Here is a 55,921-nt window from a genome sequence, read left to right on the forward strand (position 1 = left end):
CGAGTCGGACGAACCGAACTGTGCGACGGCTTCCTTCTCTTCGGCGATTTCCAGCGCCTTGATCGAAAGCATGACCTTGCGGTCCTTCTTGGAGAAGTTGGTGACGCGGGCGTCGACAACCTGACCGACCGAGAAGCGCTCGGGGCGCTGTTCGTCGCGGTCACGGGCGAGATCGGCGCGGCGGATGAACGAGGTGATGTCCTCGTGGTTCACCAGCTTCACTTCGATGCCACCGTCGTTGACGGCGATGACTTCGCACGAGACGACGGCGTTCTTGCGCAGGTCGCCGGAAGCGGCGGCTTCGCCGACCGAGTCCTTGCCGAGCTGCTTGATGCCGAGCGAGATGCGCTCCTTGTCGACGTCCACATCGAGAACGACAGCCTTGACGACGTCGCCCTTGTTGTATTCCTCGATGACCTGCTCGCCCGGACGGTTCCAGTCGAGGTCGGACAGGTGCACCATGCCGTCGACATCGCCTTCGAGGCCGATGAACAGACCGAATTCGGTCTTGTTCTTGACTTCGCCCTCAACTTCGGTGCCGGCCGGATGGCTGTGCGCGAAGGCCTGCCACGGGTTTTCCAGCGTCTGCTTGAGGCCGAGCGAGATACGGCGCTTGGACGGATCGACTTCGAGAACGACCACGTCGACTTCCTGGCTCGTGGACAGGATCTTGCCGGGGTGTACGTTCTTCTTGGTCCAGGACATTTCGGAGATGTGGATCAGGCCTTCGATGCCCGGCTCCAGCTCGACGAACGCACCGTAATCGGTAATGTTCGTGACGGTACCGGAGATCTTCTTGCCTTCCGGATACTTGGCCTGGATGCCATCCCACGGATCGGACTCGAGCTGCTTCATGCCGAGCGAGATGCGGTGGGTTTCCTGGTTGATGCGGATGATCTGGACCTTGACCTGCTGGCCGATGTTCAGGATCTCCGACGGATGGTTGACGCGGCGCCATGCCATGTCGGTCACGTGCAGCAGGCCGTCGATGCCGCCGAGGTCGACGAACGCACCGTAATCGGTGATGTTCTTGACGACGCCGTCGACAACCTGGCCCTCTTCGAGGTTCTGGACGATTTCAGAACGCTGCTCGGCGCGGGACTCTTCGAGAACCGTGCGGCGCGACACGACGATGTTGCCACGGCGCTTGTCCATCTTGAGGATTTCGAAGGGCTGCGGGTTGTGCATCAGCGGGGTCACGTCGCGGATCGGGCGGATGTCCACCTGCGAACGCGGCAGGAAGGCTACGGCGCCGTCGAGATCGACGGTGAAGCCACCCTTGACCTGGTTGAAGATGACGCCTTCGACGCGCTCGCCGTTCTCGAACTTGACTTCGAGACGCTGCCAGCTTTCTTCGCGGCGTGCCTTTTCACGGGACAGGACGGCTTCGCCCAGCGCGTTCTCGATGCGCTCGACATAGACTTCGACCTCGTCGCCGACCTTCAGCGTGCCGTCCTTGGCCTTGGCGCCGAATTCCTTCAGCGCGATGCGGCCTTCGACCTTGAGGCCGACGTCGACGATGGCGACGTCCTTCTCGATGGCCGTGATGATGCCCTTGGTCACATAGCCTTCGGCCAGATCGTTCTTGGCAAAGGATTCTTCGAGAAGGGCCGCGAAATCGTCACGGCTGGGATTTGCTTGAGACATGGAAACTCCTGGAACCGTTCCCTTTTCTGGGAACGCGGGCGCCGGCGGGTTGGCGTTGATCATGGCCTGAAACCGTCCGCCCTCCTTCTAGAGGGCAACCCGGCGCATGGACGGATTGTCAGGCATTGGAGCGGCCGCTTCTCGCGCCGCCCGTCATTCATTTCGTCTTCAGTGCGGCGTCGATCAGCGATCGGGCTGCAAGAAATGCGGCCTCTATACTCATTTCGGACGTATCTAGCAAGTGCGCATCCTCCGCCGGCCGCAAGGGGCTTTCCGCGCGGTTCATGTCGCGCTCGTCGCGAATGCGGACCTCGGCGAAGATGCGGTCGAAATTGGCGGGCTCGCCGGAGGCGACGATCTCCTCGTAGCGCCGCCGCGCCCGCACTTCCGGGCTTGCCGTCACGTAGAGCTTCACCGGCGCATCCGGGCACACCACGGTGCCGATATCGCGTCCGTCGAGCACGGTTCCCGGCTCCCGCGCGGCAAAGCGGCGCTGCGCCTCGACCAGCGCCGCCCGCACCCGCGGCATCACCGCGATCTTCGAGGCCGCCTCGCCGATGCCGTGGGCCGCCAGCACCGACCGGTCGAGCCCGGAAAGCTCCACCCGCTCCGCCTGCGCCGCCGCCACCGCCTCGTCATCGAGCGGCATCCCCGCATCCAGCAGGGCCTTCGCGGTCGCCCGATAGGTCAGGCCGGTGTCCAGGTGGTGAAACCCGTAATGCCCGGCAATCAGCCGCGACAGCGTCCCCTTGCCGGCAGCCGCCGGCCCGTCGATCGCAATGGTAAAGCTCATGGCACACATCCTCTTTCCCCGCGGTCATAATATAGCTCCGCGCCCGCCGCAAACGGGTTTGTCCCGACGGGCCGGTCGAGCGTGAGGTGCTCCCCTCGTGCGGCGCGGGGTTTGCGAGGCGTCATAGCCGCCTGCCTTGGGTGGCGTGGAGTTTGTCGAGGTGCGCCTCCCTCTGTCGGGACGGCGTCGAGTTTGCCGCGCCGCACCCCCCTCTGTCGGCTTCGCCGACATCTCCCCCTCAAGGGGGGAGATCGGGCTGCCTCGCATTGCGTCGAGTTTGCCGATGTGCACCCCCCTCTGTCCCTGCCGGGACATCTCCCCCTCAAGGGGGGAGATCGACATTGCGGTTTTTGGTTTCCTCAAACAATGAACGTCTCATTTGCAGAAACGTCTGCTGGGGACTGCCTGCTTAAACCCCATCCCGATCTCCCCCCTTGAGGGGGAGATGCCCGGCAGGGCAGAGGGGGGTGCGGTACGGCAAAGAAAACGCCGCGCGAGGCAGAGGGGGGTGCGGCGCCACAAACTCCACACCACGCAAGGCAGAGGGGTGCGCATCCTCAAACTCGCCATAGTGCAAAGCAGAGGGTGGTGGCGCAGCACGTCGATGTCGGCGTCAAACCGGCCCAGCCCCCTGCCGACTGCTACCCGCGGCGGGCGGCGTTGATGGTGGCGATGTCGATCTTGCGCATGGTCATCATGGCCTCGAAGGCGCGGCGGGCTTCGTCGCCGCCGGCGGCGAGGGCTTCGGTGAGGGTGCGGGGCGTGATTTGCCAGGAGAGGCCCCAGCGGTCGCGGCACCAGCCGCAGGCGCTTTCCTCGCCGCCATTGCCGACGATGGCGTTCCAGTAGCGATCGGTTTCTTCCTGGTCGTCGGTGGCGATCTGGAAGGAGAAGGCCTCGCTGTGGCGGAAGGCGGGGCCGCCGTTGAGGCCGAGGCAGGGAATGCCGGCAACGGTGAAATTGACCGTCAGCACCGCGCCCGCCGGCGTGGAGGGATTGTCGCTCGGCGCACGGAAGACCGCATGCACCGCGCTGTCGGGAAAGACGCTGGCATAGAAATGCGCCGCTTCTTCCGCGTCGCCGTCATACCAGAGGCAGATGGTGTTCTTGTGCATGCCCGGTCCTCCCGTCGATGGACGGGGAAGACGATCCGCCGCCGATGCGAGGCCCGAGAATAGGATCGCCCCGGCCCGGCCGCAAGCGAAGCGGACCTCCCGCGATTGCGGGAGGGGCACGGCGCCGGAAGCCGGACCCGAGGTTTTGCCCCGGGGCCCGGGGGCCAGGCGTTCAGGCGGTGGCGTCGATCCGCGCCCCGAGGCCGGTCATCAGGTCCATGAATTCGGGGAAGGAGGTGGCGATCATGGTGGCATCGTCCACCGTGACGGGATTTTCCGCCGCAAGCCCCATGACCAGGAAGCTCATGGCGATGCGGTGGTCGAGATGGGTCTTCACCGCCTGGCCGCCGGGCGTGCCATAGCCCTTGCCGTCCGGCCGGCCGGTGACGGTGAGGGAAGCCTCGCCCTCGACGCAGGCGACGCCGTTGAGCTTCAGGCCGTTGGCCACCGCCGAAAGGCGGTCGCTCTCCTTGACGCGCAGCTCCTCCAGCCCGTGCATCACCGTATCCCCCTTGGCGAAGGCGGCGGCAATGGCCAGGATCGGATATTCGTCGATCATGGAGGGGGCGCGCTCCTCCGGAACGGTGACGCCGCGAAGCTCCGAATGGCGCACGCGCAGGTCCGCCACGTCCTCGCCGCCGGCAAGGCGCGGGTCGAGGATCTCGATCGAGGCGCCCATTTCCTGCAGGGTGAGGATCAGGCCGGTGCGGGTGGGGTTCATCAGCACGTTGCGGATGGTGATGTCCGATCCCGGGACAAGGATTGCCGCCACCAGCGGGAAGGCGGTGGACGAGGGATCGCCCGGAACCGCGATGGTCTGGCCCGTGAGCTTGCCCCGGCCTTCCAGGCGGATGGTGCGCACGCCCGCTGCATCGGTTTCCACCGAAAGGGCCGCACCAAAGCCGGCCAGCATCTTTTCGGTATGGTCGCGGGTCATGACCGGCTCGATGACGGTGGTGATGCCGGGCGTGTTGAGGCCGGCGAGCAGCACCGCGGACTTGACCTGCGCGGAGGCCATGGGCACGCGATAGGTGATCGGCGCGGGCGTCTTCGGGCCGCGAAGGGTGACGGGCAGACGATCGCCGGGGGCGGCTTCCACCTGCACGCCCATTTCGCGCAAGGGGTTCAGCACGCGGCCCATGGGACGGGCGGTGAGCGAGGCGTCGCCGATGAAGGTGGAGGCGAAGTCATAGACCCCGACGAGGCCCATGGTGAGGCGGCAGCCGGTGCCGGCATTGCCGAAATCGAGCGGGGCTTCGGGCGCCAGCAGCGCGCCATTACCGGTGCCGTCGATGATCCAGGTGTCGCCGTCCTTGCGGATCTTCGCGCCCATGGCGCTCATGGCACGTCCGGTATTGATGACGTCCTCGCCCTCGAGCAGGCCTGTGATGCGCGTCTGACCGGAGGCGAGCCCGCCGAACATGAAGGAACGGTGCGAGATGGACTTGTCGCCGGGAATGGTGACGGAACCGGCAAGATTTTCGGAGCGGCGTGCGGTGGCAGGCTTCGGGGCGGCGCCATGGGACATCGGTATTCTTCCTTCACGTCTTCATCATCGCGGGCGGGACGGCACCCTTTAGCGCATGTCGTTCCGAATCTGAACCGATTTAAGCAGAAAATTCGGGAGCCGTTCAAAGCGGCGCCGGACGGCCGGCACGCACCCGCAGGGCCGCGGGCGGCCCGCGATAGCACGAAGCGCGCAGGAGAACCACAAGTTTCGCTTTGACAGGAAAGCCGCCATGGATTAAGGCGACCCGCTAATCATATTTCCCGATAGCGCCGGAGATCCCGGTCCCCACCGGTCTCGCGACCGGCTCAGCAAGAGGCTTTGACAGTGGCAAAAGCGGAACTTGGCACAAAACGGACTTGCCCGGACACCGGCAAGAAGTTCTACGACCTCAATCGCGATCCGGTCGTTTCTCCCTATACCGGCAAATCCTGGCCGCTCTCCTACTTCGAGGAAACCTCCGTCGCAGCCATCATGGAAAAGGCCGCCGAGGAAGAGGTGGCGGAAGTCGATACCGAAAGCACGGAAGTCGAACTGGTCTCCCTCGAGGATGCCGACGACAATGCCGGCGGCGACGACATTCCCGACATGGGCGATGACGACGTAGATCTCGGCGACGACGACGACGACACCTTCCTCGAAGCCGACGAAGACGATGACGACGACGACATGAGCGGCCTCATCGGCGTGACCGGCGGCGACGACGAAGTCTGATCCGCCAGCAGGATACCGGTCCGGCGCCGCTTTCGAAAAAAATGCGCCGGACCATTTTTTTGGGCTTGTCATAACAGGAAACTGGAAGTATCAAGCCGCCACCGACGGGGACGAAACACTCTCCTCGGTTCCCGGATCGGGCAGGACCCGATACCTTCAATGGGGCTATAGCTCAGCTGGGAGAGCGCTTGCATGGCATGCAAGAGGTCAGCGGTTCGATCCCGCTTAGCTCCACCAAATCTCTCTTCTTCCTATGTTTCGTCCGCGGCGCCTCAGGCGTTAACGCTTTGTTAGGCGAATCAATATTTAATATTCCTCATACATAACGTATGCTTTCAGCGCAATCGCATTCCGTCTTGCCCTCAGCCGGCGCGGCGCTTCCCTTATTTCAGGAGATTGCACGATGGTTTCCGTTTCATCCCCTACCAATGCAATGACATTCGATCTCTATGTCCAGGGCCGGAAAACCCTGGACGCGCGGGATCTTCTCTCCTCCAGGGAGATCGGCTTCTTCCCGCCTCAGATCCAGAACATCGTGGCGGATGTCCTTACCGCCGACGAGCGGTTGCAGAAGGAATTCAAGCAGAACTACAAGGCGCTGGAGGCCGAGTATGGCAAGCCGAAGGACAAGGCGGACGAGGTGGCCCTGAATGCGGGCGCCCTTTTCGCCACAATCGTCACCAACCGCGAGAAATTCCCGCCGGAGCCCTTCACGATCCTGGTCGATATCGGCGGCGGAAAGACCAAGAAGCTCGAAATCAAGGATGCCTCGATGTATGCGGGCATCACCTTCAAGCGACAGCAGGCAGAGCGGCTGGAAAAATACATCGACGACGTGCAGGCGAAAGCGGCGCAGGAAGCGCTGGACAACAGCCATACGGTAACTCCGGCCATGGGCGCGCTCGGAAACCTGCTCAGCATCATCACCATGCAGAAGGCCAAGGCCGAAGGCGAAGGCGAGACTGCAGCCGGGGCCGCCGGACCGGACAAGGCCGGCGCGGCAGGCGCCGATACCCCGGCGCCGAACGGACCGGACCTCAAGGAGGAGCAGAAGACCCTCGTCGATTTCGTCCGGGACTTCGCCGACACGGTGCGGCGGGCCTATCAGGAGGCCTGATGCGGCAGGGCTCGGCAGCGCCGGGTCGCGCCCCGAACATTTTTGGGCGAACCTCAACCTGTGGCGCGTTTTTCGAGCATGACCGCGCATTTTGGTGTAGAAGCAGCGCAGCGAAGCAATCCGCCCGCGAGGGGAAACCGCAGGGCGGATGCCGAGAGAGGGGACCCCTGCGCATGAGCTATACCGAAACAACCTACAAGTCCTGGTTTACCCGGATCAAGGAAGCGCTGATCAAGATCGTGGTCGGCCTGATCCTGATCGTCGGCACGACCATCCTGCTCTTCTGGAACGAGGGCCGGGCGATCAATACCTACCGTGCGCTGGTGGAAGGCGCCGGCCTCGTGGTGGACGTGGATTCCGCCGCCCCCGATCAGGCCAACGAGGGCAAGCTCGTCCATATTTCCGGGCCCGTGGTGCCCGGCGGCCTGGTCGAGGACAGCGAATTCGGCATCGTCGCCGATGGCGCCGTCGGCCTCAACCGCTCGGTCGAGATGTACCAGTGGGTGGAAAAGCAGGAATCGCACACCGACAAGCAGCTCGGCGGCGGCGAGGAAACCACCACCACCTACACCTATTCCAAGGAATGGAGCGACCGGCCGGTCGATTCCTCGCGCTTCAAGAAGCCCGACGGCCACGAAAACCCGGAGATGCCGATTTCCAGCCAGAACTTCGAGGTGTCGGACGCCAAGGTCGGCGGCTTCACCATCCGCGGCGAGGACATTGCCCCGCTCGGCGAGGCAAGCCCCGTCAGGATGACCGAAGAGAACATCGACGCCTTCAACGCCTATTTCGGCGACAGCCGGCCGGTGAAGCTGTCCCAGGGCGGCATCTATGCGGGTTCCAACCCCTCCAGCCCTTCCGTCGGCGATCTCAGGATCACCTATTCGCGCGGCGACCTGAAGGAGGCAAGCTTCGTCGGCAAGCAGAACGGCGAGGGCCTCGGCCCCTACACCGCCAGCAACGGGCACGACATCTTCCTCTCCGCCGCGGGCAAGGTGCCGGCAGCGCAGATGTTCAAGGATGCGGAAGATCTCAACGTCATCATCACCTGGCTGATCCGCGCGGGCGGACTGCTGCTGATGTTCTTCGGCTTTGCCATGACCTTCTCGATCCTTTCGGTGCTTGCGGACATCGTGCCGCTCATCGGTTCGATCGTTGCCTTCGGCACGGGCACGCTGGCGCTGGTGCTGACGCTGCTCTGGGGGCCTTTCGTGATCGCCATCGGCTGGTTCGCCTATCGTCCGCTGCTGGCGCTGGCGATCCTGGCGGGCGGCGCGCTTCTGGCCGGCCTCTTCTGGTACCTGCGCAAGGGACGTGCCGCCGCTCCGGCCGCCGCCGCGCCCCAGACGCTTGGCCGTCCGCAGGCCTGAGGACGGAATGTTCGTCGTCTCGAAGCTCTACTGGCTGCTGATGCAGCCGCTGAGCCTGGCTTTCAGCCTGACGCTCGCCGCACTTGCGGCGGGCGTCTTCGGTTTCCGGCGCCTGCAATGGGCGGGCGGCCTTGCGGCGGCAACGCTGCTTTTCCTCAGCCTCTTCACCACGCTCGGCGCCCTCCTCATCGAGCCGCTGGAAAGCCGCTTCCCGCGCCCGGCGCCTGCGCCCTCCGCAGGCTGCATCCTGGTGCTCGGCGGCGGGTTCGAGAACGAGATTTCCACCGCAAGGGGCGGATGGCATCTCAACGATTCCGGCGACCGCTTCGTGGAAATGCTGCGGCTCGCGCGTCTCCTCCCGGAGGCGAAGATCCTGGTTTCGGGCGGCGACGGACGCCTCGTGCCCCGCTTCGAGGACGACGGCACCGTGGCGCGCCGCCTGCTCGCCGATTTCGGCATCGAGACCGGCAGGCTGATCATCGAGCCGAGATCGCGCAACACCTACGAGAATGCGGTCAACAGCGCGGCGATCATCCGGCGGGACAATCTGGGCCCCTGCCTGCTCGTCACTTCCGCCTTCCACATGCCGCGCGCCGTGGGCATGTTCCGCACGACGGGCGTTGCGGTCATCCCCTGGCCGACCGACTACCGGACGGACGGGCAGACGGGCCTGACGCTCGATCCCGGCCAGCCGATGGTCAATGCCGATCTGCTCACCACCGCGCTCAGGGAATGGTCGGGGCTTGCGGGCAATTACCTGGTGGGCCGGCAGGAAAGCCTGTTTCCCGCGCCGTGAAGCCTATTTCCTGTTGATGGTGACGAAGCGGGTGCCGCGCACGCGCACCGTCATCTCGCACGGATCGCCTTCGGTGCGGTCGCAGTAGCGCGGGTGCATCCTGAACACGAAGACCATGTTGCCGAAGCGCATCTTGAAGTCATAGCCATAGATGCGGGCGGTGGCGATGAGGATGTAGCCGCCTTCCTTCACCTGGACATAGTAGTTGGAGGGGCAGCCTTCCTCGTTGCACAGGTACTGGCCCTGCCCGTCGCAGGTGATCTTGCCCTCGTCGATCACCATGTCCATCAGCCCGTCATTGTTGATGTCGAGCCGCTTGGCAAAGCCGTCGTCGAACATGGCCTTCTGGCAGATTTCCGAGAAATGCTGCCGCTCGAAGCGCTCGGGGTCCTGCACCAGCTGCTGCTGGGCATCCGCGATCAGCGGAATGGTGGCGAGAAGCGCGCCCGCGAGGGCGGCGATGGCTTTTCTGAGATACATGGCAAGGCCCGAGCGATCCTGGATATGCAAGGGACCATGAACAGGCGAGCTTGCGCCGCCCTTGACAGGGCAGCGCCGGCGGGGGACTTAATCCCATCAAAATGCCGTTTCCGGCCCTGTCCGGACCCAGGCTCACCGGCAAGGGGATGAAGCCGATGTCGCTCCTCGAATTCCTCGACTATTCCGGCGTCGCCGTCTTCGCCGCCACGGGGGCGCTTGCGGCCTCGCGCAAGGAGCTCGATCTCATCGGCTTCCTGTTCCTTGCGGCCGTGACGGGGATCGGCGGAGGAACGCTTCGCGACCTCATCCTCGGTCAGGCGCCGGTGTTCTGGGTCATGCGGCCCACCTATGTGGTGGTCTGCGTCGCCATGGGCGTGCTGGTGTTCTTCACCGCGCACCTCTTCGAATCCCGCTACCGGCTGCTCGTCTGGCTGGATGCGATCGGGCTTTCCGCCTATTGCGTGATGGGCGCCGCCAAGGGGCTGGCGGCCACCGCCTCGCCGACGGTGGCGATCGTGACGGGCACCATGACGGCGGCTTTCGGCGGCATCCTGCGCGACATTCTCGCCAACGAGCCTTCGGTGCTTCTGCGGCCGGAAATCTATGTCACGGCGGCCCTCTCGGGAGCCGCACTCTTTACCCTGTCGTCCGAAATGGGGGCGCCGCTCTGGCTGGCCTCGCTGGCCGGTGCGATCCTGGCTTTCGGGGTGCGGGGCGGCGCGCTTGCCTTCGGCTGGACCTTCCCGCCCTACAAGGCGCGTCCCGGCCGTCATCCCGACGACGTGATGTGAGGGAGAGGCCGCGCCTCAGGCCTGTTTCGGGCGCAGGCGGATCACCACGTCCACATGGGCGATTTCCATGCCCTCGGGCGCATCGGGGAGATTGCCGATGGTGATGTTGGAGACGGGGATGTCGAGCACCTCGTTGCGGCCCTCGACGAAGAAGTGGTGATGATCCGACACATTGGTGTCGAAATAGGTCCTGGCGCTTTCCACCGCCAGAACGCGGATCATGCCGGCCTCGGTGAACTGGTGCAGCGTGTTGTAGACGGTTGCGAGCGAAACCGGCACGCCGGCGGCAACCGCCTCCTCGTGCAGTTCCTCGACGGTCAGGTGCCGGTCGCCCTTGGCAAAGAGGAGATCGGCGAGCGCGATGCGCTGGCGGGTCGGGCGGAGGCCCGAGCGGCGAAGCCGCATTTCCGCTGTCGCAGGGGCAGTGGCCGTCATTTCGTCTCCTTTTTGAACCGGATGGCGCGCATCCATGTCACATGTCCTTTATCCCTCAAGCATATAACGGCAGGCGGGGCGCCTTTCAATAGAGCGCCGCCGGACAAAATGCCCCGGAAAGCCCTTGAAAAGCGCCGCTCCGGCGCAAGCATCGGCCGGACAAACCGCGAAAAAAGCGTGGGCAGGCCCCGGATGCCGCCCGCCGCGACCATTGTTGCGCTTCATTTTGGCTTAATCTTGCTTTAGAGCAGGGACAGATCATCATTACGCATTCAAGGAAAACGGTGTCCATGGGAACCAGACAATCCAGCTATACCTATGAGGAAATCCTCCAGTGCGGCCGCGGCGAATTGTTCGGCCCCGGCAATGCGCAGCTGCCGCTGCCGCCCATGCTGATGGTTCACCGCATCACCGAGATTTCCGAGACGGGCGGCCTGCACGACAAGGGATTCATCCGCGCCGAATACGACGTACGCCCCGACGACTGGTATTTCCCCTGCCATTTCCAGGGCAACCCGATCATGCCCGGCTGCCTCGGCCTCGACGGCATGTGGCAGCTCACGGGCTTTTTCCTTGGCTGGCTCGGGGAACCGGGACGCGGCATGGCGCTTTCCACGGGGGAAGTGAAGTTCAAGGGCATGGTGCGCCCGGAGACGAAGCTGCTGCAGTACGAGATCGACTTCAAGCGCGTGATGCGCGGCCGCCTCGTGCTCGGCACCGCCGATGGCGTGCTCAAGGCCGACGGCGAGCCGATCTACCAGGCCACCGACCTGCGCGTCGGGCTTTCCAAGGCCTGACACTTGCCGGATCGCCGCGAAGACCACATCTGAAACGGCGATCCAACTGACGAAACGAAAGAAAAGGTTCCCATGATGAGACGGGTAGTTGTTACGGGTCTGGGCATTGTATCCTCGATCGGAAACGATGCTGCGGAAGTGACCGCCTCGCTGCGCAATGCCAAGTCCGGCATTTCGTTCTCCAACGATTTTGCCGAGCATGGCTTCCGCTGCCAGGTCTGGGGCCGGCCGACGCTCGACCCGACGGAACTCGTCGACCGCCGCGCCATGCGCTTCCTGTCGCAGGGCGGCGCGTGGAACCATGTCGCCATGAAGCAGGCGATCGCCGATGCGGGCCTCGAGGAAGCGGACTACGCCAAGAAGGAACGCGTCGGCATCATCATGGGTTCGGGCGGTCCTTCCACCCGCACCATCATCGAGGCGGCGGAAATCACCCAGAAGAACAACTCGCCGAAGCGCATCGGCCCGTTTGCCGTGCCGAAGGCCATGTCCTCCACGGCGTCGGCGACGCTCGCCACCTGGTTCCAGATCCATGGCGTGAACTACTCGATCTCGTCGGCCTGCTCCACCTCGGCGCACTGCATCGGCAATGCCGCGGAGATGATCCAGTGGGGCAAGCAGGACATGGTCTTTGCCGGCGGTCACGAGGATCTCGACTGGTCGATGTCGAACCTCTTCGACGCCATGGGTGCCATGTCCTCCAAGTACAACGACACGCCGGCGACGGCATCGCGCGCCTATGACGTCTCGCGCGACGGCTTCGTGATCGCCGGCGGTGCGGGCGTGCTGGTGCTGGAAGAACTGGAGCATGCCAAGGCCCGCGGGGCGAAGATCTATGCCGAGCTCGTCGGCTACGGCGCGACCTCCGACGGCTACGACATGGTCGCTCCCTCGGGCGAGGGCGCGGTGCGCTGCATGCGCCAGGCGCTTTCGACCGTGAAGGGCGAGGTGGATTACATCAACACCCACGGCACCTCGACGCCGGTCGGCGACTCCAAGGAGATCGGGGCCATCCGCGAAGTGTTCGGCGAGAAGATGCCGCACATCCAGTCCACCAAGTCGCTCACCGGCCATTCGCTGGGTGCGGCGGGCGCACAGGAGGCGATCTATTCGCTGCTGATGATGCAGGAGGGCTTCATCGGCGAGAGCGCGCACATCGCCGAGCTCGATCCGGAATTTGCGGGCGTGCCGATCGTGCGCAGCCGCATAGACAATGCCAAGATCGACACGGCGCTTTCCAATTCCTTCGGTTTCGGCGGGACAAACGCGACGCTGGTCTTCCAGCGCTACAACGGGTAACGGGGCATGGCACAACTGATGCAGGGGAAACGCGGCCTCATCATGGGCGTCGCGAACAATCACTCGATCGCCTGGGGCATTTCCAAGGCGCTCGCGGCGGAAGGCGCGGAACTCGCCATCACCTACCAGGGCGAGGCGCTCGGCAAGCGGGTGAAGCCGCTGGCGGCCGAGGTCGGCTCCGACTTCCTCCTCCAGTGCGACGTGGAAGACCTCGCCTCGGTGGACCAGGTCTTCGAGGCGCTGAAGGAGCGCTGGGGCGGCATCGACTTCGTCGTGCATGCCATCGGCTTTTCCGACAAGAACGAGCTGAAGGGGCTTTATGCCGACACCACGCGGGACAACTTTACCCGCACCATGGTGATCTCCTGCTTCTCCTTCACGGAAGTGGCCAAGCGCGCCGCCGCCATCATGAACGAGGGCGGCTCCATGCTCACCCTCACCTATGGCGGCTCCATGCGCGTGATGCCGAACTATAACGTGATGGGCGTGGCCAAGGCCGCGCTCGAAGCCTCCGTCCGCTATCTCGCCGCCGATTACGGTCCGCGCGGCCTGCGTGTGAACGCCATTTCAGCAGGGCCGATCCGCACGCTCGCAGGCGCCGGCATCTCGGACGCACGCGCCATGCTCTCCTGGCAGCAGAAGAACTCGCCGATGCGCCGCACGGTGACCATCGAGGACGTGGGTTCCTCCGCGCTCTACCTGCTTTCCGGCCTGTCGCGCGGGGTGACCGGGGAGATCCATTACGTGGATTCCGGCTACAACATCACCTCGATGCCGACGCTCGAGACGCTGAGGAACGCGGACGCCGAGTGAGGCCAGCCGCCCTCGACCGCAGGACACGAAAACCCCCGCCGGCCCTGCCGCGGGGGTTTTTCTTTCGCCAGCCGGCGCGACCCGCGGGGGAACATTTTGCCGCTCGCGGCGTTTGTATCCGGTTCGAGGGGAGTTGGCATGCAGGGCGATCGGGATTTGCTGGACAGCCGGATGGCTCTCGTGGAGGGGCGTTACCGGCTCCTCGTCGATGCCATCAAGGAATATGCCATCTACATGCTCGACACGACCGGTCGGGTGATCAGCTGGAACAGCGGCGCCGAGCGCTTCAAGGGCTATCGCGCGCCGGAGATCCTCGGCAGCCATTTCTCCCGTTTCTATACGCCCGAAGACCGTCATGTGGGCCTGCCGGCCCGGGCGCTGCAGATCGCCGAACGCGAGGGGCGCTTCGAGAACGAAGGCTGGCGCGTGCGCAAGGACGGCACCCGTTTCTGGGCGCATGTGGTGCTGGACCCCATTCGCGGGCCGGACGGCCACCTGATTGCCTTTGCCAAGATCACCCGCGACCTGACCGACAAGAAGCGCATCGAGGCGGAGCTGCGGCTCAGCGAAACCCAGTTCCGCGTGCTGGTGGACGGGGTGATCGATTATGCGATCTTCATGCTCGGCCTCAACGGCGACATCACCACCTGGAACCCCGGCGCGGAGCGCATCAAGGGCTACAGCCGCGAGGAGGTGGTGGGCACCAGCTTTTCCCGCTTCTACACCCCCGAGGACATCGAGGCCGGCATTCCCCGGCAGGCGCTGGCCGTGGCCTACAAGACCGGCCGTTTCGAAACGGAAGGCTGGCGCGTGCGCAAGAACGGCACCCGCTTCTGGGCGAGCGTGGTGATCGATGCCATCCGCGACGAGATGGGTTCGGTCGTCGGCTTCGCCAAGGTCACCCGCGACATCACCGAAAAGCGCGAGGCCCAGCGCGCCCTCGACCAGGCCCGCGAGGAGCTGTTCCAGGCGCAGAAGATGGAGGCGCTCGGCCGGCTGACGGGTGGCATCGCGCATGATTTCAACAACCTGCTGATGGCGATCACCGGCAGCCTGGAGCTTCTCAGGCGGCACCTCCCCGACGACGAGAAGACCGCGCAGCTGATTGCCAATGCACTCGAAGGGGCCAATCGGGGCGCTGCCCTCACGCGGCAGATGCTCGCCTTCTCCCGCAAGCAGGATCTCAATCTGGAGCCCGTCGACCTGAACCAGCTGGCGCGCGAGGTAAAGGTCATGCTGGAGCGGACGATCGGCCCGGGCATCTCCATCGAGGCGCGCATCCCCTCCAGCCTGCCGCGCGTGCGCTCCGACGTGAACCAGCTGACGAGCGCGCTTCTCAACCTCGCCGTCAATGCCCGGGACGCCATGCCCCATGGCGGGCGGATGCGCTTCGGGGCAAAGGCAACCGAGATTTCCGACGCGCCGGAGGGAGGGCCACCGCTCCGGCCCGGGTCCTATGTGTGCCTGTTCGTCTCCGACGAGGGGATCGGCATGGATCAGGAAACGCTGGAGAAATCCACGACGCCCTTCTTCACAACCAAGGAGATCGGCAAGGGCACAGGCCTCGGCCTGTCGATGGTGCATGGCTTCATGGAGCAGTCGGGCGGCCGGCTGCTCTTGCATTCGAAGCCGGGACGCGGCACGCGGGCGGAGCTGTGGCTTCCGGCGCTTGCCGAGGAACAGCCCGTGGTGCGCAAGCCGGAAAAGGGCGACACGCGCCTGCCCGGCCGGCAAAGGCATCTCAAGGTGCTTGCCGTCGACGACGATCCGCTGGTGCTGCTGAACACGGTGCTGATGCTCGAGGGCTTCGGCCATCACGTGGAGCAGACGACATCCGCGCCCAAGGCGCTGGACATGCTGGCGAGCGACCCGTCCTTCGACCTTCTGGTCAGCGACCAGTCCATGCCGAAGATGACGGGGCTGGAGCTGATCGAGGAGGTGCGGCGCCACCGGCCCGGCCTGCCCTGCGTGCTGGCGACCGGCTATTCGCAGGAGGCGGGACTGAAGCTCGAGGGCGTGACCTGGCTTGCAAAACCCTTCACCGAGCACGATCTCAACCGCGCCGTGGCCGAGGCCACGGGGAAATGAGCAATCCAATTGCCTGAATGCGGAAAGGGCGGAGACGCCATCCGCATCCCCGCCCCTGCCCGTATTGTTGCCTCGCCCTGCCTCAGAGCGTCTTCGACCAGTTGTCGTACCAGGCGCGGAAGAGCGCATACTGCTTTTCGGCAAAGCCGCGCTGGCTGTCGGACAGGGCATCCGTCTCGTTGAAGTGCAGCGTGTATTCCGGATTGCCGGTCAGCACCATCAGATGCTTGTAGAAGAGAACGAGATCCGGACCTTCGTCGAAGGAGGAAAGGACGGCAAGCGCCTGCTCGAGCTCGAGCGCCCGGACGCGCGCCTTCGCATCGCCCGCGGCGGCTGCCTCGCAGAGCGAGACGAGGTGAAGCACCTCCTTCGGCAGCACGTTGCCGATGCCGGTGATGGCGCCGGCCGCACCGCAGTTCACGTAGCCGTGGAAGACGGCGGTATCGACGCCGACCATCAGCGTGACGTCGTCGTCACGGCTGGTGATGTTTTCCGCGGCATAGCGCATGTCGGCCGGACCGCCGAATTCCTTGAAGCCGACGAGGTTCGGATGCTCGCGGCGCAGTTCGAAGAAGAGATCGGCGCGGGTGGCGAAGCCGTAATAGGGGCTGTTGTAGATGACGGCCGGCAGATCGGTCGCTGCCGAGAGGATCGCCTTGAAGTGGGCCTTCTGGGCCGCGATGGACGGGCCGCGCGACAGCACGCGGGGGATGACCATCAGGCCGTGGGCGCCGACCTTCTGGGCATGGGCCGCATGGGCAACCGCCATGACCGTATTGACGGCGCCGGTCCCGACGATGACCTTCAGGCCCGCCTTGACCAGGCGCTCCACGCCTTCCATGCGCTGGGCATCGGTGAGCAGCGGCCAGTCTCCCATCGAGCCGCAATAGACGACCGACGCCATGCCGGCGGCAACGAGTTCGCGGCCCTTGGCGACCAGGGCGTCGAAATCGGGCGTGCGGTCCGCCTTGCAGGGCGTCATGAGGGCCGGGATCACGCCGGTAAAGATGCTGGATTTCACGTCAGTCTCCTCTCGATGGCTCATTGGCTGCGGCATGCGCATGAAGCTGCCGGCCTGCGATGAAGCCTTCATAGCATCTTGCATTTTTCTTGTCGACAAGAAAAATGCAGCACACGGAATCCCCTGCGGCAAGCCCGTCCGGGCTGCGACAGGGAAGATCAGAGCGAAAGGTTGAGCGGGTCCTTGCGGCTGAAGAGCTGCTGCACCTGCAGCACGATCTGCTCCGCGTGCTCGCGCGCCATCCGGTCCGCGCCCTCGGCATCGCGGGCCTCGATGAGGGCGATCAGCCGCGCATGCTCCTCGACGAAGCGTCCGGGAAACTCCTCGCCGTAGGAGTTGTAGTAGAGGCGCAGGATGCGGCGTCCCTCGTCCAGCAGGCGGCGGAAGAGGCCGGTGAAATAGGAGTTGCGCCCGGCTTCGGCAATCGCCGCATGAAACTCGGCATTGGTGGCGATCATGGCGAGCGCGTCCCGGGCAGCGACGGCCGCCGCATAGGCCTCGTGATGGTCGCGGATGACGGCGAGGTCTTCCGGGCGGTGATGCTGGGCGGCGAGACGGGTGGTCACCCGGTACATCAGCACCATGGCATCGAAGAAGGGATTGAGATTGAGGAAATCGATGTTCGAGACCATGGTGGAGCGGTTCGGCAGGGTCTCGATCAGCCCCTCCCCCGCCAGCCGCACCAGGGCTTCGCGGATCGGCGTGCGCGAGATCCTGAAGCGCTCGGCCAGTTGCATCTCGTCCACGGGGCTGCCGGGCGCCAGCTTGAGATCAAGGATCTCGTCGCGCAGCATGTCATAGACCATCTTGACGCCCGAGCCTCTCTTGCGCTCGGTGATGGCGGGGGATGCGGGGCTCTTTTCGGTCATCGTCGTCCTCTTGTCGCCCTCCCGCACATACCGGACTTTGCGCGGAAATCAAACCTCCCCGCGCCGGCTCAGAACCGGCGGCAATCGAAGGCGGCGATATCGATGGCAGGTGCCCGGTCGCTCAACAGGTCCGCGACGAGCCGGGCCGTGCCGGCGGACTGGGTCAGGCCGAGATGACCGTGGCCGAAGGCATAGACGATGCGGGCGGAGCGGGGCGCACGGGCAATGACCGGCAGGCTGTCCGGCAGCGACGGACGGAAGCCCATCCACTGTACGCCACCCTCGGGCTTCAGGCCGGGCAGGAAGGACTGCGCCTTCTTCAGCATGGCTTCGGAGCGGCGGAAATTCGGCGGCAGCGAAAGACCGCCGAGCTCCACAGCGCCGCCGACGCGGATGCCGGTCGACAGCCGCGTGACGACGAAGCCGTGTCCGCCGAAGGTGATCTGTGTCCTCAGGTCGAAGGCGTCGCCGGGAAGCGTCGTGTTGTAGCCGCGCTCGGTTTCAAGCGGGATGCGGTCGCCGAGCGTGCGGGCGATGCGGTGGGAGAAGGCCCCGGCGGAAACCACCGCGCGTCCGGCGGACAGGCGGCGGCCGTCGGCCAGCGCCAGCTCCACCCCCGTCTCCGTCGGCAAAAGGGCCATGACCTCGCCCTTTTCGATGCGACCGCCGCGCGCGCGGAAATGATCCGCAAGGGCAAGCGTGTAGAGCTTCGGGTCGGCGATCGAGTACCAGCCGGGGGTGAAGGTGCCCCTCACGAAACGGGGCGAGAGGCCGGGCTGGATCTCCGCCATGCCCGCGGGATCGAGATGGCTGAATTCGATGCCGTGGTTTTCGCGCGCCTTCCAGCCGGGCAGCGAGTCGCGGAATTCCGCCTCGCTTTCATAAACCTGCAGGTTGCCGTCCCTGCGCAGCATGGGGATCGTCCCCGTCATGGCCAGGAAACCCTCGAGTTCCGCCTTGGAAAGGTCCATCAGCGCGGTCTGCGCGACGGTGGAATGGGCGACGCGCTCCGGCGAGCAGGCCCGCCAGAAGCGGAACATCCACGGGGCGATCTGAAGCGCATAGGCGGGCGGAACCGTGAGCGGCCCGAGCGGATCGAGCAGCCAGCGCGGGGCCTTTCGCAGGATGCCGGGTGAGGCGAGCGGCAGGATGTCGGTGAAGGCAAAGGCCCCCGCATTGCCGGCGGACGCTCCCGCGGCCGGACCCTCGCGATCGACCACCGTGACGGACAGCCCGCGCGCCGACGCGGAAATTGCCGCCGACAGCCCCACGACGCCTGCCCCGACAACGATGACATCCGTCTTTTCCATGCCCGTCTCCCTGCGCACCTGCTTTTCCTGCCGGCATAATGGAGCTTCGCGCCGCCTGCCGCAACGGAAAAATACAAAATGTACGCAGGATGTATATAACTGTGGCGACCGGTGCCTGCGGCGCGCTTTTCCATCCGCTCCGGTGCGCGCTGAGGGAACCACTTGGGCTCGCGGGTGTTGGTTGTGCGGGCGGCGGGAAAGGACACAGGCACAGTCTTGATGAAAGGCATGGCGCGATTGATCGGCTTCTGGAACAGCCAGTCTCTCGCCCGGCAGTTTCTGGCTGCCGGTGGCGTGGTATGGCTGACCGCGATGCTGGTGATCGGAGCGCTGGTAAGCCATCTGATCGAAAGGGCCGTCACCCGCAATTCCGCCGCGGCGACCGCCCTTTACGTGGATGGCCTCATCGCACCGCTCCTCCCCGACCTGAAGACCGGCGAGACCATAGACGAGGTGACCCGCCGGGCGCTGGACGAAACCTTCGCGCAATCGCCGCTGAAGGACAGGATCTTTTCCTTCCGGCTCTGGCGGCCGGACGGTCTCGTCCTCTATTCCACGGAGAAGGACCTCGTGGGCAAGACCTTTGCCCCCAACGAGGATCTCGCCGAGGCAATGAAGGGCTCCATCGTCGCGCAGCTCGGCCTGGCCGACGACCCCGAAAGCGGGCGCGAACGCGACGCGGGCAAGCCGCTTCTCGAGATCTACAATCCGGTGCTGCAGCCCTGGACCGGCGAGGTGGTGGCGGTGTCGGAATTCTACGAGCGGGCGGAGGATTTTCGCGCGAGCCTTGCCACGGCCCGGCGGCAGAGCTGGATGGCGGTGGCCGGCGCGGCGGCTATCATCTTCCTCACCCTCTCGGCCATCGTGGTGCGGGGCAGCCGCACCATCGAGGAGCAGAGCGGCGCACTGGCGGCCAGGGTGGAGGAGCTGAGTGCGCTGCTTTCGGAAAACCGGCTTCTGAACGAGCGCCTGCAAAGGGCCTCGCGCCGGACGGCTGCGCTCAACGAAAGCCATCTGCGCCGCATCGGGGCGGACCTGCATGACGGCCCCGCCCAGCTGATCGCCTATGCGGCGCTGAGGCTCGGCAGCCGGCGGCTGACCGATCCGGCGCTGGAGCCCGGGATCCGCACGGCCGAACTCGACGCCATCAAGATGCGGCTCGACGAGGCGATGGACGAGATCCGCAGCATCTGCAGCGGGCTCGTGCTGCCGCATATCGAGCATCTCGCGCTCTGCGAGGTGATCGAAAGGGCTGCCCGCGCCCATGAACACAGGACCGGCACCGCCGTTCGCATCGACCTCTCCGGCGTCAGGGGCGGCGAAAACGTGCCCGTCTCGGTGAAGATCTGCGTCTACCGCTTCGTGCAGGAGGCGCTGAACAACGCCTTTCGCCATGCCGGCGGACGCGGCCAGGCCGTATCGCTTTCGCTCGCCGGTGACCAGCTTGCCATCGAAGTCTGCGACGAGGGGCCGGGCTTCGATCCGGCCTGCCCGCAGGAAAACGGCATCGGCCTGACCGGCATGCGCGAGCGCATCGCCGCACTTGGCGGCGACCTCGACATCGAAACATCCGGCCGGGGCACCTGTCTGCGGCTGCGCCTCGGCCTTCCCACGGAGGAGATGACATGATCAGGATAGCCATCGTCGACGACCATCCGCTGTTTCGCGAGGGCGTGCGGCGAAGTCTTGCCGAACAGCCGGGATTCGAGGTGGCGGGCGAAGGCGCCTCTGCCGCCGACGCGCTGGACCTCGTGACCCGGCTCCACCCGGATGTTCTGCTGATGGACCTTTCCATGCCCGGCAACGGATTGCAGGCGGTGGCCGAGATTGCCGCCCGCGCGCCGGAGACGGGAATCGTGCTGCTGACCGTTTCAGAGCGCAACGAACATGTGAGCGAGGCGCTGAGGCTCGGCGCGCGTGGCTATCTGCTGAAGGGTATCGGGGCGGAGGGGCTGGCCGAGGCGATCGAGGTGGTGGCGCGGGGCGGCACCTATGTCGCGCCGACGCTTTCCGCCCATCTCTTCCTCACGTCGCCACCGGCGGGCGGGCAGGCGCAGGCCGCCCATCGCGAGGAGCTGACCGCCCGGGAGCGGGACGTGCTTTCGCTCGTCGCCTCCGGTCTCAGCAACAAGCGCATCGCCCTGTCGCTCGATCTCAACGAGAAGACCGTGAAGCACCACATGACGCGGATCATGGCGAAGCTCGGCGTGCAGAACCGCACCGAGGCGGCCCTCGCCTTCCGCGGCCGGCTTCCGCAGCAGGAGCGGCCGGCACGGCACTGACCGCTCAGCGCAGATAGGACCGCAGCCGCGCCAGATCCGCAGGGGTCGCGCGGCGCTCGACGATGCGGCGCCGGCGGCGGTCGCGCATGACGTAACGCCCGTTCTGGATGCCTTCGCTGATGCCGTTCGGGTGGCGGACGATGAGCGATTGCGGGCCGAACTCCACCGTGGGGCGCGCGGTCTGGTTGGACCTGCCGGCTGGCGCGCCCGAAGGCGCTCCGCGACCGCCGGCATTGCCATTGCCGCCGGCCCCGCCATTGCCGCCCTGGCCGTGGCCGCCATTGCCGCCCCCGTTGCCATTGCCGCCGCCATTTCCATTGCCGCGGCCGCCGCCCTTGCCGCCGGCGCGGGCGCGGGCGGGCTCGATCAGCGTTGCGCCCAGAAGGCTCAGAAACACCCTTCTTCGGATCATCGGCGGATACCCTCCCTCCGGTTTCTCCTCAATGAGATGCGAAGGCCCTGGAATTTGACAAGCTGTCAGGATTCGGGGGCGTTCAGGACGCCGCCGTTCCGATCACCAGCATGGACAGGACGAGAATGGGAAGCGGCAGCAGCAGCCAGCGGGATTCGTAGACACTGTTCTTCATGGTCGTTCTCCTTTCGGCGGCCTAATCCGCAAGCCCCCGTCCCCGTTCCCCCGCAGCCGACGGAACGGACTTCAGGAAGCGGCTTTGGGACCAAAGTCCCTGCTGCACCAGGGACCATCGGCCCCTCTGCCGCCCGCCTGAAGTCCCCCGTCCGGAACGGCCAGCGCTTCGGACCGTTGTGAGGGCATCGATTACCCCAATCGACAAACACAACGAAGAAATGGAAGGACCGATCATGAAGAGCATGAAAGCCCCCTCGCTTGCGATTGTGCTTGCCGCCTCCACCATGCTGGCACCCGCCCTGACCCATGCCCAGGAGCAGCCGCTGCCGCTGGAAGAGCAGCAGAAGAAGGATGCAGGCTCCGCCACCTCCGGCAGCGATGCCTCCGGCTCGGCATCCGGCACGACCGACGGCTCGGCCTCCGGTTCGGCCGGCGCCTCCGGATCGACCGACGCCACCGGCTCCGCTTCCGATTCGACGGAAGGCTCCGGCAGCGCGTCCGGCTCGGCCTCGGGTTCGGCCGGCACCTCCGGCTCCACGGACGGCTCGGGCTCCGCTTCCGGTTCGACGGAAGGCTCCGGCAGCGCCTCCGGCTCGGCCTCGGGTTCGGCCGGCACCTCCGGCTCCACGGACGGCTCGGGCAGCGCCACGGGCTCCGGCGATGCGAATGCATCGGGTTCCGGCACCACGGATGACAGCACGAAATCCGGCACCGAACAGAACCAGTCGGGCAGCGATGCCGCCTCTCCCGACAGCCCATCCGGCACGACCGACAGCAACAATGCCGGTACCGCCGACAGCAACACCGACGCCACCGCCACGGACAGCAAGGCGGACGTGAACGTCAACATCACCACCGAGCAGAAGACCGAGATCCGCAACGTGATCGTCGAGGAGAAGGTCGAGCCGGTCGATATCGACGTCGAGGTCTCGGTGGGCGTGGTCGTGCCGAAGAAGATCAAGCTTCATCCGCTGCCCGCGCGCATCATCAAGATCGTACCGGCCTATGAGGGCTACGAGTTCTTCGTGCTCCCCGACGGCCGCATCGTGATCGTCGAGCCGGCCTCCTACAAGATCGTCACGATCCTCGTCGTCTGACGCGGCCGGCTCATGCCCCGGGGAGGCTCCCGAACGGGCCTCTCCCCAACCAACAAAGGAGAAACACCATGAACATCAAGCCGATTCTTCTCTCTGCGGCCCTCCTGGCCGCTCCCTTCGCGGTCCATGCCCAGGAAGGCACCGTCAACGGTGCGGCCGGCGGTGCGGTGACCGGCGCCATCGTGGGTGGCCCCGTCGGGGCAGCCGTGGGCGGCGTTGCCGGTGCCATTGTCGGCACCGCGATCGACCCGCCGCCGCGCGAAGTGGTCACCTATGTGGAAAGCCAGCCCGTGCCCACGGCCCCCGTGGCGGTCGAGCAGGAAATCGTCGTCGGCAAGCCGCTGCCGGAAAAGGTGGTCATCACCCCGGTTCCGGACCAGCCGAAATATGCCTATGCGGTGGTCAACCAGGAACGGGTGATCGTCGATCCGAAGACCCGCGTCGTCGTGCAGGTGGTGAAGTAAGCCTGGCGGATAGACCGCCTTTCCAGACCGGGACGCCGCCTTCGGGCGGCGTCACTCTTCCTCCGCGCCCGACAGATGGTTGCGCGCGGAAATCTTCAGAAGCCCCACTTCCCGGAGCATGGACTGGATGAGTTCCGGCGAGACGTCCGCCATCATGTCGCGCAGCCAGCCCTCGTGCGCGGCGGCCATGCCGGCGAAGAACTCCTCCCCCTTGGGTGTCAGCTTCGCGACCGTCACGCGCCGGTCGCCATCGGGCGTTTCGCGCACCACGAGGCCATCGGCCTCCAGCCGCTCCACCAGACCCGTGACATTGCCGTTGGTGACCATGGTGCGGCGGGAAAGCTCGCCCAGCCTCAAGCCGTCGCGCTCGCGGTAGAGCTGCGCCAGAAGGTCGAACTGGGGCAGCGTCGCGCCGTATTCCGCCCTCAGGCGCCGGCGGATCTCGTGGGAAATCAGCTTCGTGGTCGACAGCAGGCGGAGCCAGAGCTTCAGCTCCGGCTTGCTTTCGGCCTGCGCGCCCTGAACGATGATTTCGAGATCCATGGGGTTTGCCCCTTCCACTGCCAGACGCCTCACCTTCCCCCTGCATCAACCTCTAGCCGAAATGCTTTAAATGTCAAAGGTCGGCGGGAGGGCGTCAGCCGGCGAGCATCCTGGAGAGCATGTGGCCGGAGCCTGCCCCGGTGCCTGCGCCCGGCCAGGTAGAGGCGCCGCAGAGATAGAGCCCCGTGACCGGCGTCTTGTAGCGGGAGTGACCGGCAACCGGCCGGAAGAGGAAATTCTGGTCCAGATGATGGCTGCCGGAGAGATTGTCGCCGCCGATGAGGTTGGGGTTCTCCGCCTCGAGATCGGCAGGCGAGAAGACCGAGCGGCCGAGGATCTTCCCCGAAAGGCCGGGCGCATAGGTTTCGATGAGGCGGATCACGCGGTCCGCATAGGCTTCCTTCGCCTCTGCCCAGGCGGTGCCGGGGGCGATTTCGCCCGCCGCATCCCCGCCGATCTCCGCGGGCAGCACGCGCACCTGCACCCAGAGCACATGCTTGCCCTCGGGCGCGCGGGACGGATCGAGTGCGGTCGGCTGGCCGACGACGAGCGCCGGCTCTGCCGGCCGGATGCCGGAGGCCGCTTCCGCATAGGCCTTCGCCATCATCGGCAGGTCGGGGGCAAGGTGGACATAGGCGAACCGTTTCAGCTCTTCTCCCGCCGTCCAGTCCGGCAGGCCGTCGAGCGCCAGATGGATCATCATCGTGCCGGGGCCGGCGCGGAAGCCTGCGATCTTCCGGTCGAATGCGGCGCGCGCCGGATCGGCCTTCACCAGCCTGCCGAAGACGAGCTGCGGATGCACGTTGGCGATCACCGCGCGCCGGGCCTCGATGACCTCGCCGCTTGCCAGCCGGACGCCCGTCGCGCGTCCGCCCGTCGTGACGATCTCCTCGACCGGCGACCCGGTTCTCACCGTGCCGCCCTTTTCCGTGAGGAGGCCCACCATGCCGTCGATGATCGTGGACGCGCCGCCCTTGCCGATCACCATGCCGAAGGCCTGGTTGGCCATGGATTCCAGATAGGGGAAGAGCGCGCCCCCCGCCGTATCCGGCGAGAAATCGAGATGCAGGCCCCAGGCCGCCATCATGGTCTTCACCTTCTGGTTCTCGAAGCGGGCATCGAGGAAATCGCGCGGCGAGGCGAGGAGCAGGCGCACCATGTCGTAGACCCAGCCCGTGCCGCGGGCGCGCCAGGCCTTCCACAGAACCTTGAAGGCATCGAAGGAGGGCATGGGCGAGCCGAGCAGGCCGAAGATGTGCGGCGCATCGGCCCCGAATTCGGCAAACATCGCCTTCCAGGCCTCGGCATCCCGCGCCGAGAGCGCGGCGATGCGGGATGTGGTGACATCGAGATTCTTGCTGACGCCGAGCCATGTCTGGTCGCGGAAGATGCTGGCGAAGCAGTGTTCGGCCGGCACGAAGCCGAGGCCGTGGCGGGCAAGATCGCCCGCATGCTGGCCGTGAAACGCGGAGCCGGCAAACATCGAGAGGTTCATGGCAGCGACATCGTGGCGGAAGCCCGGAAGCGTCAGCTCGCGGGTCTTCACCGCGCCGCCGGGCTCGTCCTTCGCCTCGACGACCGTGACGGACCAGCCCTTCGATGCCAGATTGACCGCCGCAGCCAGCCCGTTGTGCCCCGCACCGATGACAACAGCATCGACCGCCGCCATGTTTGCCTCCCTTTTATCTTCTCGCCCTCTTTATTCCCATATGCATACATTTTTCGCCCTTCGGTCAAGTGCGAAGCGAGCGACGGAAGCATCCACCGGGCTTCCCGGCACAAGGAAAATGCCCCGCAGGGGCGGATTGACGGCGATCAAGGGCGGTTTGTCCGGGCTTATCCTCTCCCCACCGTTTCGCCGCAACGCGTCATGCAAAATACTTGCAACCACATATTTTGTGACATAGGCTTCCCCCGATCGCCGTCCGGAGGTCATGCCGCAGGAGGAAAGCGGCGACGGGCGGCCAACTGGGGAACTGTCCATGTCTGCCACTGCACTTCAACAGCTCGCAACCGCCCTTCTTTCCGGTTCGGTGAAGGTCATCGACCTGACCGCACCGCTCGGTCCCGACACGCCCGTCATCAAGCTGCCGCCCGAAATCGCCGTGAACACGCCGGAAGTGAAGGTGCACAATATCTCCCACTATGACAAGAACGGTCCGTTCTGGGCGTGGAACTGGCTGGAACTCGGCGAGCATACCGGCACCCATTTCGATGCGCCGGTTCACTGGATCACCGGCAAGGACTATGCCGACGGCACGACCGACCGCATTCCCGCGCAGAATTTCGTCGCCCCCGTCAACGTGATCGACTGCTCGGCCGAAGCCGCCAAGGACCCGGATTTCCTGCTGACGGCGGACGGCATCAAGGCCTGGGAAGCCAAGCATGGCGCCATCGAGCCGGGCAGCTGGGTGCTGATGCGCACCGACTGGTACAAGCGCAACGGCTCGGCCGCGACCTTCCTCAATGCCGACGAGAACGGCCCGCATTCGCCCGGCCCGACGCCCGATGCCATCGAATACATCCTTGAAAAAGGCGCGATCGGCTGGGGCACCGAATGCATCGGCACGGATGCAGGTGCCGCCGGCGGCATGAACCCGCCCTTCCCGGCGCACAACCTGATGCACAAGGCCAACCGTTACGGCCTCGCCAGCCTCTGCCACCTCGACCAGCTGCCGCCGAAGGGCGCCGTGCTGATCGCCGCGCCGCTGAAATTCGTCAACGGCACCGGTTCGCCGATCCGCGCGCTGGCGCTGGTTGCCGGCTGAGGTTTCGGAAGGACTGGGAAGCGGGGCCAAAACCCCGCTTCTTCGCATGAGGGAGGATGAGGGGACATGGAACAGCCGGATTACGTCATCGTCGGCAGCGGCATCAACGGGCTCGTCGCAGCGGCGCTGCTGGCCAAGAAGGGCAAGCGGGTCACGCTTCTGGAGCGCAACGGAGCGCTGGGCGGCTGCCTGCGGACCGAAGAACTGACCGCGCCGGGCTTCACCCATGACGTGATGGCCACCACCATGGTGCTGTTCCTCACCTCGCCCGCCTATGGGGCGCTCGGCAAGGATCTGGAAGCCCGGGGCCTCGAATTCGCCCATGCGGCCCTGCCGACCGGCGTGCTGCGGCCTGATGGATCGCATGCGATATTCTCCATGGACCGCGCCCGCAACGTGGCGATGATGGAGGCGCTTGCTCCGGGCGATGGCCAGGCTTTTTCCCGCGAGATGGACAGGCTCGGCGGCGACGCCCCCTTCCTCTTTTCGCTGCTCGGCGGTTCGCTCTGGTCCTGGGGCATGGCGAAGACCGTGCTGAAGGAGGCCTGGCGGCGCGGTTTCCGCAATCTCGCCGGCTGGTTCGGCGAGGCGCTTTCGCCGGCCCGTACCTATCTGGAAACGAGCTACCGCTCCGAGGTCACCCGCGCGCTCTGGGCGCCGTGGGTGCTGCATACGGGGCTTGGGCCGGAAAGCGCCTATTCCGCGCAGATGGCCAAGGTGATCGGCTTTGCCATCGAGCTTGCCGGCTGCCCGATCGTCAAGGGCGGGGCGGCCAACCTGGTCAAGGCTTTCGAAAGGCTCATCACCGATCATGGCGGCACGATCCGCACGGGAGCAGACGTAACAACGATCATCGAAGGCGCGGGCGGCCGCGCGGGCGGCGTGACGCTTGCCTCCGGCGAGACGATCCGTGCCATCCATGGCGTGATCTGCTCGGTCGCACCCGGCCAGCTCTATGGCACACTGCTGAAGGCCTGGGACGCGCCACTTCCCGACGCGGTGAAGGAGGGTCTTTCCACGTTCCGCCACGGCAAGGGCAACATGCAGATCCACTACGCGCTGAAAAGCCCGCCGCGCTGGAAGGCGGGGGCGGAGCTTGCCGACGTGGCGCTGCTTCATCTCACGCCCGGCCTCGACGGCGTGTCGAAGGCAGCGAACGAGGCGGAACGCGGGCTGCTGCCCGCCGAGCCCACCGTCTGCGTGGGACAGCCGACCGCCTTCGACAAGAGCCGCGCGCCGGAGGGACAGGCGGTGCTGTGGCTGCAATTGCCCGAAGCGCCGCGCTTCCTCAAGGGGGATGCGGCGGGCGAAATCGCCATCGGCGCGGACGGCCAGTGGACCGAGGAGATCCGCGAGCGCTACGCGGACCGGATCGAGGCGATGCTGGCCGAGCGGATCGAGAATTTCCGCGACAGCGTGATCGCGCGCCGCGCCTTCTCGCCGGCCGATCTCGAGAAGATGAACGTCAATCTGGTCGGCGGCGACCCCTATGGCGGCTTCTGCGGCCTCGACCAGTTTTTCCTGTGGCGCCCGTTCAAGTCTTCTGTTAACCACACCACCCACATTCCGGGGCTCTACCATATCGGCGCCTCGACCCATCCCGGGCCGGGATTGGGTGGCGGCTCCGGTTTCCTCTTGGCCTCTTCCCTGAAGTAATCGAAACCAACGAGAAGGCAGGACAATCCGCATGGAAGACCGGTTTTCAGGCAGGATCTTGCGCCGTCCAGGCGATGCGGACGAAACCCAGCCGACCATGGGAGAGATCGGGCTCAACCAGTTTGCGCCCTATCTGATGAACCGGATCGCGGCGCGCTGGAACGCCAACCTGGCGGAAGAGCTGAAGACGCACGACATCACCACTACCAAGATGCGGGCGCTCGCCATCCTGACGCTGACGCCCTCGCTGACGATCAACGAGCTCTCGGTCTTTGCGGTCACCGAACAGTCGACCATGAGCCGGACGCTCGATTCGCTGGAAGAGCAGGGCTACATCCGCCGCCAGCCGCGCGCGGAGGACATGCGCATCCGCGATGTCTCGATCACCGAAGAGGGCCGCGCCGCCTTCGGCAAGGTCTGGCCCACCATGTACGACCTCTTCCTGCACATGTTCGACGGCGTGGACGAGGAGGAATACAAGCAGTTCCTCTCCGTGCTCCACCGCATCCTCACCAATATCCGGCGCCACGAGATCTGAGGATCGGGGCGCATCGCGGCACGGTGGTGGTAGCCGATGGCATGTCTGTGGCTCGCAAACGGTCGAGTTTGCCGCACCGCACCCCCCTCTGTCCCTGCACCACGACGCCTTTGCCGCACCGACCCCCCTCTGCCCTGCAAACCGTCGAGTTTGCAGATGCGCACCCCCCCTCTGCCCTGCCGGGCATCTCCCCCTCAAGGGGGGAGATCGGGATGGGGTTTATGAGGGCAGTCCCCAGCCAACGTATCTGCAATTGAGACGCTTGTTGTTTGAGGAAACCAAAAACCGCAATGTCGATCTCCCCCCTTGAGGGGGAGATGTCCCGGCAGGGACAGAGGGGGGTGCACATCGGCAGATTCGACGTAGTGCGAGGCAGAGCAGGGTGCGGTGCCTCAAACTCCACGCCATGCCGACAGAGGGGCTGCGGCGCGTGAAACGCAGCACCCCGCTCCCGCCTCACCTCAAAGCGAAGCCACCGTCTTCAATGCGCCGTCAAGCGCGATGCCGTCCTCGTCCAGAAGGGCGGCCTGGCGGAGGCGGCGGAGCCAGTCGGCACCGTCTTCCCGGGCCTCGAGCAGCGGCAGGGCGGAAAGCACCCGGTCGAACTTGGAGATCCCGCGCACATGGGTGCCGGAATAGCCCTTGACCAGCCGGCGGCACTTCAGCACCTCGACGGCGAGAGCGTAATTCTTCGGAAGCAAGGCCAGGGCCTTGTCCAGCCATTCGGCGGTGAAGGCCATTTCGCGGGCGTGGCGCAGCGTGCCGCGGCGGAAGCGGCGCATGCCGGAGACCATGTAGAGCCCGAGGAACCAGAAGATCGTGCCGGTTTTCACCCGCCGGCCCTTGTTCACGCGCCGGTCGAGGAAATCGTAGAGCCCCTTGTTTTCCTCGATCCAGCGGCCGAGGCCCTTCGGCAGGGTACCGCAGACTTCCTCCATGCGCGGATGCATGAACTCGGTGGCGTAGAGGATCTGGTCACCCTTGACTCCCACTTCCTTCTTCACCCGGTCGAAGCGGGAGCCGCGCACCTTGAGGTCCGCCACGCGGATGACATCGTCATAGGCCATGGCGATGGCGAGATATTTCGCGGCTTCAGCGGTGAAGGCGAAGCCGTGCGCCTCGCCACCCGACTGGCGGTCGCGGGAGAAAAGGTCGGCGAGCCGGTCGAGATACTCGCCCGCATAGGCCGGATCCTGGAAATCTGTGAGCTTTCTGACACCCGCATAGGCCATCGGCTGGAGGGAGAGCGGCAGGCTGGACTTGAGCTTTGAAACGAGCGCGTCCAGCACCGGATGGCCGGTCCGCTCCGGCGGGGGCGGCAGATGCTTGTCGGCCTTCGGCTTCGGATCGATCTTCGGCTTTTCGAGCGCGTGGTCATAGGCGGCCGCGAAGGTCTTCAGGCTCGGCTCGATGCCCTTGCCGCCGGCGCGGATTACCGCCTCGAAATCCTCCCGGCTGAAGGGCAGCACGCCCGAAGCCGCGAAGGCGCCGAACAGGGCGGAAGAAATGACGCTGCCGTTCTTCGCCGCAATCGCTTCCATGTCGAAGGCGATGGTGCGTTTGGCGGCAAAATCCGTGGCGGAGATGACGAGCGTCGGATCGGCAATGCCATTGCCCGGCTTTTCCTTTTCAGCCACGGCATAGGAGCGGTGGGTCGAGGTGATCAGTGTCGTCTGGCCGGGGGTGACCACACCGCGCAGCACGGAGCGGCCGGCCTCCATCAGTTCGGCGGCAATCACCACATCCACGTCGCCCGGCGTCGGCATCAGCGACAGTGTCGGCTCGCGGTTCACATCGCCGGGGATCGTCTCGATGTAGTAGATGGTGGCGCCCGTGCGCTGGGCAACGCCCGGCACGGAGGTGGACTGGGCCACCCAGCCCTTCATCTCGGCCAGCGCCACGATCCAGTCGGAGAGAACGCCGCCGCCCTGGCCGCCCATGGCGAGGATGGCGATGGTGACGGGCTTGGCGGTCGAAAGACGGGCGCGCCCGGAGATCGATGCATCATCCATGGATCAGGCTCCTTCGGCGAAGAGGACGCGGCGGCTTTCGCGGCGGCGCTGCAGCCAGCCGATGACCTTGCTGCGCACGGAGGCGAGGAAACGGTCCCAGCCGGTCGGGTTCATGATGACATCGGCCCGGTAGAAGGAGGGGCAGAGCACGGCGGCTTCCGACACTTCCCCGCAATTGCCGCAGCCGACGCAGGAATTGTCGATGGCTGCGACCGGATCGTCCCTCAGCGGGTCATTCGTCTCCTTGACCGACAGCGACGGACAGCCGGACAGGCGGATGCAGGCGTGATCGCCGGTGCAGACATCCTCGTCCACGCCGAAGCGCTCCTTGACCATACGCTTGCCCGCCTTCACCGCAGCGGCGAATTGCGGCTTGATGCGGCGCTGCTTGTTGAGCATGCATTCGGAGGAGGCAACGATGATCTTCGGCCCCTTCTCCTTCGTCGTCAGCGCCTCGCGCAGCGTGTCGCGCATCTTCGCCACGTCATAGGTGCGGTCGATCTGGCGCACCCAGGTGGCGCCGATGCCCTTCACCGCCGCGACGATGGAATTGTTGGTCTTGCGGCGCGGATTTTCCGCGCGGGAGGAGAGGATGTCCTGCCCGCCCGTCGCCGCCGAGTAGAAATTGTCGACGATCAGCATCACGCCGTCCTGCTTGTTGAAGACGGCATTGCCGACCGAAGTCGCAAGCCCGTTGTGCCAGAAGCCGCCATCGCCCATCACGGAGATGGCGCGCTTGCCGGCTTCCACATTGAAGGCCGAGGCCGAGGCCGGGCCGAGGCCATAACCCATGGTCGTGCCGCCGATATTGAAGGGCGGCAGGATGGAGAAGAGGTGGCAGCCGATATCGGCAGAGACGTGGTGCGGACCGAGCTCCTTCTCGACCAGCTTCATGGCCGCGAAGATCGGCCGCTCCGGACAGCCCGTGCAGAAGCCTGCCGGGCGCGGCGGCACGACGGTGGCGAGCGCCTTCACCCGCTCGTCGGACAGCACCGGCGACGGGTCCGGCACCGGCGGACGATTGCCGAGCAGCGGGCTTGCATGCGCCTCGAGGAAGGAGGTGAGCCCCTTCAGCATGACGGGCGCAGTATATTCCCCGCCCATCGGCAGCACGTCCTTGCCGGAAATGCGGGTCTGGATGTCGCGGCGGCGGAGCAGCGTGTTCAGCCCCTGCTCGATATAGTCGGGGGCGCCCTCCTCCACCATCAGCACGGCCTTCTTGCCCTGGCAGAAGGCGATCACCTCGTCGTCGATCATCGGATAGGCGACGTTCATGACGTAGATGGGCACGAGGCTTTCGCCATAGACATCGGCAAGGCCAAGCTGCTGCAGGCCGCGCAGCACGCCGTTATAGAGGCCGCCGACGGTGATGATGCCGATCTCTCCGGTCTCGGGACCGAAGAATTCGTTGAGCTTGCGCTCCTTGACGAAATTGACCGCGGCCGGCCAGCGGCGCTCCAGCTTGTCCTTCTCGTGACCGAAGGAGGCGGGCGGCAGCACGATGCGGTTGACGTCACGAACCGGGTTTTCCATCGCCTCCTTCAGGGTGAAGGCCGGGCGGCGGTTGTCCTTTGCGACGAACTGGCCATGGACATGGCAGGCGCGGATGCGGACCTGCAGCATGACGGGCGTGTTGGATGCTTCCGAGAGCTCGAAACCGTCCTCCACCGCCTTGACGATGGAGGGCAGGTTCGGGCGCGGATCGAGGAGCCACATCTGCGACTTCATCGCATAGGCATGGCTGCGCTCCTGCATGATCGAGGAGCCTTCGCCGTAATCTTCGCCGATGATGATGAGCGCGCCGCCGGTGACCCCGCCGGACGAGAGGTTGGAGAGCGCATCGGAGGCGACATTGGTGCCGGCGGTGGACTTCCAGGTAACGGCGCCGCGCACGGGATACATGACCGAGGCCGAGAGCATGGCCGCAGCGGCGGCTTCCGAGGCGGATGTCTCGAAATGGACGCCGAGATCCTCCATCACGTCCTTGGCATCCGCCAGGACATCCATGAGGTGCGAGATCGGCGAGCCCTGATAGCCGCCCACATAGGAGACGCCGGATTGGAGAAGCGCCTTGGTGATGGCGAGGATGCCCTCGCCGCGAAAGATCTCGCCCTCGCCGAGCTTCAGATCCTCGACCTCGCGCGCAAACGATCGTTCAGCCACGGGGATCCTCCTTCGCCCTTGCCGGGCGCCCAAGCATTTAAAATTTGCAAAAACATATTTTGAGGAAAAGCCCGCTGTCAACGATGTTTTGCAGGAAAGCCCTATTCCCTTGAAATGAAGCGGAACGGGCACGAGGACGCTTGCGTGGATTTATATGCTGTGACATACATATTGCGCCTGACGGTCCGTTGTTCAGTGGAGGGAGCCCTAAAACGGTGCGCAGGCCGGGATGAGTGCCAAGAGTGCAGGGCTGAAAAAGCCGGCCATCCCGCGGCGACGGCAATCATTATTCCGAAAGACAAGACAAGGAAGCGGCGCAGGTCCCGAGAGGAAAAGGGACGGCGGATCGCTTGAAACCAGGGAACGACGGAGTTTGTCCATGACCCACATCACCAGACGCGAAACACTGGCGCTCGGCGCAGCCGCCTTCCTGGCGGGCATTCTCGGCGGGCACCACAAGGTGCTGGCCGCCGAAGAAGGCACGCTGACCATTGCCTATAACGTGAACCTGCCCTCCTTCGACCCGACGGTCGGCCCCTCGGCGGTGAACCCGACGATCCAGGCGATCTACCGCTCCGTCTTCGACCAGTTCATCGGCCAGAAGCCGGACCTCTCCTTCGAGCCGGGCCTGCTCACCGAATGGGGCTGGAACGACGACAAGACCAAGCTCTGGATGACGGTCCGCGAGGGCGTGACCTGGCATGACGGCTCGCCTTTTACGGCTGAGGACGTGGTCTGGTCGCTGGAGCGCGCCGCCAAGCAGGAAACGGGCAACCCGATCCAGTTCATCTGGTCGACCGCCGGCAACTACAAGATCGAAGGCAACAAGATCACTGCCGACGTGGTGCGCTTCGAGCCGACCTTCTTCAAGTGGATGGCCTTCCTGACCGGCTATGTGCTGCCCAAGGCCTATTACGAGAAGGTGGGCGCGGAAGGCTTCGAGAAGAAGCCGATCGGCACCGGCCCCTACATGGTGGACGAATATCAGGGCAACGCCTTCCTGCGCCTGAAAGCCAATCCCAACTATTTCGGCGGCAAGCCCACTTTCGACACGGTCATCTTCAAGTTCGTGCCCGACACGACGAGCCGCGTGGCCGAAATCGAATCCGGCGCCTCCGACGTGACGCTCGAAATCCCCTATGAGGAATTCGACCGCCTGAAGGGCAAGGAAGGGCTTGCCGGCGTCGCAACCCCGATCTCCGACATCGGCATGATCTTCCTCAACAACATCGAGGTGATGAACGACAAGAACGTGCGTCTTGCCGCCCATCATGCCATCGACAAGGACGCCATCGTCAAGCGGCTGCTCAAGGGTTACGGCGTGCCGATCGACACGCTGGAAGCGCCGGAATACGACGCCTACGATGCCTCCATCAAGGTTGGCTACGATCCGGAAAAGGCCAAGGAACTGCTCGCCGCGTCCGGCTATTCCACCGACAAGCCCGCCAAGTTCAAGATCCAGACGACCCGCGGCTTCAAGCCCAAGGACTACGAGATGATCCAGGCGATCGTCGGCATGTGGCGCAAGGTGGGCATCGAGGCCGAGATCGAGGTCTACGAAATCGCCAAGCATTACGAGCTGCGCGCTGCCGACCAGCTGGCGCCGGCCGCCTTCTACAACTGGGGCAATGCCATCGGCGACCCGACCACCTCCACCGGCTTTGCCATGTTCGGCCCCTCGCCGCACTCGGTCTGGAACACCGACGACCTCGACGCCAAGATCGGCCCGCTCTGGGGCGAGAAGGACGAGGAAAAGCGAATCGCCGGCTGGAAAGAGGTCAGCAAGTACATTGCCGAGCAGGGCTATGTGATCCCGGTTCTGCAGTATGTGCAGCCGATCGTCTACAAGTCCTCGCTGAAGGTGACGCCGAACGTATCCGGCGCGCTGCAGCCGACGCTCGTCTCCAAGGCCTGACCGGTCGCAGGCGGAGGATTGCGATCTTCCGCCTGCCCTTCCCCGCTGAATGGGCCAGTTTTCCCCGGGCCTTGCCGGACCGGGCAGATCCTGTGCCTTCCTGCAAGCCTTCGACCAGGAACGGATACCGGCCACCATGACCGCCTATTCCTTCTTTCACCGGGTGCTGATGGCAGCCATTACCCTCTTCGGGGTGGCCGTCATCGTCTTCGTGCTTCTGCGCGTCGTGCCCGGCGATCCCATTGCCATGATGATTTCGCCCGGTGCGAGCGAGGCCGACATCGCAGCCCTTCGCGCGCAATACGGCCTCGACCAGAGCCTGCCGGTGCAATTCTGGATCTGGCTGACTTCGGTGCTTTCGGGCGATTTCGGCACCTCGATCTCGCTGCGGCGCGACGTGCTGGAGCTGCTTGCAGAGCGACTGCCGGCGACGCTCGAGCTTGCCGCAGCCGCGCTGGTCTTTGCGGTGGTGCTGGGCATCGTGATCGCGGTGACCGCCACCCTTCTCTCGCGGACGAAGCTTTCGCCCCTCGTCGATACGCTGAACGGTCTTTTCCTCGCCGTGCCGGATTTCGTCTGGGCGCTGGCGCTGGTGCTGATCTTCGGGGTTCTCCTGCCGGTCTTCCCGCTGTCCGGGCGCATCAATCCCGACAGCCAGGAAGGCTTCGCCACCCAGTTCTATCTGCTCGAAAGCCTGCTGACGCTCCGCTTCAGGGACCTCGCGGACATTTCCCTGCACATGATCATGCCGGTGCTGGCGCTTGGCCTGCCGCTCGCCTCGATCATCACCAAGGTGCTGAAGGAAGCACTCGCCGAGGCCATGGTGCAGGATTACATCCTGCTGGCCCGCCTCAAGGGCATGTCGCGCCTCCGGCTCGTGCTGCAGGAGGCGCTGCGCAATGCCATAGGCCCGACCATCGCGCTGACCGGCGTGCAGTTCACCTTCCTGATCGGCGGCACCGTCATCGTCGAGCGCATCTTTGCCTATCCCGGCATCGGCAACATGGCGATCGACGCGGTGATCAACCGTGACCTGCCGCTGATCCAGGGCCTCGTTCTCGTCTTCGGGGCGCTCTTCATCCTCGTCAATCTTGCGACCGACGCCCTTGTCGTCGCCTTCAATCCGCGCATGGAGGCCTGATGTCCGGTCTCGTCTCCGAGGCGCCCAAGGAGGCCGCCATGCAGCCCGCAGCCGAAAAGCCCGCCGCGCATCGCTCGCTCGGGCGGGCGCTGCTTGCAGAACCGAAGGTGGTGATAGCAGGCGGCTTCGTGCTGCTTCTCGTGATCCTCGCGCTCTTTGCGCCCTACATCGCGCCGAAGGACCCGCTCGAGCAGGACCTGATGCTCGGAACGCTTTCGCCCGTCGGCGGCTCCACCTATGAACCCGGCTACTATCTCGGCACCGACGATCTCGGCCGCGACGTGCTGTCCCGGCTGATCTACGGCACGCGGATTGCGCTGACGGTTGCCTTCGTCGCCGCCGGCCTCGCCGCCCTCATCGGGACCGTTCTCGGTCTCGTTGCCGGCTGGTATGGCGGATGGATCGATACGGTCATTTCCCGCCTCGTCGAGATCTGGATGGCCTTTCCGCCGGTGCTCCTGTCGATCCTGCTGGTGGCGGTCTTCGGCTCCGGCGTCCATTCGGTCATCGCCGCCATCGTCATCATCGACTGGACGCGGTTCTGCCGGGTGATACGGGCCGAAACCATGGCGCAGGCGCGGCTCGACTATGTCACGGCCGCGCGCACCATGGGCTATCCGCGCCTCAGGATCCTGATCCGCGAGATCCTGCCCAACGTGGCGCCGGTGCTCGTCGCCCTTCTCAGCCTCGAAATGGGCATTGCCGTGATCGTCGAGGCGATCCTCTCCTTCGTCGGGCTTTCAGTTTCTTCCGATACGCCCACCTGGGGCGGCATGATCGCGCAGGGGCGGCAGATCATCTATCAGGGCTGGTGGGTGCTCACCTTCCCGCTGGCGACGCTGTTTGCCACCGTGCTCGCCTTCAACCTGCTCGGCGACGGACTGCGCCGCGCGCTCGATCCGGTGCTGAGACGATGAGTGACCTGCTTCTCGACATATCAGGCCTTTCGGCCATTTCGCTCCGCGAAGGCGGCAACCCGATCCTGCGCGACGTTTCGCTGAGCCTGAAAAAGGGCGAGGTGCGCGGTCTGGTCGGCGAAAGCGGCGCGGGCAAATCAACCATCGCCAAGGCGCTGCTCGGCATCCTGCCGCGCACCGTCAAGGTGACATCGGGCACCATGCGCTTCGAGGGGCGCGATCTCCTCACCATGGCGCCGCGCGATCTCTCGGCCATCATGGGCAGCGACATCGCGCTCATCCCGCAGGACCCGCAGACGGCGCTGAACCCCGGCCGGCGGATCGAGGCTCAGCTGACCGACGGCCTTCGCCTGCGGCGCGGCATGAATGCGCGCGATGCGCATGCGCGGGCGCTCCAGCTTCTTTCCGAGGTGCATATCCGCGATCCGGAACGGGTGCTGAAGGCCTATCCGCATGAGCTTTCCGGCGGCATGCGCCAGCGCGTGATGATTGCCGCGGCCTTTTCGCTGGAGCCGAAGCTGGTCGTGGCCGACGAGCCGACGACGGCACTCGACGTGACGGTGCAGAAGCAGATCCTCCGCCTCATCCGCGGCATGCAGGAGGCGCACGGCACCGCCGTGATCTTCGTCACCCACGATCTCGGCGTGGTCGCCAAGATCTGCGACAGCGTCACCCTGCTCTATGGCGGCAAGGTGATCGAGGCCGGGCCGACGGCGGATGTGCTTGCCGATCCGCGCCATGTCTACACGAAGGCCCTCATCGCCGCCGGCCCGCGCTACGACCGGCCCGATGCCGGGCTGGAGCCCGTGCCGCAATGGGTCTTCGACCAGCTCCACCAGGAAATCCGCACCGGCGCGAAGGAGATCCTCCATGGCTGAACGGCTGATCACGGCAACGGGCATCGAGGTGACCTATGGCAATCGCCGGCGGGGCGGCGTGAAGGTGCTCCACGGCGTCGACCTTCATCTGGACCGGGGCGAAACCATCGGCATCGTCGGCGAGAGCGGTTCGGGCAAGACGACGCTCGGACGGGCGCTGATCCGTCTCGTCGATACGTCGGCCGGGGAAATCCGCTTCGACGGCAAGGACATCACCCATCTCGGCGAGGAGGCCATGCGGCCCTACCGCAAGCGGATGCAGATGATCTTCCAGGACCCGATGGCCTCGCTCAATCCGCGCCATTCGATCCGGCAGATCCTTGCCGGGCCGCTGCTTTTCCACGGACTGGCGAAAAGCGAGGCGGAAGCGGATCAGCGCATCGCCAAGATGCTCGACCGGGTGGGTCTGCCGTCCATCGTGCTCCAGCGCAACCCGCACGAGCTTTCCGGCGGCCAGCGCCAGCGCATCGGCATTGCCCGCGCGGCGCTGCTGGAGCCGGAATTCGTGCTGGCGGACGAGATCGTCTCGGGCCTCGACGTCTCCACCCAGGCGCAGGTGCTGAACCTCCTCAAAGACCTCTGTCGCGATCTCGGGCTTGCCATGGCCTTCATCAGCCACGACCTCTCCGTCATCCGGGCGGTCTGCGACCGCGTCTATGTGATGCGGCAGGGCCGCGTCGAGGAAGCAGGCGACTGCGCCACCCTCTTCGACGATCCGCAAAGCGCCTATACCCGTGAGCTGCTCGATGCCATCCCGCTGCCGGAAGTGGACGCGGACTGGCTGAAGGACCCGGAGGTCGCCTGACTTTTCCGGGGCAGGCCTGCCATCCCAAGGGCGCCTGCTCCCTCGCTGCATGATCCAGTCTCCTTCCCCGTGCCGGAAAAGCGGGTTCGGCGCGGCGGGGTCGTTTGTGCCCCGGTCATTCCCGCCTTCAAGGGAGAACAGCAGTGCACATCCTCAAGCGTTTCATGCTTGCCTCGGCGCTTCTCGCCGGCGCGGCAACGGCGGCGAGCGCCGACAGCATTCCCGGCATGCGCGGCCATGACCATACCGGCATCACCGTTCCCGACATGGCGCAGGCGGTGAGCTTCTTCACCGATGTGGTGGGCTGCCAGAAGGCCATGAGCTTCGGCCCCTTCGCCGATGACAAGGGCACCTTCATGCAGGACGTGCTCGGCGTCGACCCGAAGGCGGTGATCGAGGAAATCACCCTGATGCGCTGCAATTTCGGCTCGAACATCGAGCTCTTCAAGTATACAGCGCCCGACCAGAAGGACCTGACGCCGAAGAACAGCGACATCGGCGGCTTCCACATCGCCTTCTACGTGGACGACGTGGCGGCGGCAAAGGCCTATCTGGAAGGCAAGGGCGTGAAGACGCGGATGGGGCCGATCCCCGTGGAACAGGGCCCTGCCGCGGGCCAGACCATCCTCTATTTCCAGGCGCCCTGGGGCCTGCAGCTCGAGGCGATCAGCTATCCGAAGGGAATGGCTTACGAAAAGGATGCCAAGACGGTTCTCTGGAGCCCGAAGGATCCGGCGAAGTAATCACCGGTGCTGGCGAAGCGTCCGGGAGGGCGCTTCGCCGAAACGGGCCTGATAGGCGGCAGCGGCCCGCCCGAGGTGGCCGAAGCCGCATTCGAAGGCGATGTCCGCGACCGAGGCGCCCGGCGGCGGGCTTTTCAGCCGCTCGTGGAAATGATCGAGCCTTGTGGCAAGCACCGCTTCCGAGAGCGTCATGCCGCGCGCCCGCTTGAAGGCTTCCTGCAGCGAGCGCAGCGGCACACCGGCGGCGGCCGCGATATCCGCCATGGCAATCGCTTCCCCCGCATGCGCCTCGATGAACTCCTCCGCCCGGCGGACGGCGGCCGGTGCCGGCATGGGCTGCGGCCGGTTGAGGATCGACGAGCCGGAATGGGCAAAGCCGCTGAGAAGCAGCGTCGTCAGCCCGTCCCGGAGCAGCGTGAGATAGGCGGGCGGTGCGCTTGCCGGATCTTCCGCCGCCGAAAGCGTAAGCTCCGCATGACGCAGCAGCGCGCGGCCAGCCGGACTGGCGAGATCGATGCCGGTTTCGAATTCCACCGTGCCGAGCGGACGGTGGGTGAGGCTGGCAAACTGCGCCTCCATCACCTCGCGGTCGATGAGCAGGATCAGCTTCTCGCAGCCATCGCTCCAGGTCATGCGGGTGGGCAGGGTGGGCGAGAGCAGCGAGGCGCGCGTGCCCGCCTCCGCCTCCGTCAGCATGGTGCCGCAGCGGACAAGCGCCTGCCCCTTCAGCGGAATCTGCAGCAGGAAGAAGCGCGACAGCGCGCCCGGATCGATTTCCACCGCCGAGCCATAGCTGACGAAATTCACCGAATAGCCGTTTCCCCGCGCATGGTTGTGCCGGGCGTGAAAACCCTCCGCACGCCGCGCCAGCGGATCGAGGAAATGGGGACAGAAGATGCGGCCGATCTCCTCGCGCGCGGCATCGGGCTCGCGCGTGTCCACGAGCCGGAACTGGTTCAGGGGTATCAGTGCATCAAGCATCGGTCTCCCTCCCGCGCTCAGCCACGTACCGCTTGGGTCTTTTCCTCGGCCCATCTGGCCGATCATGACGCGGAACGCCCCGCGCCGCAAGGGCCAAACGGGCGTTGCGCGATCCGGACAATGACTGCGCGATGCGGATTGCCGCCTCCCCTCCCAGGGATCACCATCAGGTTAGTTTAAATTTAAAGCTTTGAAAAGCGGCAAGGGAGAAGGCCGCTTTCCGAAGGGAGGAGGACAGATGGCGGACGCGCGCGATCTCTTTCGGCTCGGCATGCGCCGGGTTTCCGGCACGGTGACGGTGGTCACCACCACGGGTCCCGATGGGGAGAGGCGCGGCGTGACGGCAACCGCCTTCTGCTCGCTCTCGGCCGATCCGCCTTCCGTGCTTGCCTGCATCAACCGCGAGACATGGGTGGGGCAGCTGGCCCCGGTCAGCGGCAATTTCTGCATCAACGTGCTCTCCGCCGACCAGCAGGATGTGGCGGAGGTCTTTGCCGGACGGGCCGGCCTTGCCGCCGGCGAGCGTTTCGGCGTCGGTCGCTGGCATCAGGGGGCAAGCGGTGCCCCGGTGCTCGAGGGCGCGCTCGTCAGCTTCGACTGCCGGCTCGACAAGGCGGTCGACCATGCGACCCACGTGATCCTGATCGGCGCGGTGATCGAAACGGTCACCGAGGAGGATCCCGGCGACGCGCTGATCTATGCAGACGGCCATTTCACCCGGCCCGCCGCACCGTTGCCGATGGCCGCCAGCGCCTGAGCGCGCACCATGCCAACCATAAGAAAAGAGGAGGAGAACCGAATGCGGGGATTGAAAGACAGGACAGCCATCGTCTCGGGCGGAGCCACCATGATCGGCCAGGCCGTGGCGGAGGTGCTTGCCGGCTATGGCGTGAAGGTTGTCATCGCCGACATCAACGAGGCGGACGGCAAGGCTGCTGCGGAGAAGCTCGGGGAGAATGTCTCCTTTATCCGCACGGACGTGACGTCCGACGACGACATCAGGGCGCTGGTGGAGGAGACCGTGAAGCGCACGGGCCGGCTCGATTTCCTCGTCAACGTCGCCTGCACCTATCTGGACAACGGCGCCGAGACGAGCCGCGCCGACTGGCTGACCGCCTTCAATGTCAATGTGGTCGGCTCGATCATGCTGATGCAGGCGGCGCGTCCCCATCTTGCAGCAAACAAGGGCGCGATCGTCAATTTCGGCTCCATCTCCTCGCGCGTCGCCCAGACCGGGCGCTGGGTCTATCCCGTCGCCAAGGCCGCGATCCTGCAGCTCACCCGCAACCAGGCCATGGACCTTGCCCCCGACGGCATCCGGGTCAATGCGGTTTCGCCCGGCTGGACCTGGTCCAACATCATGAACCAGCTGACGAACGGCAACCGCGCCAAGACCGACAGCGTGGCGAAGCCCTTCCACCTGCTTGGCCGCACCGGCGACCCGCAGGAAGTGGCCGAAGCCGTCGCCTTCCTTCTCTCCGATCAGGCGAGCTTCATCACCGGCACGGATATCCGCGTCGATGGCGGCTACACCGCCATGGGGCCGGAACGGGCCGATCCCGCCATTCCGCTCCTGATGGAATGAGCGCCGATCACTTCAGAAGAAACAAGAAGGGGAATGACAACAATGAGCAAGAAACGCAATTTCACCATCATCGGCGGCGGGCAATCGGGCCTGCAGCTGGGCTGCGGCCTTCTCGCCGCCGGCCATGACGTGCATGTCGTCCAGAACCGGACGGCGGACGACATCCGCACCGGCAAGGTGCTTTCCAGCCAGTGCATGTTCGACATGGCGCTCCAGAACGAGCGCGACCTTGGCCTCAATTACTGGGACGATGTCTGCCCGACCGTCGACAGCATCAATTTCTGCGTGCCGGCACCCGACGGCTCCGGCAACAAGGCCATCGACTGGAACGGCAAGCTCGACAAGCCCGGCCAGAGCGTCGACCAGCGCGTGAAAGTGCCCGCCTGGATGGCGGAATTCGAGAAGCGCGGCGGCCGGCTGACGATCCATGACGCCGGCATCGAGGATCTCGAAACCTATGCCCGCGAAAGCGATCTCGTCATCGTCGCCTCCGGCAAGGGCGAAATCGGCCGGATGTTCGAGCGGGATGCGGAGAAATCACCCTTCGACAAGCCGCAGCGTGCGCTGGCGCTGACCTATGTGAAGGGCATGCGCCCGCGCCCCGACCATTCGGCGGTCAACTTCAACCTGATCCCGACCATCGGCGAGTACTTCGTCTTCCCGGCCTACACGACCACGGGCCCCTGCGACATCATGGTGTTCGAGGGCATTCCCGGCGGCCCGATGGATTGCTGGAAGGACGTGAAGAGCGCCGACGAGCATCTCGCCAAATCCAAGTGGGTCCTCGAGACCTTCCTGCCCTGGGAGGCAGAACGCTGCCGCGAGGTGGAACTCACCGATGCCAACGGCATTCTGGCGGGTTCCTTCGCGCCGACGGTCCGCAAGCCCATCGGCCGGCTTCCCTCGGGTGCGATGGTGCTCGGCCTCGGCGATGCGGTCTGCCTCAACGATCCGATCACCGGGCAGGGCTCCAACAATGCGTCCAAGGCCGCGAAGATCTACATGGACGCGATCCTCGCCCATGGCGACAAACCCTTCGACGCCGCCTTCATGCAGGAAACCTTCGACCGCTACTGGGCCTATGCGCAGTTCGTCGTCGGCTGGACCAATGCACTGCTGCAGCCGCCACCGCCGCATGTGCTTAACATCATGGGGTCGGCACAGGCCTTCCCGGAACTGGCCAGGCGCATCGCCAACGGCTTCAACAACCCGCTCGATTTCTTCCCGTGGTTTGCCGTGCCGGAAGAGGCAGACGCCTATCTGTCGAAACTCGCTGCCTGAAGCAGCCACAACCCTCCCCCCGCCTTGTCGGGTCTTGGGGCGCTCCGGCGCCCCTTTTTTGTTTCTAATAGCAACGCACCTCCCAAAGAAGCCGCTGGTGCTTCTTCTCCGTCATGCTCGGGCATGTCCCGAGCATCTGCCAGCCTATCGATCGTGTTCGACGCAGCAGATCCTCGGCACAAGGCCGAGGATGACGTCACATCCATGCCGGAAAGCTGAGAGCGTGTTTATCGCCCGGTCCGCCGGTGGGTGGCGGCAACGCGGGCGACGTGTTCGTAGATGCCGCTCAGAAGCTCGAGCGTGCGGGTGGCATCTTCGAGGCGCTGGGGGAAATTCGGCACCGACTGGATCGCGTCGACAAGAAGCGCGGAGCGGACATCCGCATAGCGGTCGGTGACATCGCGGCCGAGATCCGTGACGGAATAGGTGACGCCGGAGCGGCCGCTCCCCTCGCGCACGACCAGCCCCGCCTGGATGAGCTTGCGCAGGCTGTACTGCATGTTGGGAATGTCCTCGCGATTGGCGAGGCGCGCGAGATCCTTGATCGTCTTCGGCCGGTCGTTCATGCGGATGATGTGGAGCATGGCATTTTCCGGCCCGCTGGCCGCGAAATCGATGACCGATGAGAGGCATTCGGTCTGCCAGCGGCTGAAGGACTCATAGGTGCGCATCAGCGCGTATTCGATCTCGGCGACATCCACCTCGACGGGCGTGCGGGCGAGATGCCAGCGCCGGTCGAGGGCCTCCGGCTTCTTGTCCTCGCCGCTCCTGCCACCCTTGCGCTTTTCCATTTTCCTGCCTCCGCCGCCGCTTGCCAGACAAATTTATTGCAGGCCCGGCGCCCCAAGGAAAGCGGTTTTCCGGCAATTTCCAAATTACTTCAAGCTTCTAGTATCTCCTTTCGCCCTCTCCCTCCGAAGGCCGGCTGACAATTGACAGGAAGCGTTTTTAAGATAGACTTTTTATCGTAAATTCTATCAGAAAATAAATGGGGAACCACCACCATGACAGAATTGCAGAACTCCATGTTTGCCAAGGACCAGTTCGTTCTCGGCACCTTTGCCTCCAACTGCTCCGGCGGGATGTCGGTCACCAAGGTGCCCGAGCGCTGGGTGAACTCCTGGGAGAACAACCTCCGCCTCGGCAAGCTGCTCGACGATGCCGGCATCGACTTCATGCTGCCGATCGCACGCTGGATCGGCTATGGCGGCGAGACGAATTTCCACGGCGGCGTGCTTGAAACCATGACCTGGGCGGCGGGCCTTCTGGCGCATACGAAGAACATCAACGTCTTCGCCACCATCCATACGGCCGCCAACCATCCCGTCGTCGTTGCCAAGCAGATCGCCACCATCGACCAGATTTCCTCGAGCCGCATCGGTCTCAACATCGTCGCGGGCTGGAACCAGCCGGAATACGAGGCGCTCGGCCTCGAACTGCCGGCCGCGCACGAGGACCGCTACGGCTATGCGCAGGAATGGTTCGACATCATCAAGGCGCTCTGGACGCGCACCGAAGCCTTCGACTGGGACGGCAAGTTCTTCAAGCTGAAGCAGGTTCTGGGCGATCCGCGCCCGGCCCGCAAGGTGCCGATCCTGAATGCCGCGGGCTCCGGCCAGGGCCGCGAGTTTGCCGTGCGCAATGCGGATTTCCTGTTTACCCCGGCCATCGACCTTGCCCGCTCCACGGAAGAAATCAATGGCCTCAAGGATCAGGCAAAGGCGGTGGGCCGGAATGTGGGCGTGCTGACCTTCTCGCATGTGGTTTGCCGTCCGACGGAAAAGGAAGCCCGCGACTATCTCCAGCACTTCGGCCAGGACAATGCGGACTGGGCGGCCGTCGACAATCTGGTCCGGCTGCAATTTGCCCATGCCCATTCCTTCCCGCACGACCTTCTGGCGCTGATCCGCGACCGCATGGCTGCCGGCCATGGCGGCTTCCCGCTGGTCGGCACGCCGGAGCAGGTGGCCGAGGGCATCCTTTCGCTGCACCGGGCGGGCTTCAACGGCACGACGCTTTCCTTCGTCGATTATGCCGAGGAGTTCCCCTATTTCCGCGACACGGTGCTGCCGATCCTGGAGCGCGAGGGCATTCGCCGTCCGAACGGGCTGAAGGTTGCCGCCTGATGCTGCCGGGGCCGGCTCCATGCCGGCCTCGCTTATCCGATGTCGCGGCGCGTCGCCGCAACGGCAGGGACCGAAGAGCCCGCCGCACCCTTGTCGAATGGGGATATCCTGACCATGGAAAACCTTGTCACGGCGCCGCCCGCGGCGGACGCCTATCGCGCCGCCATGCGCAATTTCGCCGGTAATGTCAGCGTCATTACGGTCGGCCGTCCGGGCGAACGCTCCGGCCTCGTCGCCACCTCTGCCGTTTCGCTGTCCGTCGATCCGCCGACGGTGATCGTCTGTGTCAACCGGGGCGCCTCCTCATGGCCGCTCTTCGAGCGCTTCCGTCATTTCGGCGTCAATGCGCTCACCGCCGCTCAGCAGCCGATTGCCGATCTCTTTGCCGGCAAGGGCGGCGTGAAGGGGGAAGACCGCTACCGGCTCGGCCAGTGGAGCCAGGGCCCGACCGGAGCGCCGCTGCTCGATGAAGCCGCGGTGGCGCTGGACTGCCGCCTGGAAGAAATGATCGACCGCGCCTCGCATTCCATCCTCGTCGGACGGGTAATGGATGTGCGCGTGCGGCAGGACGACGAGGGGGCGCTCGTCTATTGGCGGGGGCTTTATCGCCCCCTCCTCCCCGAAGCATCTGCCGAGCGGGCCTGAAGGCCCGCTATTCCTCCCCGGCTGCCTGCTCCACCTCCGCGGCGAGGTCGCCGAGCGAGATGTCCTCGCCATTGGCAAGGAGAATGACGGTGACGCCGCTCGTGAGATTGCGCTGGTAATAGGTCGAGGTCCCCATCCAGCTGCCGCTATGGGTGGCGTAGTTCTGCTTGCCGGTCGCGATCGACCAGCCATAGCCATACCCCTCGCCATCTTCCTCTATGGCACTGCCATCGTCATAGGTGCCGTTCTCGAAGAGTTTGTCGGTCGCCTCCTCGCTGAGGAGCGCGTTCGTGGCGAGCGCCTTCTCGTATTTCGCAAGATCGGCAAGGGAGGTGATGACGTTGCCGTCCCCTTCCGTCACCGTCGGCGAGTAGCTCTCGTCGAACTTGCCCCCGGTGCCGCTGTAGCCGGTGACCTGGCGGTTCTCGTCGATCCGGGAGGACGTGACCAGCCCGGAAGACGTCATGCCGAGCGGCTTGAAGATCCGCTCTTCCAGCACGTCATCCAGGGACTTCTTGCCATCGGCCGCAGCGACCAGGGAGCCAAGGGTGAGATAGCCGGAATTGGAATAGTCGAACTTCGTGCCCGGCGGGCGCAGAAGCGGCTGGCGGGCCAGCCATTCGATCACCTGGGCGTTGGTGGTTTCGGCGCCGTAATTCAGCTCCTCGTTCCCGTCGAGATAATCCGCAAGCCCGCTCACGTGATGGACGATATCGGAAACGGTGAGCGCGCGCTCCTCCCCCGGCTGATCCTCGAAAGCGGGGAGAATGGTCGCGATTTCGGTCTCCGGCGTGTAGAGCCCGTCCTCGATCTGCAGCATGGCGGCCTGCGCCGTCATCTGCTTGGAAACGGAGGCGAGATCGAAAAGGCTGTCCCGCGTGACCGGTGTCTCGGCGGCGATATCGGCATAGCCATAGCCCTTGAGATGGATGATCTCGCCGTCGCGCATCACAAGGACGCCGAGGCCCGGTGTATCCTTGCCGAGATAGGGCTCCACCGCCTCGTCGACCGCGCCAATCTCCGGGTCCTCCGCCATGGCCGCCCCCGCTGCCAGCATCGTGGCCACCAGGGCCAGCACGCGCTGCATTCTCATCGTCATTCCCCCGAACATATTCGTTATATCTGATGCCTATCAGCTTTTCCGGGAAAAACCAGATGCCCGGTGGGCATGGGCGAAGATGACGAAACGCAAGATACTTTAATCTTAAAATATTTTTCGCCCTGCCGGTTTGTCGCATTGACAGAAGGCCGCCGGGTGGTATGTTTTAAACTTAAAATATCCAGGCGCCACGCGGCTCCTGGTGTCATCGAGATGGAGGCCAGACATGCGGATCGTGTGCATAGGCGGAGGCCCTGCCGGGCTTTATTTCGGCCTGTTGATGAAGAAGCTTCACCCGCAACATTCCATAACCGTGGTCGAGCGAAACCGACCCTACGACACCTTCGGCTGGGGCGTGGTCTTCTCCGACGCGACCATGGAAAGCATGAAGGTCTGGGATCCGGAGAGTGCGGCCGAGATCCAGGACGCATTCAACCACTGGGACGACATCGAGGTGTGGTTCAAGGGCACGCGTCAGCGCACGTCGGGCCACGGCTTCGTGGGCATCGGCCGCAAGAAGCTCCTCAACATCCTGCAGAAGCGCTGCGAGGCGCTCGGCGTCGAGCTTCTGTTCGAAACCGAGGTGAACAGCGACCTCGAATTCCCGGATGCGGACCTGATCATCGCCTCCGACGGCCTGAATTCGAAGATCCGCAACGCCTATGCCGATGTGTTCCAGCCCGATCTCGTCGTGCGCCCGAACCGCTACATCTGGCTCGGCACCAAGCGCCTTTATGACGCCTTCACCTTCGATTTCCGCAAGACGGAACATGGCTGGTTCCAGGCCCATATCTACAAGTTCGACAACGAGACCTCGACCTTCATCGTGGAAACGACCGAAGAGGCCTACGAGAAGCACGGCCTTGGCGAGCTCGACCAGCAGGGCTCCATCGATTTCTGCGAAAACCTCTTCTCGGAAGTGCTCGAAGGCGCGCCGCTGATGACCAATGCGCGGCATCTGCGCGGTTCGGCCTGGCTGAACTTCAACCGGCTGATCTGCGGCAAGTGGAGCCATTTCAACGGCAAGAGCCATGTGGTGCTGATGGGCGATGCCGCCCATACCGCCCATTTCGCCATCGGTTCGGGCACCAAGCTTGCCATCGACGATGCGATCGAACTCACCAACCAGTTCCAGAAGCTGGGGCACGAGAAGGACAAGATCCCGGCCGTGCTGGACGCCTACGAGGAGATCCGCCGCGTCGACGTCGCGCGCATCCAGAATGCGGCGCGCAACGCCATGGAGTGGTTCGAGGTGGTCGGCCGCCGCTATGCCGATACGCTGGAACCCGAGCAGTTCATGTATTCCATGCTGACCCGCTCGCAGCGCATCAGCCACGAAAACCTGCGCCTGCGCGACAAGACCTGGCTCGAGGGCTACGAGCGCTGGTTCGCCGCCCGCTCGGGCATCAATGTCAAGGAAGGCGAGCGCGCGCCGCCGCCCATGTTCACGCCCTACACGGTGCGCGATCTGACGCTGAAGAACCGCATCGTCGTTTCGCCCATGGCCATGTATTCGGCAAAGGACGGGCTGATCAACGATTTCCATATCGTCCATCTCGGCTCGCGCGCGCTCGGCGGTGCCGGCCTTGTCTTCGGCGAGATGACCTGCGTGTCGCCGGATGCCCGCATCACGCCCGGATGCCTCGGCCTCTGGAACGAGGAGCAGGCCGCCGGCTGGAAGCGGCTCGTGGATTTCGTTCATGAATACAGCGGCGCGAAGGTCGGCATCCAGCTCGGCCATGCGGGCCGCAAGGGGGCGACGAAGCTCGCCTGGGAAGGCATCGACCAGCCGCTTCCCGAGAGCGAGACCTGGCCGCTGATCTCGGCATCCGCCCTGCCCTATCTCAAGCATTCCCAAGTGCCGCGCGCCATGACCCGCGAGGACATGGACCGGGTAAAGGCGGACTTTGTCCGTGCGACGGAACTCGCGGTTACGACAGGTGCCGACTGGCTCGAATTCCATGCCGCGCACGGCTATCTGTTCTCCGCCTTCCTCTCGCCGCTCACCAACCGGCGCGAGGATGAATATGGCGGCAGCCACGAGAACCGCGCCCGCTATCCGCTGGAGGTGTTCAAGGCGATCCGCGCCATCTGGCCGAAAGAGAAGCCGATGTCGGTCCGTCTCTCCTGCCATGACTGGTTCGAAGGCGGCAACACGCCCGACGATGCGGCAATCTTTGCCGAGATGTTCCGCGAGGCCGGTGCCGATCTCATCGACTGCTCGTCCGGACAGGTCTGGAAGGAAGAACAGCCGGTCTATGGCCGCCTGTTCCAGACGCCCTTCTCCGACAAGATCCGCAACGAAATCCACGTCGACACGATTGCGGTCGGTGCGATCTCGGAAGCGGACCATGCCAACTCGATCATCGCGGCGGGCCGTGCCGATCTCTGCGCGGTTGCCCGTCCGCATCTCGCAGACCCCGCCTGGACCCTGCATGAAGCGGCCCGGATCGGCGTGAAGAACGTTGCCTGGCCGAAGCAGTACTATTCCGGCAAGGGCCAGTACGAGACGAACATCGAGCGCGCGGCCCAGACGGCTGCGGGCGCGAAGTAAGGCCCGCCATGGGCCAGCTCGACGGACATCACGCGCTCGTCACCGGTGCCGGAAGCGGCATCGGGGCGGCCATTGCCCGCGCCCTTCACGGCGCAGGCGCCAGGGTTACGCTCACGGGCCGACGGGCCGAGCCGCTCGAGGCGCTGGCCGGGGAACTGGGGAGCGGTGCACAGGTCGTCTCCGGCATGGACGTGACCGATGCGGCGGCCGTTGCCGCAGGGCTCGAGAAGGCGCACGCCGGCTTCGGCCCGGTCTCGCTCCTCGTCAACAATGCCGGAGAGGCGCCGAGCGCACCCTTCGAGAAGACCTCGCTGGACCTCTGGTCCAAGGTGATCAATGTCGACCTGACGGGCGTCTTCAACGTCACTCAGGCGGTGCTCTCCGATCTCAAGGCGCGGGGCGCGGAAAAGGGCGATGCCCGGATCGTCAATGTCGCCTCCACGGCGGGCCTTACCGGCTACGCCTATGTGAGCGCCTATTGCGCCGCCAAGCACGGCGTGATCGGCCTGACGCGCGCTCTGGCGCTGGAACTTGCCCGCAAGGGGGTGACGGTCAATGCCGTTTGCCCCGGCTTCACCGATACGCCGATCATCGAGAAGGCAGTCTCCGAGATCACGGAAAAGACCGGGCGCTCCCGCGAGGAGGCCTTGTCCGCCTTCACCAGGAGCAATCCGCAGAACCGGCTGGTGAAGCCGGAGGAAGTGGCGGATGCGGTGCTCTGGCTCGCTGGCCGGGGCGCAGCTTCGATGAACGGCCAGGCCATTTCGATTTCCGGCGGCGAAGTGCTTGGCGGATAAGAAGGATGAATGACATGGAACGCAGCACGATCATGCAGGGTCACAAGAAACCCTTCGCCGGCTACAAGGCGGAGCACTTCCTGTTCGAGGCCAGCGAGGACGGGCAGGTGCTGACCATCCGGCTGAACCGGCCGGAGAAGAAGAACCCGCTGACCTTCGACAGCTATGCAGAGCTTCGCGATCTCTTCCGCGATCTCGTCTATGCCTCGGATATCCGCGCCATCGTGCTGACCGGGGTAGGCGGCAATTTCTCCTCCGGCGGCGACGTGTTCGAAATCATCGAGCCGCTGACGCGGATGACGATGCCCGACCTGCTCGCCTTTACCCGCATGACCGGCGACCTTGTGAAGGCGATGCGGCGCTGCCCGCAGCCGATCATCGCCGCCGTCGACGGCATCTGTGCGGGCGCCGGCGCGATAATGGCCATGGCCTCCGACCTGCGTCTGGCAACGCCCCAGACCAAGACAGCCTTCCTCTTCACCCGGGTCGGGCTTGCGGGCGCGGACATGGGCGCCTGCGGCATCCTTCCCCGGATCATCGGGCAGGGCCGCGCCTCGGAGCTCCTCTTCACCGGGCGGGTGATGACCGCCGAGGAGGGCAGCAGCTGGGGCTTCTACAACGCCCTTCACGCAAGCGAGCAGCTGGAAGCGGAGGCGGTGAAGCTTGCCCGCTCGCTGGCCGAGGGCCCCTATTTCGCCCACACGATGACCAAGACCATGCTGAACCAGGAATGGGCCATGGGGCTTGAGGAACTGATCGAATCCGAAGCGCAGGCGCAGGCGATCTGCATGGCGACGCAGGATTTCCGCCGCGCCTTCGAGGCCTTCGCCGAAAAGCGCCGGCCGGAATTCAAGGGGGATTGAGATGGGCCACAAGAGCACGCTTCCCGGCCCCACGCGCGAACCGCTCGGCTGGCCCTTCTTCGGGCCGGAACACCGGGCCTTCGCCGAAAGGCTCGACCGGTTTGCCGCTTCGGGAGCGCTTGCCGGCGTCGATCATTCCGATACGGACGGCGCCTGCCGTGCACTCGTCAGGATTCTCGGCGAAGCGGGCCTGCTTGCTGCGGCGACCGGCAATGGTGGCCGCGACGTGATCGACAGCCGGATGATCTGCATCGCACGCGAGACGCTGGCCTGGCATGACGGCCTAGCGGATTTTGCCTTTGCCATGCAGGGCCTCGGCACGGGCGCCATCGGCCTTTCCGGGACGCAAGCCGTGAAGGACCATGTGCTGCCGAAGGTGACCTCGGGCGAGTGGATCTCCGCTTTCGCGCTGTCCGAGAAGGAAGCGGGTTCCGACGTCGCCGCCATGGCCTGCGCGGCCCGGCGGGAGGGAGACCATTTCATCCTCGACGGCGAGAAGACCTGGATCTCCAATGGCGGAATTGCCGATGTCTACACGGTCTTTGCCCGCACCGGCGAAGCGCCCGGCACGCGCGGCATCTCCGCCTTCGTGGTCTATGCCGACGATCCCGGCTTTTCGATTGCCGAGCGGATCGACGTGATCGCGCCGCATCCGCTCGCCACGATCCGCTTCGAAAACTGCCGCATTCCGGCAGACCGGCTGCTGGGTGCACCCGGCGAGGGCTTCAAGATCGCCATGCGGACGCTCGATATCTTTCGCGCCTCGGTGGCAGCGGCCGCGCTCGGCTTTGCCCGGCGCGCGCTCGATGAGGCCGTACTTCACGCGAAAACGCGAAAGATGTTAGGCGCAACGCTGGCCGACCTGCAGCTTACGCAGGGCGCACTCGGCGACATGGCCGCGGGCATCGATGCGGCAGCGCTTCTCACCTACCGGGCCGCCTGGCGCCGCGACGTGGAGAAGCTCAACACCACCAAGGAAGCGGCCATGGCCAAGATGACCGCGACCGAAACCGCCCAGAGCGTCATCGACCGTGCCGTGCAGATGTTCGGCGGTCGCGGCGTGGCGGTCGGCGAAATCACCGAGCAGCTTTACCGGGAAATCCGGGCGCTGCGCATCTACGAGGGGGCAACCGAGGTGCAGAAGCTCATCATTGCCCGTGAATTGCTGAAGGAGACCCGTTGATGCACACGATCCTGCAACCGGAAGGCTGGGCCAAGCCGAGGGGATATTCCAACGGCGTGATGGCCTCGGGCCGCACCATCTATATCGGCGGGCAGATCGGCTGGAACGGCCAGTGCGAATTCGAGACCGACGATTTCGTAGGGCAGGTGCGCCAGACGCTGGAAAACATCGTGGCGATCCTGGCCGAAGCCGGTGGCAAGCCGGAGCACATCACCACCATGACCTGGTATTTCACCAGCAAGGAGGAATATCTCGCAAATCCCAAGGGTCTGGGCGAGGCCTATCGCGCCGTCATGGGCAAGAACTTCCCGGCCATGGCGGCCGTGCAGGTGGTGGCGCTGGTCGAAGACCGGGCGAAGATCGAAATTCAGGCGACTGCCGTCATTCCGGACTGAGTGGCCGCGCGTGCCATTTCATGTGAAAGATCCAAACGGGAGTACAGATGACCGCGATCACCTTCTCGCCTGATGTCTCCGGCACCATCACCGACGGCGTGCTCGTCGTCACGCTGGACAATCCGCCCGTCAATGCCGCGTCGCAGACGGTACGGGCCGGCATCATGGCAGCACTTGCTCATCTGAACGGCAATTCGACGCTGAAAGCCATGGTGATGACAGGCGCCGGAAAGAGCTTCGTCGGCGGAGCCGATATCCGGGAATTCGGCAAGCCGCCGGTAGACCCCATTCTACCGGATGTGGTTTCGGCCATCGAGGCATCGGCAAAGCCTGTCGTCGCGGCGCTGAACGGTGTTGCGCTCGGCGGCGGATTGGAAATTGCCCTTGCCTGCCATCAGCGCATTGCGGCCGCTTCCGCAAAACTCGGCCTGCCCGAAGTCAAGCTCGGTCTCGTGCCGGGGGCTGGTGGCACGCAGCGCTTGCCGAGGCTTACGGGCGTGGCTCCGGCAATCGAGATGATCGGCTCGGGCCGCGCTGTCAGTGCCAAAGAGGCGCTCACGCTCGGCATCCTCGACCGGGTCGCGACGGGCGATCTGCTCGCGGAAGCCATCGACATGTCCCATGCAGCCGGCAAGTCCATGCGCCGGACCGGAATGCTCTCCGTGCCTCCTTCCTCCGATGCCGACATCGAGGCCGCCGCGAAGAAGGTGCTCGGCAAGGCCCGCGGCCAGACAGCACCCGGTCAAGCCATCCGGCTGGTGAAGCTCGCAGGCGAGGCGACGCTCGACACGGGCCTGGCTGAAGAACGGCGCACCTTTCTCGAACTGAAGGACAGCGAGCAGGCAAGAGCGCTCCGCCACGTCTTCTTTGCGGAGCGGGCAAGCGCCAAGGTGGACGGGCTCGATGGCGTTCAGCCGCGCAAGCTCGAGACCATCGGCATCGTCGGCATGGGGCTGATGGGATCGGGCATCGCCGTTTCGGCGCTCGACGCCGGCTTCCGGGTGATTGCCGTCGAGCAATCGGCGGAGGCCGCGGAGAAGGGTCGGACGCGCATCGAGGACATGCTGCGCAAGAATCTCGCCAGCGGCCGGATCGATCAGGCCGGGTTCGACGCCCGCGTGTCACGGCTTAAAACCGCCGGAGACAAGACCGCTCTTCAACCGGCCGATCTCGTGATCGAGGCGGTCTTCGACGACTACGACGTGAAGGCGACGCTTTTCGGCGCACTCGACGGGATCGTCCGGGACGATGCCATTCTCGCCACGAACACGAGCTATCTCGATCCCGACAGGCTGGCGGCGGAAACCAAGAACCCGGCGCGGGTGGTCGGCCTGCATTTCTTCTCGCCCGCCAACATCATGCGGCTGATGGAAGTGGTGAAGGGGGCGAAAACCGCGCCCGACGTGCTGGCAACCGGCCTGCAGCTGGCAAAGCGGCTCGGCAAGCTGCCGATCGTCTGCGGCGTGACGGAAGGGTTTATCGGCAACCGGATTTTCTCGGCCTACCGCAAGGAAGCGGAATTCCTGCTGGAAGATGGCGCTTCGCCTGCCGAGATCGACAGCGCCATGGAGAAGTTTGGCATGGCCATGGGGCCGTTTGCGGTCTTTGATCTTGCCGGCCTCGAGATCGCCTGGGCACGGCGCAAGCGGCAGGCGGCGACCCGCGACCCCGCCGAGCGCTATTCCGTCATTGCCGACCGCCTGTGCGAAGCGGGCCGTTTTGGCCAGAAGGCTGGCAGGGGCTGGTATGCCTATGTCGATGGCAAGCGGCAGGAAGACCCGGCCGTTACCGACATGATCGCCGCCGCGCGGCGGGAAAAGGGCATCGTGCCCAAGGACTTCACTTCGGGCGAAATCACCCGCCGCCTTGTCTCCGCCATGGCGGACGAGGGGCGCAAGCTGCTGGCCGAGGGCATCGCCGCCCGGGCCAGCGACATCGATCTGGTGCTGATCAATGGCTATGGCTTCCCGGCCCATCGCGGCGGGCCGATGTTCATGGCCGGTATCGAATAGGAGCGTTTCCATGGCCGAGGCCTTCATCGTCGACGGTATCCGTTCGCCTATCGGGCGCTATGGCGGGGCACTTTCCTCCGTCCGCACGGATGATCTTGCGGCCCACAGCCTGAAGGCGCTGATCGCGCGCCATCCCGGTCTCGATCCGGCGCTGATCGAGGACGTGATCCTCGGCTGCGCCAACCAGGCGGGCGAGGACAACCGCAATGTCGCGCGCATGGCGGCGCTGATATCGGGCCTCGGCGAAGCCGTGCCGGGCACGACGATCAACCGGCTCTGCGGCTCAGGCCTCGATGCGGTCGGCACGGCGGCTCGCGCCATCCGTTCCGGCGACGCGGACCTGCTGATTGCGGGCGGTGTCGAGAGCATGACGCGCGCGCCGCTTGTCATGCCGAAGGCCGACAGCGCCTTTTCCCGCAATGCCGCGATCTACGACACGACCATCGGCTGGCGCTTCGTCAATCCGCTGATCGAAAAGCAGTATGGTATCGACTCCATGCCGGAAACGGCGGAAAACCTCGCCGAAGAACACGGTATTTCCCGCGAGGATCAGGACCGTTTCGCGCTGCGCAGCCAGGCGCGTGCCTCCGCCGCCCAGAAGAACGGCCGATTTGCGCTCGAGATCGCCCCCGTCGAACTGAAAGACCGCAAGGGCAATGTGACGCTGGTCGAGCATGACGAGCATCCGCGCGAGACGACGCTTGAGAAACTTGCGGCCCTCCCCGCCCCTTTCCGCAAGGGCGGCACGGTGACGGCCGGCAATGCCTCCGGCGTCAATGACGGGTCCGCAGCGCTGCTGATCGCCTCCGAGGCGGCCGTGAAGCGCCATGACCTGAAGCCCCTTGCCCGCATTGCCGGCATGGCTGTTGCAGGCGTTCCGCCGCGCATCATGGGCATCGGCCCGGTGCCGGCGACCCATAAACTGCT

General features: G+C 65.1%; 51 protein-coding genes and 1 tRNA gene (2 of these 52 cut by a window edge). 35 read left to right on the forward strand and 17 right to left on the reverse strand.

The features are described from left to right. From rpsA to aroA, 4 genes are all read right to left on the reverse strand, one after another. Positions 1–1,647 carry the 5' portion of a 30S ribosomal protein S1 gene (gene rpsA / locus GGR23_RS15215; protein ID WP_183367158.1) on the reverse strand. The gene continues 57 nt to the left of window position 1, outside the view, so 1,647 of the gene's 1,704 nt are visible here — the first part of the coding sequence; the start codon lies at positions 1,645–1,647; the stop codon falls past the left edge of the window. A gap of 157 nt (positions 1,648–1,804) precedes the next feature. After that, positions 1,805–2,449 (reverse strand): (d)CMP kinase, encoded by a 645-nt coding sequence (gene cmk / locus GGR23_RS15220; RefSeq protein ID WP_183367159.1) that lies wholly within the window; start codon positions 2,447–2,449, stop codon positions 1,805–1,807. A 632-nt stretch (positions 2,450–3,081) separates the two neighbouring features. Next, positions 3,082–3,555 (reverse strand): VOC family protein, encoded by a 474-nt coding sequence (locus GGR23_RS15225; protein ID WP_183367160.1) that lies wholly within the window; start codon positions 3,553–3,555, stop codon positions 3,082–3,084. A 172-nt stretch (positions 3,556–3,727) separates the two neighbouring features. Further along, positions 3,728–5,083, reverse strand: a complete 1,356-nt coding sequence (gene aroA / locus GGR23_RS15230; protein ID WP_183367161.1) for a 3-phosphoshikimate 1-carboxyvinyltransferase — start codon at positions 5,081–5,083, stop codon at positions 3,728–3,730. Positions 5,084–5,389: 306 nt separating this feature from the next. On the opposite strand from aroA, the gene GGR23_RS15235 reads away from it, so the two are divergent. The 5 genes from GGR23_RS15235 to GGR23_RS15255 all read left to right on the forward strand — a co-directional run bounded on the left by GGR23_RS15235 (position 5,390) and on the right by GGR23_RS15255 (position 9,059). Further along, a complete protein-coding gene (locus GGR23_RS15235) occupies positions 5,390–5,776 on the forward strand; it encodes a TIGR02300 family protein (RefSeq protein ID WP_183367162.1) in 387 nt (128 codons plus the stop codon). Positions 5,777–5,937: 161 nt separating this feature from the next. Further along, positions 5,938–6,013 (forward strand) — tRNA-Ala (locus GGR23_RS15240). Positions 6,014–6,179: 166 nt separating this feature from the next. Beyond that, on the forward strand, positions 6,180–6,893 hold the full coding sequence (locus GGR23_RS15245; protein WP_183367163.1) for a hypothetical protein: 714 nt from the start codon (positions 6,180–6,182) through the stop codon (positions 6,891–6,893). A 173-nt stretch (positions 6,894–7,066) separates the two neighbouring features. Next, positions 7,067–8,263 carry a TMEM43 family protein gene (locus GGR23_RS15250; RefSeq protein ID WP_183367164.1) on the forward strand — a complete coding sequence of 399 codons (1,197 nt, stop codon included), beginning with the start codon at positions 7,067–7,069 and terminating at the stop codon, positions 8,261–8,263. 7 nt (positions 8,264–8,270) lie between these two features. After that, complete coding sequence (locus tag GGR23_RS15255) at positions 8,271–9,059, forward strand: YdcF family protein (protein ID WP_183367165.1); 789 nt, start codon at positions 8,271–8,273, stop codon at positions 9,057–9,059. A gap of 3 nt (positions 9,060–9,062) precedes the next feature. Here GGR23_RS15255 and GGR23_RS15260 read toward each other — a convergent pair whose 3' ends face one another. Continuing rightward, positions 9,063–9,539, reverse strand: a complete 477-nt coding sequence (locus GGR23_RS15260) for a hypothetical protein (RefSeq protein WP_183367166.1) — start codon at positions 9,537–9,539, stop codon at positions 9,063–9,065. 155 nt (positions 9,540–9,694) lie between these two features. Between GGR23_RS15260 and GGR23_RS15265 the strand changes: the two genes are divergently transcribed. Further along, entirely contained in the window at positions 9,695–10,330 is a 636-nt protein-coding gene (locus tag GGR23_RS15265) for a trimeric intracellular cation channel family protein (protein WP_183367167.1), read from the forward strand. 15 nt (positions 10,331–10,345) lie between these two features. On the opposite strand, the gene irrA is transcribed toward GGR23_RS15265, so the two are convergent. Beyond that, complete coding sequence (irrA, locus tag GGR23_RS15270) at positions 10,346–10,765, reverse strand: iron response transcriptional regulator IrrA (protein ID WP_183367168.1); 420 nt, start codon at positions 10,763–10,765, stop codon at positions 10,346–10,348. 290 nt (positions 10,766–11,055) lie between these two features. Between irrA and fabA the strand changes: the two genes are divergently transcribed. The 4 genes from fabA to GGR23_RS15290 all read left to right on the forward strand — a co-directional run bounded on the left by fabA (position 11,056) and on the right by GGR23_RS15290 (position 15,762). Then, positions 11,056–11,562, forward strand: coding sequence for a 3-hydroxyacyl-[acyl-carrier-protein] dehydratase FabA (fabA, locus tag GGR23_RS15275; RefSeq protein ID WP_183367169.1), 507 nt, complete (start codon positions 11,056–11,058; stop codon positions 11,560–11,562). A 75-nt stretch (positions 11,563–11,637) separates the two neighbouring features. Then, the gene (gene fabB / locus GGR23_RS15280) at positions 11,638–12,861 is read left to right on the forward strand and encodes a beta-ketoacyl-ACP synthase I (protein ID WP_183367261.1); all 1,224 of its coding nucleotides are present in this window, start codon (positions 11,638–11,640) and stop codon (positions 12,859–12,861) included. Between the two features lie 6 nt (positions 12,862–12,867). Beyond that, complete coding sequence (gene fabI / locus GGR23_RS15285; protein ID WP_183367170.1) at positions 12,868–13,674, forward strand: enoyl-ACP reductase FabI; 807 nt, start codon at positions 12,868–12,870, stop codon at positions 13,672–13,674. Between the two features lie 138 nt (positions 13,675–13,812). Beyond that, positions 13,813–15,762: a hybrid sensor histidine kinase/response regulator gene (locus GGR23_RS15290; RefSeq protein WP_246365559.1), complete on the forward strand. Its 1,950-nt coding sequence runs from the start codon at positions 13,813–13,815 to the stop codon at positions 15,760–15,762. 82 nt (positions 15,763–15,844) lie between these two features. Here the strand turns inward: GGR23_RS15290 and GGR23_RS15295 are convergent, their stop codons facing one another. The 3 genes from GGR23_RS15295 to GGR23_RS15305 form a co-directional block, all read right to left on the reverse strand. Further along, complete coding sequence (locus tag GGR23_RS15295; protein ID WP_183367171.1) at positions 15,845–16,783, reverse strand: dihydrodipicolinate synthase family protein; 939 nt, start codon at positions 16,781–16,783, stop codon at positions 15,845–15,847. A gap of 158 nt (positions 16,784–16,941) precedes the next feature. After that, complete coding sequence (locus tag GGR23_RS15300; protein WP_183367172.1) at positions 16,942–17,652, reverse strand: GntR family transcriptional regulator; 711 nt, start codon at positions 17,650–17,652, stop codon at positions 16,942–16,944. 68 nt (positions 17,653–17,720) lie between these two features. Further along, positions 17,721–18,962: an NAD(P)/FAD-dependent oxidoreductase gene (locus GGR23_RS15305; RefSeq protein WP_183367173.1), complete on the reverse strand. Its 1,242-nt coding sequence runs from the start codon at positions 18,960–18,962 to the stop codon at positions 17,721–17,723. Positions 18,963–19,190: 228 nt separating this feature from the next. Here GGR23_RS15305 and GGR23_RS15310 point away from each other — a divergent pair, with 228 nt between their 5' ends. Together GGR23_RS15310 and GGR23_RS15315 are read left to right on the forward strand one after the other, a co-directional pair. Then, positions 19,191–20,591 (forward strand): sensor histidine kinase, encoded by a 1,401-nt coding sequence (locus GGR23_RS15310; RefSeq protein WP_183367174.1) that lies wholly within the window; start codon positions 19,191–19,193, stop codon positions 20,589–20,591. Continuing rightward, positions 20,588–21,244: a response regulator gene (locus tag GGR23_RS15315; protein WP_183367175.1), complete on the forward strand. Its 657-nt coding sequence runs from the start codon at positions 20,588–20,590 to the stop codon at positions 21,242–21,244. The genes GGR23_RS15310 and GGR23_RS15315 overlap by 4 nt, the downstream gene beginning before the upstream one ends. Positions 21,245–21,248: 4 nt before the next feature. Here the strand turns inward: GGR23_RS15315 and GGR23_RS15320 are convergent, their stop codons facing one another. After that, the gene (locus GGR23_RS15320) at positions 21,249–21,656 is read right to left on the reverse strand and encodes a hypothetical protein (RefSeq protein WP_183367176.1); all 408 of its coding nucleotides are present in this window, start codon (positions 21,654–21,656) and stop codon (positions 21,249–21,251) included. A 410-nt stretch (positions 21,657–22,066) separates the two neighbouring features. Here GGR23_RS15320 and GGR23_RS23475 point away from each other — a divergent pair, with 410 nt between their 5' ends. Next, positions 22,067–22,930 carry a DUF1236 domain-containing protein gene (locus GGR23_RS23475; RefSeq protein ID WP_183367177.1) on the forward strand — a complete coding sequence of 288 codons (864 nt, stop codon included), beginning with the start codon at positions 22,067–22,069 and terminating at the stop codon, positions 22,928–22,930. Positions 22,931–22,998: 68 nt separating this feature from the next. Then, positions 22,999–23,394, forward strand: coding sequence for a DUF1236 domain-containing protein (locus GGR23_RS15330; protein WP_183367178.1), 396 nt, complete (start codon positions 22,999–23,001; stop codon positions 23,392–23,394). 51 nt (positions 23,395–23,445) lie between these two features. Here the strand turns inward: GGR23_RS15330 and GGR23_RS15335 are convergent, their stop codons facing one another. Further along, on the reverse strand, positions 23,446–23,937 hold the full coding sequence (locus GGR23_RS15335; RefSeq protein ID WP_183367179.1) for a MarR family winged helix-turn-helix transcriptional regulator: 492 nt from the start codon (positions 23,935–23,937) through the stop codon (positions 23,446–23,448). A 94-nt stretch (positions 23,938–24,031) separates the two neighbouring features. Further along, entirely contained in the window at positions 24,032–25,606 is a 1,575-nt protein-coding gene (locus GGR23_RS15340) for a phytoene desaturase family protein (RefSeq protein ID WP_183367180.1), read from the reverse strand. 313 nt (positions 25,607–25,919) lie between these two features. Here GGR23_RS15340 and GGR23_RS15345 point away from each other — a divergent pair, with 313 nt between their 5' ends. From GGR23_RS15345 to GGR23_RS15355, 3 genes are all read left to right on the forward strand, one after another. Continuing rightward, positions 25,920–26,705, forward strand: a complete 786-nt coding sequence (locus GGR23_RS15345; RefSeq protein WP_183367181.1) for a cyclase family protein — start codon at positions 25,920–25,922, stop codon at positions 26,703–26,705. 66 nt (positions 26,706–26,771) lie between these two features. Then, positions 26,772–28,361: a phytoene desaturase family protein gene (locus tag GGR23_RS15350; RefSeq protein ID WP_183367182.1), complete on the forward strand. Its 1,590-nt coding sequence runs from the start codon at positions 26,772–26,774 to the stop codon at positions 28,359–28,361. Between the two features lie 31 nt (positions 28,362–28,392). Next, positions 28,393–28,899 carry a MarR family winged helix-turn-helix transcriptional regulator gene (locus GGR23_RS15355; protein ID WP_183367183.1) on the forward strand — a complete coding sequence of 169 codons (507 nt, stop codon included), beginning with the start codon at positions 28,393–28,395 and terminating at the stop codon, positions 28,897–28,899. Between the two features lie 461 nt (positions 28,900–29,360). Here GGR23_RS15355 and GGR23_RS15360 read toward each other — a convergent pair whose 3' ends face one another. Continuing rightward, entirely contained in the window at positions 29,361–30,911 is a 1,551-nt protein-coding gene (locus GGR23_RS15360) for an indolepyruvate oxidoreductase subunit beta family protein (protein WP_183367184.1), read from the reverse strand. A 3-nt stretch (positions 30,912–30,914) separates the two neighbouring features. Then, positions 30,915–33,074 carry a thiamine pyrophosphate-dependent enzyme gene (locus tag GGR23_RS15365; protein ID WP_183367185.1) on the reverse strand — a complete coding sequence of 720 codons (2,160 nt, stop codon included), beginning with the start codon at positions 33,072–33,074 and terminating at the stop codon, positions 30,915–30,917. A gap of 379 nt (positions 33,075–33,453) precedes the next feature. On the opposite strand from GGR23_RS15365, the gene GGR23_RS15370 reads away from it, so the two are divergent. The 6 genes from GGR23_RS15370 (at position 33,454) to GGR23_RS15395 (ending at position 39,473) form a co-directional block, all read left to right on the forward strand. After that, positions 33,454–34,989: an ABC transporter substrate-binding protein gene (locus GGR23_RS15370; RefSeq protein ID WP_183367186.1), complete on the forward strand. Its 1,536-nt coding sequence runs from the start codon at positions 33,454–33,456 to the stop codon at positions 34,987–34,989. Positions 34,990–35,125: 136 nt separating this feature from the next. Next, positions 35,126–36,130: an ABC transporter permease gene (locus tag GGR23_RS15375; RefSeq protein ID WP_183367187.1), complete on the forward strand. Its 1,005-nt coding sequence runs from the start codon at positions 35,126–35,128 to the stop codon at positions 36,128–36,130. A 38-nt stretch (positions 36,131–36,168) separates the two neighbouring features. After that, entirely contained in the window at positions 36,169–37,047 is an 879-nt protein-coding gene (locus tag GGR23_RS15380) for an ABC transporter permease (protein ID WP_183367263.1), read from the forward strand. Continuing rightward, complete coding sequence (locus tag GGR23_RS15385; RefSeq protein ID WP_183367188.1) at positions 37,044–37,925, forward strand: ABC transporter ATP-binding protein; 882 nt, start codon at positions 37,044–37,046, stop codon at positions 37,923–37,925. The genes GGR23_RS15380 and GGR23_RS15385 overlap by 4 nt, the downstream gene beginning before the upstream one ends. After that, positions 37,918–38,730: an ATP-binding cassette domain-containing protein gene (locus GGR23_RS15390; protein WP_183367189.1), complete on the forward strand. Its 813-nt coding sequence runs from the start codon at positions 37,918–37,920 to the stop codon at positions 38,728–38,730. The genes GGR23_RS15385 and GGR23_RS15390 overlap by 8 nt, the downstream gene beginning before the upstream one ends. A gap of 164 nt (positions 38,731–38,894) precedes the next feature. Next, positions 38,895–39,473, forward strand: a complete 579-nt coding sequence (locus GGR23_RS15395) for a VOC family protein (protein ID WP_183367264.1) — start codon at positions 38,895–38,897, stop codon at positions 39,471–39,473. Here GGR23_RS15395 and GGR23_RS15400 read toward each other — a convergent pair whose 3' ends face one another. Continuing rightward, a complete protein-coding gene (locus GGR23_RS15400; RefSeq protein ID WP_183367190.1) occupies positions 39,474–40,454 on the reverse strand; it encodes an AraC family transcriptional regulator in 981 nt (326 codons plus the stop codon). A 238-nt stretch (positions 40,455–40,692) separates the two neighbouring features. On the opposite strand from GGR23_RS15400, the gene GGR23_RS15405 reads away from it, so the two are divergent. Genes GGR23_RS15405 through GGR23_RS15415 form a run of 3 tightly spaced genes read left to right on the forward strand, consistent with a single transcriptional unit; the run spans position 40,693 to position 43,320 of the window. Then, positions 40,693–41,211 carry a flavin reductase family protein gene (locus GGR23_RS15405; protein ID WP_183367191.1) on the forward strand — a complete coding sequence of 173 codons (519 nt, stop codon included), beginning with the start codon at positions 40,693–40,695 and terminating at the stop codon, positions 41,209–41,211. 42 nt (positions 41,212–41,253) lie between these two features. Then, on the forward strand, positions 41,254–42,039 hold the full coding sequence (locus tag GGR23_RS15410) for an SDR family oxidoreductase (protein WP_183367192.1): 786 nt from the start codon (positions 41,254–41,256) through the stop codon (positions 42,037–42,039). A 42-nt stretch (positions 42,040–42,081) separates the two neighbouring features. Beyond that, positions 42,082–43,320, forward strand: a complete 1,239-nt coding sequence (locus tag GGR23_RS15415) for a styrene monooxygenase/indole monooxygenase family protein (RefSeq protein ID WP_183367193.1) — start codon at positions 42,082–42,084, stop codon at positions 43,318–43,320. Positions 43,321–43,547: 227 nt separating this feature from the next. On the opposite strand, the gene GGR23_RS15420 is transcribed toward GGR23_RS15415, so the two are convergent. Then, positions 43,548–44,111: a winged helix DNA-binding protein gene (locus tag GGR23_RS15420; protein WP_183367194.1), complete on the reverse strand. Its 564-nt coding sequence runs from the start codon at positions 44,109–44,111 to the stop codon at positions 43,548–43,550. Positions 44,112–44,324: 213 nt separating this feature from the next. On the opposite strand from GGR23_RS15420, the gene GGR23_RS15425 reads away from it, so the two are divergent. Beyond that, positions 44,325–45,446: an LLM class flavin-dependent oxidoreductase gene (locus GGR23_RS15425; protein WP_183367195.1), complete on the forward strand. Its 1,122-nt coding sequence runs from the start codon at positions 44,325–44,327 to the stop codon at positions 45,444–45,446. 114 nt (positions 45,447–45,560) lie between these two features. After that, positions 45,561–46,091, forward strand: a complete 531-nt coding sequence (locus GGR23_RS15430) for a flavin reductase family protein (protein WP_183367196.1) — start codon at positions 45,561–45,563, stop codon at positions 46,089–46,091. Positions 46,092–46,098: 7 nt separating this feature from the next. On the opposite strand, the gene GGR23_RS15435 is transcribed toward GGR23_RS15430, so the two are convergent. Beyond that, positions 46,099–47,184 (reverse strand): serine hydrolase domain-containing protein, encoded by a 1,086-nt coding sequence (locus GGR23_RS15435; protein ID WP_183367197.1) that lies wholly within the window; start codon positions 47,182–47,184, stop codon positions 46,099–46,101. 232 nt (positions 47,185–47,416) lie between these two features. Here GGR23_RS15435 and GGR23_RS15440 point away from each other — a divergent pair, with 232 nt between their 5' ends. The 7 genes in view from GGR23_RS15440 to pcaF are tightly spaced (at most 47 nt apart) and all read left to right on the forward strand, a layout consistent with a single transcriptional unit that may run on beyond the window. Beyond that, entirely contained in the window at positions 47,417–49,744 is a 2,328-nt protein-coding gene (locus tag GGR23_RS15440) for a bifunctional salicylyl-CoA 5-hydroxylase/oxidoreductase (protein WP_183367198.1), read from the forward strand. Positions 49,745–49,752: 8 nt separating this feature from the next. Beyond that, entirely contained in the window at positions 49,753–50,541 is a 789-nt protein-coding gene (locus tag GGR23_RS15445) for an SDR family NAD(P)-dependent oxidoreductase (RefSeq protein ID WP_183367199.1), read from the forward strand. Positions 50,542–50,555: 14 nt separating this feature from the next. Further along, complete coding sequence (locus GGR23_RS15450) at positions 50,556–51,404, forward strand: enoyl-CoA hydratase family protein (RefSeq protein ID WP_382341324.1); 849 nt, start codon at positions 50,556–50,558, stop codon at positions 51,402–51,404. 1 nt (position 51,405) lies between these two features. Then, complete coding sequence (locus tag GGR23_RS15455) at positions 51,406–52,587, forward strand: acyl-CoA dehydrogenase family protein (RefSeq protein ID WP_183367201.1); 1,182 nt, start codon at positions 51,406–51,408, stop codon at positions 52,585–52,587. Then, positions 52,587–52,982: a RidA family protein gene (locus GGR23_RS15460; protein ID WP_183367202.1), complete on the forward strand. Its 396-nt coding sequence runs from the start codon at positions 52,587–52,589 to the stop codon at positions 52,980–52,982. Before GGR23_RS15455 ends, GGR23_RS15460 begins: the two co-directional genes overlap by 1 nt. A gap of 47 nt (positions 52,983–53,029) precedes the next feature. Continuing rightward, positions 53,030–54,994, forward strand: a complete 1,965-nt coding sequence (locus GGR23_RS15465) for a 3-hydroxyacyl-CoA dehydrogenase NAD-binding domain-containing protein (protein ID WP_183367203.1) — start codon at positions 53,030–53,032, stop codon at positions 54,992–54,994. Positions 54,995–55,004: 10 nt separating this feature from the next. After that, on the forward strand, positions 55,005–55,921 hold the 5' portion of the coding sequence (gene pcaF / locus GGR23_RS15470) for a 3-oxoadipyl-CoA thiolase (RefSeq protein ID WP_183367204.1). 286 nt of this gene lie beyond the right edge of the window; 917 of the gene's 1,203 nt are visible here — the first part of the coding sequence; it begins with the start codon at positions 55,005–55,007; the stop codon falls past the right edge of the window.

This window comes from Gellertiella hungarica (assembly GCF_014197145.1).
In the GTDB taxonomy this organism is placed as follows: Bacteria; Pseudomonadota; Alphaproteobacteria; order Rhizobiales; family Rhizobiaceae; genus Gellertiella; species Gellertiella hungarica.

What these genes read in the sequence shown, in the direction of transcription:
- GGR23_RS15410 (WP_183367192.1), top strand. Translation starts at nt 41,254, where the DNA reads ATGCGGGGATTGAAAGACAGGACAGCCATCGTCTCGGGCGGAGCCACC.
- GGR23_RS23475 (WP_183367177.1), top strand. Translation starts at nt 22,067, where the DNA reads ATGAAGAGCATGAAAGCCCCCTCGCTTGCGATTGTGCTTGCCGCCTCC.
- GGR23_RS15320 (WP_183367176.1), bottom strand. Translation starts at nt 21,656, where the DNA reads ATGATCCGAAGAAGGGTGTTTCTGAGCCTTCTGGGCGCAACGCTGATC.
- GGR23_RS15245 (WP_183367163.1), top strand. Translation starts at nt 6,180, where the DNA reads ATGGTTTCCGTTTCATCCCCTACCAATGCAATGACATTCGATCTCTAT.
- GGR23_RS15310 (WP_183367174.1), top strand. Translation starts at nt 19,191, where the DNA reads ATGGCGCGATTGATCGGCTTCTGGAACAGCCAGTCTCTCGCCCGGCAG.
- GGR23_RS15225 (WP_183367160.1), bottom strand. Translation starts at nt 3,555, where the DNA reads ATGCACAAGAACACCATCTGCCTCTGGTATGACGGCGACGCGGAAGAA.
- GGR23_RS15395 (WP_183367264.1), top strand. Translation starts at nt 38,895, where the DNA reads ATGCTTGCCTCGGCGCTTCTCGCCGGCGCGGCAACGGCGGCGAGCGCC.
- GGR23_RS15385 (WP_183367188.1), top strand. Translation starts at nt 37,044, where the DNA reads ATGAGTGACCTGCTTCTCGACATATCAGGCCTTTCGGCCATTTCGCTC.
- GGR23_RS15405 (WP_183367191.1), top strand. Translation starts at nt 40,693, where the DNA reads ATGGCGGACGCGCGCGATCTCTTTCGGCTCGGCATGCGCCGGGTTTCC.
- GGR23_RS15445 (WP_183367199.1), top strand. Translation starts at nt 49,753, where the DNA reads ATGGGCCAGCTCGACGGACATCACGCGCTCGTCACCGGTGCCGGAAGC.
- GGR23_RS15440 (WP_183367198.1), top strand. Translation starts at nt 47,417, where the DNA reads ATGCGGATCGTGTGCATAGGCGGAGGCCCTGCCGGGCTTTATTTCGGC.
- GGR23_RS15375 (WP_183367187.1), top strand. Translation starts at nt 35,126, where the DNA reads ATGACCGCCTATTCCTTCTTTCACCGGGTGCTGATGGCAGCCATTACC.
- GGR23_RS15360 (WP_183367184.1), bottom strand. Translation starts at nt 30,911, where the DNA reads ATGGATGATGCATCGATCTCCGGGCGCGCCCGTCTTTCGACCGCCAAG.
- GGR23_RS15370 (WP_183367186.1), top strand. Translation starts at nt 33,454, where the DNA reads ATGACCCACATCACCAGACGCGAAACACTGGCGCTCGGCGCAGCCGCC.
- GGR23_RS15455 (WP_183367201.1), top strand. Translation starts at nt 51,406, where the DNA reads ATGGGCCACAAGAGCACGCTTCCCGGCCCCACGCGCGAACCGCTCGGC.
- GGR23_RS15450 (WP_382341324.1), top strand. Translation starts at nt 50,556, where the DNA reads ATGGAACGCAGCACGATCATGCAGGGTCACAAGAAACCCTTCGCCGGC.
- fabA (WP_183367169.1), top strand. Translation starts at nt 11,056, where the DNA reads ATGGGAACCAGACAATCCAGCTATACCTATGAGGAAATCCTCCAGTGC.
- GGR23_RS15350 (WP_183367182.1), top strand. Translation starts at nt 26,772, where the DNA reads ATGGAACAGCCGGATTACGTCATCGTCGGCAGCGGCATCAACGGGCTC.
- GGR23_RS15300 (WP_183367172.1), bottom strand. Translation starts at nt 17,652, where the DNA reads ATGACCGAAAAGAGCCCCGCATCCCCCGCCATCACCGAGCGCAAGAGA.
- GGR23_RS15465 (WP_183367203.1), top strand. Translation starts at nt 53,030, where the DNA reads ATGACCGCGATCACCTTCTCGCCTGATGTCTCCGGCACCATCACCGAC.
- GGR23_RS15355 (WP_183367183.1), top strand. Translation starts at nt 28,393, where the DNA reads ATGGAAGACCGGTTTTCAGGCAGGATCTTGCGCCGTCCAGGCGATGCG.
- GGR23_RS15415 (WP_183367193.1), top strand. Translation starts at nt 42,082, where the DNA reads ATGAGCAAGAAACGCAATTTCACCATCATCGGCGGCGGGCAATCGGGC.
- GGR23_RS15430 (WP_183367196.1), top strand. Translation starts at nt 45,561, where the DNA reads ATGGAAAACCTTGTCACGGCGCCGCCCGCGGCGGACGCCTATCGCGCC.
- GGR23_RS15315 (WP_183367175.1), top strand. Translation starts at nt 20,588, where the DNA reads ATGATCAGGATAGCCATCGTCGACGACCATCCGCTGTTTCGCGAGGGC.
- GGR23_RS15335 (WP_183367179.1), bottom strand. Translation starts at nt 23,937, where the DNA reads ATGGATCTCGAAATCATCGTTCAGGGCGCGCAGGCCGAAAGCAAGCCG.
- GGR23_RS15340 (WP_183367180.1), bottom strand. Translation starts at nt 25,606, where the DNA reads ATGGCGGCGGTCGATGCTGTTGTCATCGGTGCGGGGCACAACGGGCTG.
- GGR23_RS15305 (WP_183367173.1), bottom strand. Translation starts at nt 18,962, where the DNA reads ATGGAAAAGACGGATGTCATCGTTGTCGGGGCAGGCGTCGTGGGGCTG.
- GGR23_RS15425 (WP_183367195.1), top strand. Translation starts at nt 44,325, where the DNA reads ATGACAGAATTGCAGAACTCCATGTTTGCCAAGGACCAGTTCGTTCTC.
- GGR23_RS15290 (WP_246365559.1), top strand. Translation starts at nt 13,813, where the DNA reads ATGCAGGGCGATCGGGATTTGCTGGACAGCCGGATGGCTCTCGTGGAG.
- GGR23_RS15260 (WP_183367166.1), bottom strand. Translation starts at nt 9,539, where the DNA reads ATGTATCTCAGAAAAGCCATCGCCGCCCTCGCGGGCGCGCTTCTCGCC.
- GGR23_RS15460 (WP_183367202.1), top strand. Translation starts at nt 52,587, where the DNA reads ATGCACACGATCCTGCAACCGGAAGGCTGGGCCAAGCCGAGGGGATAT.
- GGR23_RS15255 (WP_183367165.1), top strand. Translation starts at nt 8,271, where the DNA reads ATGTTCGTCGTCTCGAAGCTCTACTGGCTGCTGATGCAGCCGCTGAGC.
- fabI (WP_183367170.1), top strand. Translation starts at nt 12,868, where the DNA reads ATGGCACAACTGATGCAGGGGAAACGCGGCCTCATCATGGGCGTCGCG.
- GGR23_RS15390 (WP_183367189.1), top strand. Translation starts at nt 37,918, where the DNA reads ATGGCTGAACGGCTGATCACGGCAACGGGCATCGAGGTGACCTATGGC.
- GGR23_RS15400 (WP_183367190.1), bottom strand. Translation starts at nt 40,454, where the DNA reads ATGCTTGATGCACTGATACCCCTGAACCAGTTCCGGCTCGTGGACACG.
- GGR23_RS15330 (WP_183367178.1), top strand. Translation starts at nt 22,999, where the DNA reads ATGAACATCAAGCCGATTCTTCTCTCTGCGGCCCTCCTGGCCGCTCCC.
- GGR23_RS15435 (WP_183367197.1), bottom strand. Translation starts at nt 47,184, where the DNA reads ATGAGAATGCAGCGCGTGCTGGCCCTGGTGGCCACGATGCTGGCAGCG.
- fabB (WP_183367261.1), top strand. Translation starts at nt 11,638, where the DNA reads ATGAGACGGGTAGTTGTTACGGGTCTGGGCATTGTATCCTCGATCGGA.
- aroA (WP_183367161.1), bottom strand. Translation starts at nt 5,083, where the DNA reads ATGTCCCATGGCGCCGCCCCGAAGCCTGCCACCGCACGCCGCTCCGAA.
- GGR23_RS15250 (WP_183367164.1), top strand. Translation starts at nt 7,067, where the DNA reads ATGAGCTATACCGAAACAACCTACAAGTCCTGGTTTACCCGGATCAAG.
- GGR23_RS15265 (WP_183367167.1), top strand. Translation starts at nt 9,695, where the DNA reads ATGTCGCTCCTCGAATTCCTCGACTATTCCGGCGTCGCCGTCTTCGCC.
- GGR23_RS15420 (WP_183367194.1), bottom strand. Translation starts at nt 44,111, where the DNA reads ATGGAAAAGCGCAAGGGTGGCAGGAGCGGCGAGGACAAGAAGCCGGAG.
- irrA (WP_183367168.1), bottom strand. Translation starts at nt 10,765, where the DNA reads ATGACGGCCACTGCCCCTGCGACAGCGGAAATGCGGCTTCGCCGCTCG.
- cmk (WP_183367159.1), bottom strand. Translation starts at nt 2,449, where the DNA reads ATGTGTGCCATGAGCTTTACCATTGCGATCGACGGGCCGGCGGCTGCC.
- GGR23_RS15345 (WP_183367181.1), top strand. Translation starts at nt 25,920, where the DNA reads ATGTCTGCCACTGCACTTCAACAGCTCGCAACCGCCCTTCTTTCCGGT.
- GGR23_RS15380 (WP_183367263.1), top strand. Translation starts at nt 36,169, where the DNA reads ATGCAGCCCGCAGCCGAAAAGCCCGCCGCGCATCGCTCGCTCGGGCGG.